This window comes from Macrococcus sp. CoH-51_TC_04 (assembly GCF_058188655.1).
This window is the reverse complement of record NZ_JBVGOY010000007.1, coordinates 1-57,671: the sequence shown is the minus strand read 5'-3', so window position 1 is coordinate 57,671 and position 57,671 is coordinate 1. Positions and strand designations below refer to the sequence as shown.

At 36.7% G+C, this 57,671-nt stretch carries 59 protein-coding genes, 3 pseudogenes, 2 riboswitches and 1 other annotated feature (1 of these 65 running past the window's edge); of the genes and pseudogenes, 44 read left to right on the top strand and 18 right to left on the bottom strand.

Features of this window, described 5'->3' with window-relative positions:
* The 10 genes and pseudogenes from ACZ2V4_RS07845 to ACZ2V4_RS07800 form a co-directional block, all read left to right on the top strand.
* Positions 1-213, top strand: the 3' portion of a protein-coding gene (locus ACZ2V4_RS07845) for an NAD(P)H-binding protein (protein WP_219493690.1). It extends 1,221 nt beyond the left edge of the window; only the last 213 of its 1,434 coding nucleotides appear in the window; its start codon lies beyond the left edge, outside the window; its stop codon occupies positions 211-213.
* Between the two features lie 94 nt (positions 214-307).
* The gene (locus ACZ2V4_RS07840; protein ID WP_144781388.1) at positions 308-1,486 is read left to right on the top strand and encodes an NAD(P)/FAD-dependent oxidoreductase; all 1,179 of its coding nucleotides are present in this window, start codon (positions 308-310) and stop codon (positions 1,484-1,486) included.
* 228 nt (positions 1,487-1,714) lie between these two features.
* On the top strand, positions 1,715-3,340 hold the full coding sequence (locus ACZ2V4_RS07835) for a MutS-related protein (protein ID WP_490514709.1): 1,626 nt from the start codon (positions 1,715-1,717) through the stop codon (positions 3,338-3,340).
* 90 nt (positions 3,341-3,430) lie between these two features.
* Positions 3,431-3,640, top strand: coding sequence for a helix-turn-helix transcriptional regulator (locus tag ACZ2V4_RS07830; RefSeq protein WP_490514708.1), 210 nt, complete (start codon positions 3,431-3,433; stop codon positions 3,638-3,640).
* Positions 3,633-4,130, top strand: a complete 498-nt coding sequence (locus ACZ2V4_RS07825; protein ID WP_490514707.1) for a hypothetical protein — start codon at positions 3,633-3,635, stop codon at positions 4,128-4,130. The genes ACZ2V4_RS07830 and ACZ2V4_RS07825 overlap by 8 nt, the downstream gene beginning before the upstream one ends.
* 82 nt (positions 4,131-4,212) lie before the next feature.
* Positions 4,213-4,315: riboswitch (SAM riboswitch) on the top strand.
* A gap of 85 nt (positions 4,316-4,400) precedes the next feature.
* Positions 4,401-5,219, top strand: coding sequence for a MetQ/NlpA family ABC transporter substrate-binding protein (locus ACZ2V4_RS07820; protein ID WP_219493694.1), 819 nt, complete (start codon positions 4,401-4,403; stop codon positions 5,217-5,219).
* Positions 5,220-6,131 carry a lactate/malate family dehydrogenase gene (locus tag ACZ2V4_RS07815; RefSeq protein ID WP_283722271.1) on the top strand — a complete coding sequence of 304 codons (912 nt, stop codon included), beginning with the start codon at positions 5,220-5,222 and terminating at the stop codon, positions 6,129-6,131.
* A gap of 307 nt (positions 6,132-6,438) precedes the next feature.
* A complete protein-coding gene (gene isaB, locus ACZ2V4_RS07810) occupies positions 6,439-6,990 on the top strand; it encodes an immunodominant staphylococcal antigen IsaB family protein (RefSeq protein ID WP_490514706.1) in 552 nt (183 codons plus the stop codon).
* A 115-nt stretch (positions 6,991-7,105) separates the two neighbouring features.
* Positions 7,106-8,239: pseudogene (locus tag ACZ2V4_RS07805) on the top strand (SulP family inorganic anion transporter); the annotation flags it as partial.
* 21 nt (positions 8,240-8,260) lie between these two features.
* Complete coding sequence (locus tag ACZ2V4_RS07800) at positions 8,261-8,656, top strand: universal stress protein (protein WP_283722273.1); 396 nt, start codon at positions 8,261-8,263, stop codon at positions 8,654-8,656.
* 35 nt (positions 8,657-8,691) lie between these two features.
* Here ACZ2V4_RS07800 and ACZ2V4_RS07795 read toward each other — a convergent pair whose 3' ends face one another.
* Positions 8,692-9,750, bottom strand: a complete 1,059-nt coding sequence (locus tag ACZ2V4_RS07795) for a YkvI family membrane protein (protein WP_219493699.1) — start codon at positions 9,748-9,750, stop codon at positions 8,692-8,694.
* Positions 9,751-9,877: 127 nt separating this feature from the next.
* Positions 9,878-11,128 carry an aspartate aminotransferase type Ic gene (locus ACZ2V4_RS07790; protein ID WP_490514705.1) on the bottom strand — a complete coding sequence of 417 codons (1,251 nt, stop codon included), beginning with the start codon at positions 11,126-11,128 and terminating at the stop codon, positions 9,878-9,880.
* 333 nt (positions 11,129-11,461) lie between these two features.
* Positions 11,462-11,738 (top strand) — a binding site (T-box leader).
* A 106-nt stretch (positions 11,739-11,844) separates the two neighbouring features.
* On the opposite strand from ACZ2V4_RS07790, the gene ACZ2V4_RS07785 reads away from it, so the two are divergent.
* The 3 genes from ACZ2V4_RS07785 (at position 11,845) to ACZ2V4_RS07775 (ending at position 13,817) form a co-directional block, all read left to right on the top strand.
* Positions 11,845-13,002, top strand: coding sequence for a 5-methyltetrahydropteroyltriglutamate--homocysteine S-methyltransferase (locus tag ACZ2V4_RS07785; RefSeq protein ID WP_490514704.1), 1,158 nt, complete (start codon positions 11,845-11,847; stop codon positions 13,000-13,002).
* A 74-nt stretch (positions 13,003-13,076) separates the two neighbouring features.
* A complete protein-coding gene (locus tag ACZ2V4_RS07780; RefSeq protein WP_086037984.1) occupies positions 13,077-13,259 on the top strand; it encodes a CsbD family protein in 183 nt (60 codons plus the stop codon).
* Between the two features lie 90 nt (positions 13,260-13,349).
* On the top strand, positions 13,350-13,817 hold the full coding sequence (locus ACZ2V4_RS07775) for a peptide-methionine (S)-S-oxide reductase (RefSeq protein WP_490514703.1): 468 nt from the start codon (positions 13,350-13,352) through the stop codon (positions 13,815-13,817).
* Positions 13,818-13,897: 80 nt separating this feature from the next.
* Here the strand turns inward: ACZ2V4_RS07775 and ACZ2V4_RS07770 are convergent, their stop codons facing one another.
* The 3 genes from ACZ2V4_RS07770 to ACZ2V4_RS07760 are packed head-to-tail and all read right to left on the bottom strand — an operon-like array spanning position 13,898 to position 15,574.
* Positions 13,898-14,704, bottom strand: a complete 807-nt coding sequence (locus tag ACZ2V4_RS07770) for a DUF4097 family beta strand repeat-containing protein (protein ID WP_219493706.1) — start codon at positions 14,702-14,704, stop codon at positions 13,898-13,900.
* A 2-nt stretch (positions 14,705-14,706) separates the two neighbouring features.
* Positions 14,707-15,258 (bottom strand): HAAS signaling domain-containing protein, encoded by a 552-nt coding sequence (locus ACZ2V4_RS07765; protein WP_101031150.1) that lies wholly within the window; start codon positions 15,256-15,258, stop codon positions 14,707-14,709.
* Positions 15,251-15,574, bottom strand: coding sequence for a PadR family transcriptional regulator (locus ACZ2V4_RS07760; protein ID WP_283722278.1), 324 nt, complete (start codon positions 15,572-15,574; stop codon positions 15,251-15,253). The genes ACZ2V4_RS07765 and ACZ2V4_RS07760 overlap by 8 nt, the downstream gene beginning before the upstream one ends.
* A 154-nt stretch (positions 15,575-15,728) precedes the next feature.
* Here ACZ2V4_RS07760 and ACZ2V4_RS07755 point away from each other — a divergent pair, with 154 nt between their 5' ends.
* The 8 genes from ACZ2V4_RS07755 (at position 15,729) to ACZ2V4_RS07720 (ending at position 22,014) form a co-directional block, all read left to right on the top strand.
* Complete coding sequence (locus ACZ2V4_RS07755) at positions 15,729-16,130, top strand: HIT family protein (RefSeq protein WP_490514702.1); 402 nt, start codon at positions 15,729-15,731, stop codon at positions 16,128-16,130.
* Entirely contained in the window at positions 16,127-16,627 is a 501-nt protein-coding gene (locus tag ACZ2V4_RS07750; protein WP_490514701.1) for a GNAT family N-acetyltransferase, read from the top strand. The genes ACZ2V4_RS07755 and ACZ2V4_RS07750 overlap by 4 nt, the downstream gene beginning before the upstream one ends.
* Positions 16,628-16,741: 114 nt before the next feature.
* Positions 16,742-17,038: a metal-sensing transcriptional repressor gene (locus ACZ2V4_RS07745; protein ID WP_101141072.1), complete on the top strand. Its 297-nt coding sequence runs from the start codon at positions 16,742-16,744 to the stop codon at positions 17,036-17,038.
* A 13-nt stretch (positions 17,039-17,051) separates the two neighbouring features.
* Entirely contained in the window at positions 17,052-19,427 is a 2,376-nt protein-coding gene (locus ACZ2V4_RS07740; RefSeq protein ID WP_490514700.1) for a heavy metal translocating P-type ATPase, read from the top strand.
* A gap of 24 nt (positions 19,428-19,451) precedes the next feature.
* On the top strand, positions 19,452-19,652 hold the full coding sequence (locus ACZ2V4_RS07735; RefSeq protein WP_050742418.1) for a cation transporter: 201 nt from the start codon (positions 19,452-19,454) through the stop codon (positions 19,650-19,652).
* Between the two features lie 102 nt (positions 19,653-19,754).
* Positions 19,755-20,804, top strand: a complete 1,050-nt coding sequence (locus tag ACZ2V4_RS07730; protein WP_419895301.1) for an LLM class flavin-dependent oxidoreductase — start codon at positions 19,755-19,757, stop codon at positions 20,802-20,804.
* A gap of 10 nt (positions 20,805-20,814) precedes the next feature.
* On the top strand, positions 20,815-21,396 hold the full coding sequence (locus ACZ2V4_RS07725; protein WP_490514699.1) for an HD domain-containing protein: 582 nt from the start codon (positions 20,815-20,817) through the stop codon (positions 21,394-21,396).
* A gap of 51 nt (positions 21,397-21,447) precedes the next feature.
* Positions 21,448-22,014 carry an LOG family protein gene (locus ACZ2V4_RS07720; protein ID WP_086037993.1) on the top strand — a complete coding sequence of 189 codons (567 nt, stop codon included), beginning with the start codon at positions 21,448-21,450 and terminating at the stop codon, positions 22,012-22,014.
* A 23-nt stretch (positions 22,015-22,037) separates the two neighbouring features.
* On the opposite strand, the gene ACZ2V4_RS07715 is transcribed toward ACZ2V4_RS07720, so the two are convergent.
* The 3 genes from ACZ2V4_RS07715 to ACZ2V4_RS07705 form a co-directional block, all read right to left on the bottom strand.
* Positions 22,038-23,432, bottom strand: a complete 1,395-nt coding sequence (locus ACZ2V4_RS07715; RefSeq protein WP_219493717.1) for an L-cystine transporter — start codon at positions 23,430-23,432, stop codon at positions 22,038-22,040.
* Positions 23,433-23,996: 564 nt separating this feature from the next.
* Positions 23,997-24,953 carry a nuclease-related domain-containing protein gene (locus ACZ2V4_RS07710; RefSeq protein WP_490514698.1) on the bottom strand — a complete coding sequence of 319 codons (957 nt, stop codon included), beginning with the start codon at positions 24,951-24,953 and terminating at the stop codon, positions 23,997-23,999.
* Positions 24,954-25,021: 68 nt separating this feature from the next.
* Positions 25,022-25,273 carry a TipAS antibiotic-recognition domain-containing protein gene (locus ACZ2V4_RS07705; RefSeq protein ID WP_490514697.1) on the bottom strand — a complete coding sequence of 84 codons (252 nt, stop codon included), beginning with the start codon at positions 25,271-25,273 and terminating at the stop codon, positions 25,022-25,024.
* A 93-nt stretch (positions 25,274-25,366) separates the two neighbouring features.
* On the opposite strand from ACZ2V4_RS07705, the gene ACZ2V4_RS07700 reads away from it, so the two are divergent.
* Both ACZ2V4_RS07700 and ACZ2V4_RS07695 read left to right on the top strand, forming a co-directional pair.
* The gene (locus tag ACZ2V4_RS07700; protein ID WP_101141085.1) at positions 25,367-26,020 is read left to right on the top strand and encodes a Type 1 glutamine amidotransferase-like domain-containing protein; all 654 of its coding nucleotides are present in this window, start codon (positions 25,367-25,369) and stop codon (positions 26,018-26,020) included.
* A 63-nt stretch (positions 26,021-26,083) separates the two neighbouring features.
* Entirely contained in the window at positions 26,084-26,290 is a 207-nt protein-coding gene (locus ACZ2V4_RS07695) for a hypothetical protein (RefSeq protein WP_219493721.1), read from the top strand.
* A gap of 202 nt (positions 26,291-26,492) precedes the next feature.
* Here the strand turns inward: ACZ2V4_RS07695 and ACZ2V4_RS07690 are convergent, their stop codons facing one another.
* A complete protein-coding gene (locus ACZ2V4_RS07690) occupies positions 26,493-26,885 on the bottom strand; it encodes a DUF3147 family protein (RefSeq protein ID WP_283722319.1) in 393 nt (130 codons plus the stop codon).
* 20 nt (positions 26,886-26,905) lie between these two features.
* Positions 26,906-27,265, bottom strand: coding sequence for a DUF3147 family protein (locus ACZ2V4_RS07685; protein WP_101040840.1), 360 nt, complete (start codon positions 27,263-27,265; stop codon positions 26,906-26,908).
* 180 nt (positions 27,266-27,445) lie between these two features.
* Here ACZ2V4_RS07685 and ACZ2V4_RS07680 point away from each other — a divergent pair, with 180 nt between their 5' ends.
* Positions 27,446-27,814 carry a YbaN family protein gene (locus ACZ2V4_RS07680; protein WP_413474923.1) on the top strand — a complete coding sequence of 123 codons (369 nt, stop codon included), beginning with the start codon at positions 27,446-27,448 and terminating at the stop codon, positions 27,812-27,814.
* A gap of 10 nt (positions 27,815-27,824) precedes the next feature.
* Here the strand turns inward: ACZ2V4_RS07680 and ACZ2V4_RS07675 are convergent, their stop codons facing one another.
* Complete coding sequence (locus tag ACZ2V4_RS07675; RefSeq protein ID WP_490514696.1) at positions 27,825-28,847, bottom strand: LacI family DNA-binding transcriptional regulator; 1,023 nt, start codon at positions 28,845-28,847, stop codon at positions 27,825-27,827.
* A gap of 165 nt (positions 28,848-29,012) precedes the next feature.
* Here ACZ2V4_RS07675 and ACZ2V4_RS07670 point away from each other — a divergent pair.
* The 7 genes and pseudogenes from ACZ2V4_RS07670 to ACZ2V4_RS07640 form a co-directional block, all read left to right on the top strand.
* Positions 29,013-30,638: pseudogene (locus tag ACZ2V4_RS07670) on the top strand (PTS transporter subunit IIBC); the annotation flags it as partial.
* Positions 30,639-30,674: 36 nt separating this feature from the next.
* Positions 30,675-31,181, top strand: coding sequence for a PTS sugar transporter subunit IIA (locus tag ACZ2V4_RS07665; RefSeq protein ID WP_419895581.1), 507 nt, complete (start codon positions 30,675-30,677; stop codon positions 31,179-31,181).
* A gap of 68 nt (positions 31,182-31,249) precedes the next feature.
* Complete coding sequence (locus ACZ2V4_RS07660) at positions 31,250-32,071, top strand: endonuclease/exonuclease/phosphatase family protein (RefSeq protein WP_490514695.1); 822 nt, start codon at positions 31,250-31,252, stop codon at positions 32,069-32,071.
* Positions 32,072-32,140: 69 nt separating this feature from the next.
* A complete protein-coding gene (locus ACZ2V4_RS07655) occupies positions 32,141-32,812 on the top strand; it encodes a response regulator transcription factor (RefSeq protein WP_219493730.1) in 672 nt (223 codons plus the stop codon).
* Positions 32,812-33,708: a sensor histidine kinase gene (locus ACZ2V4_RS07650; protein WP_490514694.1), complete on the top strand. Its 897-nt coding sequence runs from the start codon at positions 32,812-32,814 to the stop codon at positions 33,706-33,708. The genes ACZ2V4_RS07655 and ACZ2V4_RS07650 overlap by 1 nt, the downstream gene beginning before the upstream one ends.
* 94 nt (positions 33,709-33,802) lie before the next feature.
* Positions 33,803-34,552, top strand: coding sequence for an ABC transporter ATP-binding protein (locus tag ACZ2V4_RS07645; RefSeq protein WP_219493731.1), 750 nt, complete (start codon positions 33,803-33,805; stop codon positions 34,550-34,552).
* Position 34,553: 1 nt separating this feature from the next.
* The gene (locus ACZ2V4_RS07640; RefSeq protein WP_490514693.1) at positions 34,554-36,515 is read left to right on the top strand and encodes an FtsX-like permease family protein; all 1,962 of its coding nucleotides are present in this window, start codon (positions 34,554-34,556) and stop codon (positions 36,513-36,515) included.
* A 137-nt stretch (positions 36,516-36,652) separates the two neighbouring features.
* On the opposite strand, the gene ACZ2V4_RS07635 is transcribed toward ACZ2V4_RS07640, so the two are convergent.
* The 3 genes from ACZ2V4_RS07635 to ACZ2V4_RS07625 form a co-directional block, all read right to left on the bottom strand.
* Positions 36,653-36,874: a heavy-metal-associated domain-containing protein gene (locus ACZ2V4_RS07635; RefSeq protein WP_041635787.1), complete on the bottom strand. Its 222-nt coding sequence runs from the start codon at positions 36,872-36,874 to the stop codon at positions 36,653-36,655.
* Between the two features lie 18 nt (positions 36,875-36,892).
* Positions 36,893-38,755 carry a heavy metal translocating P-type ATPase gene (locus ACZ2V4_RS07630; RefSeq protein WP_490514692.1) on the bottom strand — a complete coding sequence of 621 codons (1,863 nt, stop codon included), beginning with the start codon at positions 38,753-38,755 and terminating at the stop codon, positions 36,893-36,895.
* A 76-nt stretch (positions 38,756-38,831) separates the two neighbouring features.
* Positions 38,832-39,500 (bottom strand): Crp/Fnr family transcriptional regulator, encoded by a 669-nt coding sequence (locus ACZ2V4_RS07625; protein WP_012656193.1) that lies wholly within the window; start codon positions 39,498-39,500, stop codon positions 38,832-38,834.
* Positions 39,501-39,662: 162 nt separating this feature from the next.
* Between ACZ2V4_RS07625 and ppdK the strand changes: the two genes are divergently transcribed.
* The 3 genes from ppdK to ACZ2V4_RS07610 all read left to right on the top strand — a co-directional run bounded on the left by ppdK (position 39,663) and on the right by ACZ2V4_RS07610 (position 44,531).
* Positions 39,663-42,278, top strand: coding sequence for a pyruvate, phosphate dikinase (gene ppdK, locus ACZ2V4_RS07620; RefSeq protein ID WP_490514691.1), 2,616 nt, complete (start codon positions 39,663-39,665; stop codon positions 42,276-42,278).
* A gap of 18 nt (positions 42,279-42,296) precedes the next feature.
* Positions 42,297-43,118, top strand: a complete 822-nt coding sequence (locus ACZ2V4_RS07615; RefSeq protein ID WP_413474917.1) for a pyruvate, water dikinase regulatory protein — start codon at positions 42,297-42,299, stop codon at positions 43,116-43,118.
* A gap of 96 nt (positions 43,119-43,214) precedes the next feature.
* Positions 43,215-44,531: an APC family permease gene (locus ACZ2V4_RS07610; RefSeq protein WP_490514690.1), complete on the top strand. Its 1,317-nt coding sequence runs from the start codon at positions 43,215-43,217 to the stop codon at positions 44,529-44,531.
* Positions 44,532-44,548: 17 nt separating this feature from the next.
* Here the strand turns inward: ACZ2V4_RS07610 and ACZ2V4_RS07605 are convergent, their stop codons facing one another.
* The gene (locus tag ACZ2V4_RS07605) at positions 44,549-45,592 is read right to left on the bottom strand and encodes an NAD(P)H-dependent flavin oxidoreductase (RefSeq protein WP_490514689.1); all 1,044 of its coding nucleotides are present in this window, start codon (positions 45,590-45,592) and stop codon (positions 44,549-44,551) included.
* A 116-nt stretch (positions 45,593-45,708) separates the two neighbouring features.
* Here ACZ2V4_RS07605 and ACZ2V4_RS07600 point away from each other — a divergent pair.
* Together ACZ2V4_RS07600 and ACZ2V4_RS07595 are read left to right on the top strand one after the other, a co-directional pair.
* Positions 45,709-45,834: pseudogene (locus tag ACZ2V4_RS07600) on the top strand (VOC family protein); the annotation flags it as partial.
* Between the two features lie 107 nt (positions 45,835-45,941).
* Positions 45,942-46,898, top strand: a complete 957-nt coding sequence (locus ACZ2V4_RS07595) for a CorA family divalent cation transporter (protein WP_490514688.1) — start codon at positions 45,942-45,944, stop codon at positions 46,896-46,898.
* A gap of 47 nt (positions 46,899-46,945) precedes the next feature.
* Here ACZ2V4_RS07595 and ACZ2V4_RS07590 read toward each other — a convergent pair whose 3' ends face one another.
* From ACZ2V4_RS07590 to ACZ2V4_RS07580, 3 genes are all read right to left on the bottom strand, one after another.
* Positions 46,946-47,146 (bottom strand): cold-shock protein, encoded by a 201-nt coding sequence (locus tag ACZ2V4_RS07590; RefSeq protein ID WP_101141384.1) that lies wholly within the window; start codon positions 47,144-47,146, stop codon positions 46,946-46,948.
* A 295-nt stretch (positions 47,147-47,441) separates the two neighbouring features.
* Complete coding sequence (locus tag ACZ2V4_RS07585) at positions 47,442-47,642, bottom strand: cold-shock protein (RefSeq protein WP_086041794.1); 201 nt, start codon at positions 47,640-47,642, stop codon at positions 47,442-47,444.
* Positions 47,643-47,940: 298 nt separating this feature from the next.
* Entirely contained in the window at positions 47,941-48,888 is a 948-nt protein-coding gene (locus ACZ2V4_RS07580; RefSeq protein ID WP_219493744.1) for a DMT family transporter, read from the bottom strand.
* A 265-nt stretch (positions 48,889-49,153) separates the two neighbouring features.
* Here ACZ2V4_RS07580 and ACZ2V4_RS07575 point away from each other — a divergent pair, with 265 nt between their 5' ends.
* The 8 genes from ACZ2V4_RS07575 (at position 49,154) to thiC (ending at position 57,535) form a co-directional block, all read left to right on the top strand.
* Positions 49,154-49,552 (top strand): CidA/LrgA family protein, encoded by a 399-nt coding sequence (locus tag ACZ2V4_RS07575; RefSeq protein ID WP_120786120.1) that lies wholly within the window; start codon positions 49,154-49,156, stop codon positions 49,550-49,552.
* Positions 49,549-50,220, top strand: a complete 672-nt coding sequence (locus ACZ2V4_RS07570) for an LrgB family protein (RefSeq protein ID WP_219493746.1) — start codon at positions 49,549-49,551, stop codon at positions 50,218-50,220. The genes ACZ2V4_RS07575 and ACZ2V4_RS07570 overlap by 4 nt, the downstream gene beginning before the upstream one ends.
* A gap of 176 nt (positions 50,221-50,396) precedes the next feature.
* Positions 50,397-51,755: a dihydrolipoyl dehydrogenase gene (gene lpdA, locus ACZ2V4_RS07565; protein WP_420494132.1), complete on the top strand. Its 1,359-nt coding sequence runs from the start codon at positions 50,397-50,399 to the stop codon at positions 51,753-51,755.
* Positions 51,756-51,771: 16 nt separating this feature from the next.
* Positions 51,772-52,722 carry a thiamine pyrophosphate-dependent dehydrogenase E1 component subunit alpha gene (locus tag ACZ2V4_RS07560; RefSeq protein WP_283722300.1) on the top strand — a complete coding sequence of 317 codons (951 nt, stop codon included), beginning with the start codon at positions 51,772-51,774 and terminating at the stop codon, positions 52,720-52,722.
* A gap of 6 nt (positions 52,723-52,728) precedes the next feature.
* Entirely contained in the window at positions 52,729-53,760 is a 1,032-nt protein-coding gene (locus ACZ2V4_RS07555; RefSeq protein WP_490514723.1) for an alpha-ketoacid dehydrogenase subunit beta, read from the top strand.
* A gap of 10 nt (positions 53,761-53,770) precedes the next feature.
* Positions 53,771-55,078, top strand: a complete 1,308-nt coding sequence (locus tag ACZ2V4_RS07550; protein ID WP_490514687.1) for a dihydrolipoamide acetyltransferase family protein — start codon at positions 53,771-53,773, stop codon at positions 55,076-55,078.
* A 107-nt stretch (positions 55,079-55,185) separates the two neighbouring features.
* Positions 55,186-55,602: a hypothetical protein gene (locus ACZ2V4_RS07545; RefSeq protein ID WP_219493754.1), complete on the top strand. Its 417-nt coding sequence runs from the start codon at positions 55,186-55,188 to the stop codon at positions 55,600-55,602.
* A gap of 52 nt (positions 55,603-55,654) precedes the next feature.
* A riboswitch (TPP riboswitch) is annotated at positions 55,655-55,755 on the top strand.
* Between the two features lie 64 nt (positions 55,756-55,819).
* A complete protein-coding gene (gene thiC / locus ACZ2V4_RS07540) occupies positions 55,820-57,535 on the top strand; it encodes a phosphomethylpyrimidine synthase ThiC (RefSeq protein ID WP_219493757.1) in 1,716 nt (571 codons plus the stop codon).
* Positions 57,536-57,671: the final 136 nt, after the last annotated feature.

Below are 57,671 nucleotides of genomic sequence, written 5' to 3'. Positions count from 1 at the left end.
CGACTTGAATTCAGACGTATCCTTGATACGAATGAGTGTATAATTGCAATCCACGAATATGAACCATCGCTACCTTGGTTTGTATACACAATTACTCAAGCACGTGTGCATTTGTTAGTGATGAAACTCTTTGGTCTTGAGACTAAGATTTTAGCGAAAACCTTGGATTCTAAGTATCTCGAAGATAAAACAATGACATTACAAGATAACTAAGATTTACACTCACCTTAAAGGTGAGTGTTTTTTTATTCATATCGTTAATTTAATAGGGTATATAATAACTAATAAACTTACTAGGAGGGAAACAATGAAGAAATATCAAGTAGTGATTCTCGGAGCAGGTGCAGGTGGGTTATCAAGTGCAAGCAGATTATTGAAGTCTGGTATAAAGGATATCGCTATCATCGATCATGCAGATCAACATGCTTATCAGCCAGCTTGGCCTCTCGTTGGTTCAGGTGAAGAGAAGAAGACACGTACAGTAAAAAGCATGTCACGTGTAATCCCTAAAACAATTGACCACATCCAGCAACGTGTTACTCGTATTCAGCCTGTAGAGCGTAAAGTGTATTTAGATAATGATGATTTTATTATGTACGAATATCTCGTCGTCGCACTTGGCATACAATTAGACTTTCAGGAGATAGAGGGACTTGAAGCGACGCTAGGCAGAAATGGTGTTACGACAAACTACCTCTATGATTATACAGATTATACCTATGAATTATTAAAGCAAACCAAGACAGGTAATGTAATAATAACGAAACCGAAATCAGTAATTAAAGGCGGAGTTGCTCCTGAAAATACATTGTTTACCTTTGATGAATTTATTCGTGATCAGAAAGATAATAAGGCACATCTTATTTTTAAATCAGGGAAAGACACATTATTTCCTGTGGAAAAATATAGACGATATATGGAGGAACATTTAAATAATAAGCATATTGAATATCAACTCAATCAAGAATTGATTAAGGTAGACGGTGACAAGAAAGAAGCGACATTTAAAGAATGGGCTACAGGAGAAACATATACATTACCTTTCTCTATGATTGTTGTAACACCACCTATGAGTGCGCCAGATGTTGTGAAAAATTCGACCTTAAGCGATGAACAAGGGTGGCTGGATGTTAATCCATTTACGCTACAACATGTTCGTCATCAAAATGTATTTGGTATCGGAGACTGTACGAATTTACCAACCATAAAGATGGGAGCGGCAGTAAGAAAACAGATGCCCGTACTTGTCAGTAATCTACTTTCACAGATAAAAGGCAAACAGTTAAAAGCGCATTATGATGGTTCCACAGCTTGTCCAATAGCAACAGAATATGGTCAGGCTTTTATAGCGGAATTTGGATATGATATGAAACCGAAGGAGTCTATGCCGATAGATCAAGGGAAGACGAATCCGTTATTATATCAAGTGAAGAAACGTGGGATACCATTGATGTACTGGAATGCCTTGTTGAAAGGCAAAGCATAATATTGAACCGAAAGATGACATAGAGAACCGACTCTGCGAGACAGAGTTGGTTTTTAATTTTGTATATAATTGTAAATTGATATTTATTGTTATCAGAAAATTAAGTATAATATGTATAAGAAGTGGCTACGAGACTATTAGAAATTATTAAAACGAATGAACCAGAGTTTTTTAATAATCTCGTGCATATGTTTTAGATGTGATTTAGAAAATTAACGGAGGTTCAGCATGCAGAGTTTCTGGGTTTATGTATTAATAACAATCGTGTTAATTGGTATAGGTATTGGTTATAGTGTCTATGACAGTATTCAACTGAAGCGTAAAGTAAAAACATTGTTTAACAAGCAGGCGACACTTTTCAAACAAAAAGGCAATCATATTATGTTTGATCATTATTATAAGCATATTAGTAAAGAAGAGGCACGATGTATTGATGATATTACATGGAATGATCTAAGTATGGATCAGTTATTTCATCGTATAAACTATCACTTTACATCTGTTGGTGAGGAATATACATATACGTTACTGCGTAATTTCCCGGGACATCATGTTGATGAAACAATGTTGAATAGGATTACTGAGGATGTAAGATATCGTGAGAAATTGTCATTTATATTAGCGAAGCTTGGTAGAAATGCGAATAATGATGCAAGCCGGTTTACAGTGCATTATCAGGAAAAAGAGCACTACAACAAGCTGATGATACTCGTAAGTTTCTTACCTATACTGAGTTTAGCTATGTTCTACTTCGGTGTTTCTATTGGTATATTCAGTGTAATCCTTGCAATGGGTGTCGTTATGGGGCTATCAGTAAAGTTTCAGTCGCAAAGTGATCTCGTTTATAACGATTTATTCTATGCAATTAAGATTATTGATACGGCAAACGAAATAATGAAGTTGAACGGCCGTAAATCAAATGATAGTAAGATGAAGTCCGTTAAGTGGATGAGCTATTTTATGTTAAATGATAATAAGAATGAAGGGAACATTGCGCTTACAATGATTAATGCGATTAAGCAGATGTTTTTAATTGATTATCATTTGTATCATCGCGCGCTTGCGATACTTCATAAGCATCAAGAAGATTTCGCTTCATATTTCAAAGTAGTAGGACAAGCAGATGCAAGTTATAGTACTGCTTTATGGCGAACAACATTACCATATTACGCTATTCCTGAAGCGGCTGAAGAAAAAGTGCTTGAAGCGGAGGAAGTGTATCACCCGTTACTTGATCGTGCTGTAGCGAATGATTTTAAGTATAAGCATTCTGTACTGTTAACAGGATCTAATGCCTCGGGGAAATCTACGTTTATGAAAACGATGGCGATAAATTTAGTAATGGCTCAAGGTCTGAATACATCGACAAGTGAAAGATTTGTGTATCAACCAGGAATCATAGCCACTTCAATGAATTTAGAAGATAGTTTAGCGAAAGGTGATAGTTACTTTATCGCAGAAATTAAATCAGTAAAGCGCCTCTTAGAAGTGCTTAAATTGACATTACCGACGTATATATTCATTGATGAAATATTGCGCGGAACGAATACGAAAGAACGCATTGCTTCAGCAACTGCAATACTAGACTATTTGAATTTACATCAAAACAGTTTATTATTTGCAGCGACACATGATATTGAATTAACTGAGATACTGACACACTTTGATTTTTATTACTTTAAAGAAACACTGACTGAAGATAATGATATAACATTTGACTATACAATCAGAAAAGGTGTTACAACGACTTCGAATGCAATAGAACTTATGCGTATTCACAATTATCCAGAAAGTATATATAACCAGGCAAAAACGCAGCTTAAACAATTAGAACAACTGAATGTAGGGACTTAAGCACCGGATAAGCGGTGCTTTTTATTATATATGTTAAAAATACTTTACATAATGTTAAGTATAATGTACATTAGTGGTGAGGTGAACAACATGCTAAAGTCTCATTTAAAGGAGTACCGCGCTAAATTTAATATAAATCAAAGTGAGTTAGCGAAAAGAGTTGGTGTAACAAGACAGACGATTGGTTTTATCGAAAAAGGTACGATTTCACCGTCTATCACGTTAGTGTTAAAGATTTGTCATGTATTTCAATGTAAAGTTGAAGATCTTTTTGAATTGGAGGATATTGAAGATGAATGAACAACAATTTAAAAGAATTTATCCGTTATTTAATCTAGTCTGTATTGTGTGTATTGGATTACTGATTATCCCACTGAGTATGGTTATGCGTTATACGATTAATGAAGGTGATGTATTGTTTTCTGTTCATATCAACCCATACAAGTATGGTGATATGTTTTTGTACTTTATCATTGCGACAGTGATAATTAATATGATATTGATGGCTGTAAGTACAATATTTCTCGTATGGGCAAAGAAAAAGTTTAGAAAAATTAATTTAGTTCCTGAGATTAATGATCACGATGAAGGAATGAGTTTTGTGACATATGAATCGATGAAACGTTCTTATACTTGGTTGAGCATACTGTTACCGTTATTTACAGCTGTTATATTTTTAGTTCCAGATAATTTTGTGACCAAACCCATTGTACTAGGTATATTGCTGTTTATGTCTGTAATTATGTGTTTAACGTATTATGTTAGAAATAGAAAGTTATTAAAGGATTAAAATAGAATTTTCAAAATATTCATTGACATCATTAAGATGTTTAATTATGATAGTAATCAATAAATAAAACAAAATATTTTAACTCTTATCCAGAGAGGTGGAGGGACAGGCCCTATGAAACCTCGGCAGCAGATTCTTAATGAACACTGTGCCAATTCCTGCAACGTAAGTTGTAAAGATGAGACGAGACTATACAGCGATTTATCCTGTGGACTTGTTCTTGTCCACGGGATTTTTTATTTGAGTTAAAAAATTAGGAGGAAACTATGCATGAGAAAAGTATTAGGTTTAATTAGTGCAGTCATATTATCTGCATCTTTAGCAGGCTGTAGCTCAACTGAAAAAGAAGAGGATAAGAAGATTGTTGTTGCAGCTTCCCCTGCACCGCATGGAGAAGTTGTTAAACATGCAGCGGTTGCGATGAAGAAAAAAGGATATGACGTAGAAGTTAAGATTGTCAATGACTATAAAGTACCGAATAAGTTACTGCAAGAAGGCGATGTTGATGCTAACTTATTCCAGCATGTGCCATACTTGAAAGCTGAGAAAAAGACGCATCATTATGATATTGAAGAAGTAGGGAAAGTGTTCACTACGCCTATGGGGGTTTATAGTAAGAAGTATAAGAACTTAGATGAAATTCCATCTGGCTCTGAAATCTTCGTATCAAGTAATCCGGCTGAAGAAGGGCGTTTCTTATCATTCTTTGTCAATAAAGGTGTGATTAAGCTGAAAAAAGGCGTAAAGATTGAAGATGCATACTTTACTGATATCGTTGAAAATAAAAAGAATCTAAAGTTTAATAACAAACAAAGCGCAGAATTCTTACCGAAGACGTATCGTAATGGTGAAGGGGCTGCAGTAATTATGAATTCTAACTACGCAATTGATAATGGGATTACACCGCATAAAGATGCCATCGCGTTAGAGGATGAATCTTCACCATTTGCAAATATTCTTGCTGTTAAAAAAGGCCATAAGAATGACAAGAAGTTTCAGGATTTGATTGAAGTACTTCAGTCTCAAGATATGAAAGATTATATTAATAAGGAATTCAACAAAGACGTCATTCCATATGGAGGGAAGTAGATGAAGCTAGGAATCATTGGTGTTGGACGTGTGGGCAGTCAAGTGCTGACTGACGTACAGTATTTGAACGTATTTAACGAGATTGTCTTGATTGATAGTGACGAAAATGTTGCGACTGGAGAGGCAATGGATCATTTGCACAGTCAAGGTATTGGTGTCACGAATCATATCAATATTTATGCGGGAACATATAAGGATTTAAAGGATGCGGATGTTATCGTTATAGCGGCCAGTACAAAGACAGATACATCAATTCCAGATCGCACTGCGCTAGCAAAGGCGAATACAGTGATTATTAAAGAAATCACTACACGTATCGGTGAAGTAACGACCGATGCCTTGCTTGTTATTATTTCCAATCCTGTCGATGCGATGACGTACATCGCTTCAAAGTATTATCCGGAGAGTAAAGTGATAGGTACTGGTACGTTATTAGAAACTTCACGTTTTAAAACTTTAATTGCAAATCATTACAACATTGACCCTAAAAGTGTTGAAGGGTTTGTGATAGGAGAGCATGGAGCACATGCTGTACCGCTCTGGAGTAAAACGCGTATTCATGGTATAGCGTTAGAGGAATATGAACAGCTTAGTGGTTACCATAAGATAGATAAAAAGGAGATAACTGAGGCGATTGATAGCGTGTCATTTGATGTATTCCATCAAAAAGGCTGGACCAATGCAGCGATATCAAAAATCACTGTATTGCTTATCAAATCGCTTGTGCTCAATGAGCGTTCAATTTTCCCATTATCAACGAGAAATGAGGATATAGCATATAGCTTACCAGTACTTGTGGGAAAGGAAGGCATCATCCAGAGATTGGATATTTCAATAGATAATCAAGAAGCACAGGATTTAACAACAGCTAAACAATTTATTAGAAATACAATAGAACAGCATTATAATTAAGACCTTGTAAAATTACAGGGTCTTTTTGTATGCATGTGGCTTCTAAGGATATTGGAAAAGGGATACGTAGTCATGATGCTAAACTGCTGATGAGAGCTGGCTTTATGTGAACGGCATAAAAGGTTAAAAGAATATTACATCTAATTAAAGAAAGAATTCCCAAGTCATTAGTCCATCAGAATGAAAGGATTTTTATTTTATTTAGTTTTAACTAATGATTAAAAATGTTTTGTGAGCACCATTCAGGGTAAATAATTAATGTAGAAAATGATGAGAATAATGAAATTATATTTTAGGAGTGGTGGAAATGAAATTTGTAAAAGTATTAGGCGCAACAACTTTAGCGGCTGCCATGTCGTTAGGTGCAGTGCAGGGCGAAGATGCCTTTGCTAAGCATTCAACAGCTGAAGTTCAGAAGCCTTACTATAAGTACTCTGGTTATACGAGCGGAAATGCCAAGTTTGTGCTGGATAAAGATTTCGTGCGTGCAGTTAAAGTAAATAACGTAACCGTAAATGGTTATAAAGTAGACCTTAAGCGTATGACTTCAGGAGTTTCAGGCACAGATTATACTAAGAAAGTTTATGATCAGAACTATACATTTTTTAAAGGGACTGATAAAAACCCATATACAGCGACTTTAGATGTGAATAACAATGAACTTAAATTCGATGATGTGAAGAAAGTGTACGGCAATGAATACCTTTTCAAAGGTAAGATGATATCTGGTAGTAATAAAGCGGTGCCTTCTAAAGTTGATGGTGTTTACATTTACAACTTGAATGGTAATAGTATACAGTTCCTCGTGGAAAAAGGTTATGTGAAAAAAGTAATATTGGGACATGTTGGCATGGCATAAAAAATTTGCGCTTCAGTTATGAAGCGCAAATTTTTTATGCCATGAATTGGTTCTACAGTTGTGTAAAAGTAATTATGTTATACTGTCAAAGTATCTTTTTTTGTAGGAGGAATTTATGATAGACACATTAAAACGTGAATGGCTTACACAGCCTTTACAAAATATATTAGCGGGTATCGTTGTTTCACTTGCACTGATACCTGAAGTGATTGCATTTAGCGTCATTGCAGGAGTAAATCCAATGGTGGGACTGTATGCTTCATTTGTTATAGCGGTAGTCATCGCCTTTACAGGTGGAAGAAGTGCCATGATTTCTGCAGCAGCAGGTGCAATTGCACTGCTCGTGTTCTCTTTAGTGAAAGAACATGGCGTAGATTATTTATTTGCAGCGACCATCCTGATGGGAATATTACAAGTCATCTTTGGAATATTTAAAGTAGGTAACTTACTCAAATATATACCGAATACAGTGATGATTGGATTCGTAGATTCCCTTGCAATACTCATCTTTACATCACAATTACAGCACATCTTTAATATTAGTGGTGTGACTTATATATTTACTGTGGCAACAATTATGATTGTATACGTCCTACCCAAATTTTTTACGAAAGTACCAGCACCACTCATTGCAGTCGTACTACTTACAGCAATTTCAATTATGATGCATGCTGATGTTAGGACAGTAGGTGATATTGGAGAAATTAAACGTGCGTTACCGCATTTGTTTATACCTGATGTGCCCTTCAATTTCGAAACGTTTAAGATTATCTTTCCGTACAGTTTATCGATGGCGGTCGTAGGTCTTGTAGAAAGTCTGCTGACGGCACGTATTGTAGATGATACATTGAAGAGTGACAGTGATAAGAATAAGGAATCACGTGGACAGGGCGTTGCTAACATCATTACAGGATTCTTCGGTGGTATCGGTGGATGTGCAATGATTGCACAAACTGTATTGAATTTGAAATCGGGTGGAACGACGAGATTATCATCGATTGCAGCGGGATCATCTCTTATGTTTTTAATAATTGTTCTTGGTGATTACGTCGTTCAGATCCCAATGAGTATTCTTGCAGGGATTATGGTTGTGGCTGCAATAAGTACATTTGATTTTGGGACATTCAAATTTTTGAAAAATGCAAGATGGATTGACATAATAGTAGTGTTAGTGACTATTACTTTAGTACTTATGACCCACAATTTAGCCATTGGTGTTATTGCCGGCAGTGTGCTGAACTTTGTATTTAACAGAAAAGAGGTGGCTTAAATGTATCAATCCGTTCTTATTGCGGTAGATGGATCACATAATAGTATGCGTGCAGCAGAAGAAGCGATAAAGCTCGATGCTAAGCATTATACGATTCTTTCCGTTATTACAGCAGAAGACTCAAAAGAAAGTGTATTGCATGGTACAGGAGATAGTGAATCAGATCGTAAAGAGGAACTGGAGGATATTATTGCAAAATTCTCTGGACATCACTTTAATGTGCTATTTGAACATGGTTATCCGAAAGAGAAGATTGTGGAGGTTGCGAATCATCATAATCATGATTTACTCGTTATCGGAACGCGAGGATTAAGTGGATTAAAAGAAGTCGTTATGGGTAGCGTAAGTCGTCATGTTGTTAAACATTCTGATATTAATGTACTTGTCGTAAAATAAAACAGGCGATTCCACTTGGAATCGCCTGTTTTATTTTAGTCTTTCAAGTTAAAGTGTTTAAACCCTTTATAAATTACAGGGAAAAATAAGAGTAAACCGACGATTCCCATAATAGGGAAGACTGTTGCGACAAGTTTTGAGAAACTGATAAACGTCATTAAAAATGTAATTATTGCAATAACAACAATTATGATATAGTAATTTCTGCTGTAGGGTTTCGTGATTCTCGAGATAAATGCATAGTTTAAACCAACGACCGTATTATAGATTACAGCAATCATTATTACCGAGAAGACAATTCCGATGGCTGGATGAATTTCCTGTGCAAGCAGTAAAGTGGGTAAGTCAACTTTTACGATATGTTGATACTCTGTAATAAGCCCTAAGTTAATTAACATTAATAATGCCATGATGATACTTCCACCCAATAAACCGCCATAGATTGCATGCGTTCCTTTTTTTAGCTGACCACCCATGACTGATAAGAAACTGAATGCTGCAGCAATCTGTAAACTAGAATAGTTAATTGCGTCAAACCACCATGGGTAGAGTCCTTTATTATCGGGGATGCTAATAATACCGTCAGAGATATTGAAGTCATGTTTCATCATATAAAAAATTGAAATAATCAATACAATCGCAATTAAGAATGGGGTTACCATACTGAGGACACGAATAATTTTATTGAACTGCATACATAACGTTAAGCTCACAAGTGCTATAAAGATTAAACCACTTAACCAAAATGGAATATTGAAACTTTCATTGATTGTACTTGCACCCCCGACACTCATTACGAGTGCCAGACCGAGCAAGAAGGCAGTAAGAATAAAATCAAAGATCAACGAAATTTGTTTTGGTAAAAAATATTTAATACTTGTAGCATGATTTTCACTTTTAACAACATGACCACCCTTCATGACAAACATACCACCTAAAGTAACGAGAAGGCCTGTCAATAGAATGCCCCATATACTATTGCTGCCATGTGACGTAAAAAATTGCAGTACTTCTTGTCCGGTAGCAAATCCTGCACCCACGACAACCCCTACAAATGCAAAAGCAACGACCAGTATTTCTTTAAAATCTTTCATAATAACCCCTTCCAGGATAAAAGCAAAATTTATCTATATAAAATTTTATGATAGCGTTCTTAAAAGGCGATATCCATGAGTTCATATTGTTTAAAGCGATTCCTTTAAACAGGAATCGCTTTAAATATTATTGATTTTCATATAATTTATTTAATGTGACATAGTTTATAACGACACATAGAATATCCATCGCTTCTTTCAGCTCTTCCACATTTAAAAATGATGGTGCAATACGGATAACGCTATCGTTAGGGTCTTTGCCATAAGGATGTGTCGCACCGGCTGGTGTAACTTTTAAACCGAGTACACTACACTTCTCTACAATTTCACTTGCACAATGATCCAATACCTCTATCGTGATAAAATAACCACCTTGAGGTTTGTTCCATTTACAAATTTCTGGTGAATACAGTTTCTTAGATAAGTATGTATCCACAACATCGAATTTCGGAGCCATAATTTCTTTATGTTTACGCATATGTTCAATCACACCATCTTTGTCTCCGAAAAACTTGACATGACGCAGCTGATTTAACTTATCATGTCCGATTGTTTGAACACCGAATAACGATAATAAGTACTTAATGTTTGTTTCACTTGTAGCAAGTGCTGAAATACCTGCACCAGGGAAAGTCATCTTAGAAGTAGACATAACCATTAAAGCACGCTCAGGATTACCGGCACTTTGACACGCATGAAGTAAGTTTTTCACTTTGATTACTTCTTCACCTAAGTGATGGTATCCGTAAGCATTGTCCCATATAATTCTAAAGTCATCAGCAGCTGTGTGCATGTTTGCCAGGCGCTCTACAGTTTCATCAGAATAGTTATACCCTTGGGGGTTCGAATAGAGCGGGACACACCACATACCTTTTATTGCAGGATCATCTTTTACTAGAGATTCAACCTGATCCATATCAGGGCCGTGATCTGTCATTGTTACAGGTATCATTTCGATGCCATATGACTCACAAATTGTAAAGTGACGATCATATCCTGGCACTGGACACAAAAATTTTACCTGTTGATCCTTCCAAGGTAGCGCATCTTCAGAAACTCCGTAGAACATGAACTTATTAACCATATCATGCATGAGATTCAAACTTGAATTGCCGCCAATATAAATCTCATTTTGAGACACATCGAATAAATCTGCAAATAATGCCTTTGCTTCTGGGATACCACCGGGAATACCATAGTTGAAGTATGATAAGTACGTATCAGCATCCTTGCTCTTTAATACATCGAGCATCTCGAATGATAAAGCCAGCTGTTCTCCTGATGGTTTTCCGCGCGTCATATCAATGTTGATATCCTCTTTCATCAATTGATCATATTGCGCACTATAACTTTGTAATGCTTCTTGAATGTTCGTCATGAATTAAACACTTCCAATCTGTATTATTACTGTCATTATAGAATATTTGACTGTTGATTTACAGTAAGATAAAAATAAAAATCCACCCCCAACAGATAGGGTGGATTTTTATCAAAAATTAACTCCAACAGAAAAAGTTAATTTTCTCTTTATATCAAAAGGAAATATGAAGAGCAATCTTCTTAGATTGCTTCTTTATATTAACATATTTTTAAATGTGTTTTATACATAAATACAAAGTGAGAAAATAAATTTTTATTAAATTAATGAAATATTCAGAAAAATAGTTGACAACATAAATAGTGATGTGTATAATTTCTAGTAATTCAATATTACAAAGCGATAAAAAGGAAAAGTAGATATCGGAATTTACACAGAGAGCTTCAGTTTGGTGAAATGAAGTTAAAGGAAAGTATTGAAAAATGGCCTTTTTTGCTACATGCTGAACGATAATTCTAGTAGGTTCTGTCGAGAGTAGGCACTCGTTATCATTGCCTGAGTATTACACATAATTAATGAAAATTTCTATAAATGTGCGTACTTGCTGAGGTATAGTTAGCGATAGCTATACGAATAAAGGTGGTACCGTGGGAGACCCCTCACCCTTTACTAAATTGTAAAGGAGTGAGGGTTTTTTTGGATTCTGATATGTATGACATGATACATAAGCCTTGGCAAATACAATATATAAACCACACATTTAGGAGGAATTTATTATGACAACTTTAAATACAGTACAACAACCATTATTTGATCACGTAGGGAGCTTTTTAAGACCGCAAACATTAAAGAAGGCACGTGAGCAATACTTAAATCAAGAAATTACATATGATGCATTGAAACAAGTAGAAGATCAAGAAATTAAAAAGCTGATCGATAAACTCGTATCATTAGGATATGAAACTGTAACAGATGGTGAATTTAGAAGAAGCTACTGGCATCTTGACTTTTTCTTTGGATTTAATGGAATAGAACAGCAATTACTCGGTCAAGGGTACGTCTTTAATAAATATGAAACAAGAAGTGATAGTGTGAAGTTTATCGGTAAGATTTCTGGAGAACACCATCCTTTTGTAGAACACTATAAATTTGTCAGGGACTATGCACCGAAACATGTGACGGTAAAACAGACAATCCCAGCTCCGGCACAGTTCTTAGTAGAACTGACACGCCCCGGTGTAAAAGAAACAGTAGATGAATATTATGTATCACGTGAAGCAGTCAAAGATGATATCGTTAAGGCATATACTACAGTAATACAAGAACTGTATGATGAAGGATTACGCGTGCTTCAACTAGATGACTGTTCTTGGGGCATTCATGTCTCTGAGGGCACATTAGAGAAGATACACGGTGACGGTAACAGCGAGAATCTGGATGTGGAAGCACTCAAAGAAGAGCTATTAGACATTAATAACCGTGTAATACACAATGCACCGAATGACCTTATCATCAATACACATGTATGCAGAGGGAATTACCGCTCAGACTTTGCGAGCACTGGTCCATACGATAAAGTTGCAGATCAACTCTTTGCGAAAGAAGACGTTGATGCGTATTATCTTGAATATGATACGGAACGCGCCGGAGGATTTGAACCACTTGCGAAAGTTTCTGGAGAAAAACACGTCGTACTCGGTCTGATTACTTCTAAGTTCCCAGAGTTAGAAGATAAAGCGGAAGTAATTGCACGTATTAAAGAGGCAAGTAAATATATTCCTTTAGAGCGACTAAGTCTAAGTACACAGTGTGGATTTGCTTCTACGGAAGAAGGCAACGAACTCACAGAAAGTGACCAGTGGGCGAAACTTGAACTTGTGAAAGAAATTGCGCTACAAGTTTGGGGCGATGGAGAAAATGAATTACCAGCATAACATATAAAAATAAAATGTTTAAATAGGAAATATGTGGGTAAAATATAGTATTACATGAAAGAAAGGTGATAATAATGACTAATGAAGGTAAATTTGAACAATTAAAAGGCAACGTACAAGAAACAGTTGGTAATGCGACTGGGAATAGAGAACTAGAGCAAGAAGGTAAAGAGAGTAAGATTTCTGGTAAAGTGAAAGAAGTATCAGAGAACGTACAGGATAAAGTCAACGAAGCAGTAGATAAATTCAAAAAGTAATCTCTAGCATTGAGGTAAATGTAGTCATACATTTACCTCAATTTTTTTGTGTATAATGATAATTAATACGAATCAGAGAGGTGAACGAAATTGTATACAATATATTTGGCTGGAGGATGCCTCTGGGGTGTGCAGGCGTTTTTGAAGACGGTACCTGGTGTAGCTAGAACTGAAGCGGGTAGAGCGAACGGCGAGACAGCAACATTAGACGGACACTATGATGGCTATGCTGAATGTGTGAAGACGATATGTGAAGATACACTAGCACTACATGAGCTGCTAGATGATTTCTTTCAGATTATGGATCCGTATAGCGTGAACAAGCAAGGGATTGATGAAGGTCCGAAATATAGAACGGGAATCTATAGTGAAGATGAAGTGTTATTACAAGCAGTAAGACGCTATATAAATTCACGAGAAGATAAAGAGAAGGTTGTTGTAGAAGTGCTGTCACTAAATAATTATATCCGTAGTGCAGACGAACATCAGGATTATCTGGACAGACATCCAGGTGACTATTGTCATGTACCGTTTAAGATGATGAGGAAATATAGATAATATAAGGAAGTTTAAAAGCTTGTTTAATGTCCAGATTAAACAAGCTTTACCTATTACAATATTAAGTTGTTTGTATCTAATTATTCATAATCAAATTCTACTGTACCAGTACCAATAGTCATTTTAACAAGAGATTTAGCATTGCTTTGTGGTAGATTGATTAAATCATTCAATTCAATGTCACCATTTTTTGTAGAGACATCAAAGTGAGTACTTTGCGGCTCGGTTGTATATTCAAAAGTACCATCACCCATGCCGATGTGTCCGTTAATATTGATATCTGAATTTAGTCCATACAATTCAATTGTTCCAGTTTTAATATTGATATCTGCTTGTTGTGAGTTAAAATTATTAAAACTAATATCGCCCATGCCGACTTTTATATTAGATTGATCACTTTTAAGTATATCTCCTTCTATCAAACCGATATCTGCATTCAATTCCAAATTTTTAGTTGAAAGATAATCTACATCAATCGTGCCCGCAAATGTTTTTGCCTTAAACGATTTTAACTTTTCTTTTGGTATTAATAATTTAATTTCTATTTCATCGAGATTTTTGTGATTACCAAATACAAAATTTTTCTTTCGATTTTTAGAATCGTTTTTTGTACTAAAATATAGAGTATTGTTATCTATTTTATATTGGTAATCCTCTTTTTTGCTGATGTTTTTGATTTTTAGTGATGCACGATGGTTTTTAGATTGTTCGACGGCAACAGTACCTTGACCTATATCTAAATCAATTGAATTAAAAGGTTGATTCAATGTTATTTGCTCACTATAGCCGTTTTGTTTTTTGGTAACGATTTCATCTTTCGTTAAAAACATCCCGGTTATTCCTATTATCAAGAGAAATATACCTAAAATTATCAGAAATTTTTTCATGATTAAGCTCCTTTTACCGTATTGATATTCCATTTTGCGTACTTCACAATTAATCTATTAGCATAGTGTGCAAAATAGTAAAGCCCAAGCGATAACAGAATACCGCAACCAACCATAGTTATTGTCATGGATATATCAAACAAAGTTACAGCATCAGCACCATTGATTAAATAATCTGCAACTAAAAATAACGGAGAAATGAGAAAGATAAATGCAAGAACAATCATACTAATCAAAAATGATAAATAAGTGAATAACGGCACTGACATAAAAAATATATTTAAAATTCCTAGTCCAATCGTAGCCATTACTGCGTTCATAACATTTGAAGTTGATGGATTTTGGGTTGCACGATCAACAATATATGTGGATTTTAATTCCTTTGCGATACGTTTTGGATCACCGAGCTCAGATGATATTGACTGCTCATCCTTTCCATCTAATAAACCATCTTCAAAATGTGCTTCATATTCAAACATTATTGATTGTTTTTCATTTTCGTCCAAACCATTTAAGTTACGATACAACGTATTTAAAAATTCCCTTCTATTCATTGTTGTCAGCTCCTTCTAATAATTGATTAACAGATGATTTTAACTCCATCCATTCTTCTGTTAAATGTTGTAAATGTAATCTTCCTGTCGAGGTGATAGTGTAATATTTACGCGCAGGTCCAGCAGATGTTTTTCCCATATAAGTGTCTAGCATTCCTTCGTTTACAAGCCTTCGAAGCATTGGGTAAAGCGTCCCGTCAGCAATAGATAGATGTTTAGAAATTGTTTGTGAAAGCTCATAGCCATATTGGTCACCCCTGCTAATTTCGTTCATAACAATGAGTTCTAACACACCTTTTTTTAGTTGAATATTCATATTCCAACTCCTAACTAATGAATATACCGATATAATTATTATAACTATATCGTATCATCTACTAGTGAATAATTCAATATAGTTCAGTGAAAAAAATCTAACATTATTATAAAATATATGAAGGGATAAAATATTAATCAGTGTGGTGATTTATATGTGTATATTTTGTGAAGGTATAAGTGAAAATCAAAAACTATTGGAAACTCAATATTTTTATGTGGTTTATGATATTGATCCAATTCAGTATGGACATTTATTGATCATATCAAATAATCATTTTGAAGATATTCGTGATTTGGAAGAAGACGTTTGCTTAGAATTGTTTAAAATTGAGAAATACTTAATTTCAATTTTAGAAGATGTATTTGAAGTGGAGGGTGTTACAATTGTAAGAAATAATGGTAATATTATGGATGAAGGATTACATTTTCATCAGCACATAATTCCCCGTTATGAGCGGGATGGATTTTGGGATAACGTTAAAACCAGTGGACGCAAGATTGACACAAGAAGTTTAAAAAATAAAATTCAAGAATATAAAAAGGTGATGAAATGATTGAATTTAGAAAGTTAACAATCAAAGATAAAATTGTTTTTGAAGAATATATGAGAGAGTGGAGCAATCTAGAAGAAATTATACCAACTGCTACAAACTATAAGCGTTATAATAGCTTTGAAGATATGATTGAAATATTTGAAATGAGAGAGTCTGGTCAAGAATGGGTGAAGAATACTACATTTTTTTACTTTATAGATGGTGTTATTATTGGTGCTGCTAATATTAGACATACTCTTACAAAGGACTTATTGAACACCGGTGGACATATCGGGTATGGTGTAGGCCGAAGTTATAGAGGGCAGGGCTATGCCACTAAAATTCTTCAGAAATCCCTTGCTTTTGCACGTTCTATTGGAATTGAGAAAGCTTTAATTACTTGTGATGAAGACAATATTGCTTCAAGCAGAGTAATCATAAAGAACGGAGGGTTAGAGGATAAACCATATTATCAGTCTAATGGTGTTAAAAGTAGACGATTTTGGATTGACATATAAGGTATCATGTTGACAATGCATGATACCTTTTTTAATGATTTGACATATACCATATAGGGGTATAAAATGAGGATGAAATGAAAGATACCCCCATACAGTATAGGAGATGATGATATGTCGGAGCACCAGCATATTGCGACACCGAGAGATCATGAAGAGAAAGAAAGGTTAATCAAGCGTTTAAAGCGTGTTGAAGGTCAAGTGCGCGGTATTCAGAAGATGATAGAAGAAGATCGTTATTGTATCGATATCCTCGTTCAGATAAGTGCGATTGAGTCAGCGATGAAACAGGTAGGTTATGCGATCACAGAGCGTCATATGAAGCATTGTGTGAGTGACGCGATTAAAGCAGGTGATGGGAACGATTCAATCGAAGAGTTGATGAAGGTATTGAAGCAGTTCAATAAATAAGGAGTGGATATGTATGGCGAAACAAGAAGTTACTTTACCGATAGAAGGGATGACGTGTGCAGCTTGTTCGAATCGTATTGAGAAAGTGCTGAATAAGATGGATGGTGTCGAAGCTCAGGTAAATTTAACGACAGAGCGAGCAACCGTTCATTATGATGAAGATAAATTGAGTTTGAGTGATATTTCTGAACGTATAGATAAGCTAGGATATCAAGTCCGTCCAGCACATGCAGAATTTGATATTACTGGTATGACGTGCGCGGCTTGTTCGAATCGTATTGAGAAGGTATTGAATAAACAGCCTGCTATACAGAATGCTACGGTGAACCTTTCTACTGAGGTTGCAACGGTCGATTATTATCCGGGAAATATGGATGAGTCTGATATTATTGAACGTATTAAGAAACTAGGATATGATGCAACGCTTAAGAGTGAGGAGCAGTCAGATCGTAAAGAAAATGAACTGCGACGTAAAAAGTATAAATTGATATTAGCAGCGGTACTGTCTCTGCCTCTACTACTTACGATGTTGACGCATCTGTTCGGAATTCATTTGCCGCATATCTTTATGAATCCGTGGTTTCAGTTTGCATTTGCGTTTCCAGTGCAATTTATTATTGGATGGCAGTTCTATACTGGTGCTTATAAAAGCTTGCGCAGTGGATCAGCAAATATGGATGTACTCGTGGCACTTGGAACAAGTGCAGCATTCTTCTATAGTTTATACGAGAGTATTAAATGGATGAGAGGTTTAACGAATGATCCGCACCTTTACTTCGAAACAAGTGCAGTATTGATTACATTAATATTGTTCGGTAAGTATCTGGAAGCACGTGCGAAATCACAGACAACAAATGCATTATCGAGTCTATTAAACTTACAGGCGAAAGATGCACGTGTTATGAGAGATGGCAAAGAGCAGATGGTAAGCATCGATGCATTGCAAGTAGGAGACCAAATCATTGTAAAGCCTGGCGAGAAAGTGCCGGTAGATGGTGTTATTATTAAAGGTAACTCTTCTGTTGATGAATCTATGTTAACTGGTGAATCGATTCCTGTTGAGAAGCATATGGGTGATAAGGTTATCGGTGCTACGATGAATAAGAATGGTAGTTTCACAATGGAAGCTAAGAAAGTCGGTAAAGATACTGCTTTGCAGTCAATCGTCAAGATAGTAGAATCAGCACAAGGTTCTAAAGCACCGATACAACGTATGGCAGATATTATATCTGGATATTTCGTCCCGATTGTTGTAGGTATCGCGATACTCACGTTTATCGTATGGATGTTATTTGTTAAGCAAGGGTTTGAAGCATCACTTGTTGCCGCGATATCAGTACTTGTTATTGCTTGCCCATGTGCATTAGGGCTCGCAACGCCGACATCTATTATGGTAGGAACAGGTCGAGCAGCAGAACGCGGCATTCTCTTTAAAGGTGGAGAACATCTGGAACGTACACACGAAATCGATACTATTGTCTTGGATAAGACTGGAACGATAACAAAAGGTGAACCTGAAGTAACAGATTTCACAGGAGACGATCGTGCACTTCAATATTTAGCAAGTAGTGAGCAGTCTTCAGAACATCCGCTAGCAAGTGCGATTGTAAAGTATGCTGAAGAACAAGCAGTATCGTTGAAAGAAGTATCACACTTTGAAGCGGTGCCAGGACACGGAATTCATACACAAATTGATGATGAAGATATATATGTTGGTAACCGCAAGCTGATGCAGCAGTATAATATTGAAATAGCAACATTTGAGCCCAATATGCAATTATTTGAAGCGCAAGGTAAAACTGCGATGATGATAGCTTATGAAGGTAAAGTGCAAGGTGTCGTTGCAGTCCAGGACACGGTGAAACCAAGTGCGAAGGATGCCATTGATGAACTGAAAGTGATGGGCATAGAAGTGATTATGTTAACCGGTGACAATACACGTACTGCTCAAGCAATTGCAAGTGAAGTTGGCATTGATGAAGTAATCGCTGAAGTCTTGCCGGAAGATAAAGCAGAGAAAGTTAAAGCATTGCAGGCACAAGGCAGAAAAGTAGCCATGGTGGGAGACGGAGTAAACGATGCGCCAGCGCTTGCATTAAGTGATATCGGAATTGCTATCGGTACGGGGACAGAAGTCGCGATAGAAGCGGCTGATGTGACGATACTAGGCGGGGAACTGACACTGATTCCAGAAGCCATTAAACTTAGCCATGCAACAATTCGAAATGTAAAACAAAACTTAGGATTTGCGTTTGGTTATAATGTTATCGGTATTCCATTTGCAGCATTAGGCTTATTAGCACCGTGGATTGCTGGTCTTGCTATGGCATTATCATCAGTAAGTGTTGTCAGTAACGCTCTAAGACTCAAATCTGTTAAAATTAAATAAAATAGAAGTAAAGGGGAGTCTATTATGGAAACAGTATTAAAAGTAAGTGGTATGACATGTGGACATTGTAAATCGGCTGTAGAAGGTGCGGCGAAAGAAGTCGCAGGCGTAAGTGGCGCAGCAGCAGATATTGAACAAGGACTTGCAACAATTACGCATGACGAATCAGTAAATATTGCTGATGTAAAACAATCCATTGAAGATCAAGGTTATGATGTGAAATAGGATGAACGGGTATCGATTGATACCCGTTTTTTTAATTTTGATTTTTTGTGAAAGTGATATATAATTTTAATTAGATATAAAAAATATACTAGGAGTGAGAGGATGAAAATAGAATTAGGGTTAACGTCATTCGGAGATAACGGTTCAATTCATACGATAGAGGGGAAACTGCCGGCCATTCCTGCAGATGAACGTATCAGAAATCTCGTTGAAGAAATACAGCTTGCTGATCAGCTGGGTCTTGATATCTATGGTCTTGGTGAGCATCATCGTGAAGACTATGCAGTATCAGACCCAGTGACGGTGCTTGCTGCAGCTGCAGGTTTAACGAAAGATATTAAATTAAGTTCTGCAGTAACTGTTCTGTCAAGTGATGATCCTGTACGTGTGTATCAGCGTTTTGCGACATTAGATGCGATTAGTAATGGACGTGCAGAGATTATGGCGGGGCGTGGGTCATTTATTGAATCATTTCCTTTGTTTGGTTACGATTTAAATGATTACAACGAATTATTCGATGAGAAGCTTGCATTATTATTAGAAGTAAATAAAAATGAAGTTGTTAATTGGCAAGGGCATCATCGACCTTCAATTGATAATAAGATTGTGGTGCCAAGAGCAGTACAAAAAGAATTGCCGATTCATATTGCCACGGGTGGTACACCAGAGTCATCCGCTCGAGCTGGTATGCTGGGGTTACCAATTACATATGCGATAATTGGAGGTAATCCTGAACGTTTCAAACATAATGTAGATGTTTATCGTCATGCATTGAATGCATCTGGTTTTGATGCAGATCGAGCATTTATTGCAACGCATTCGTGGGGGTATGTTGCAGCGACTGATGAAGAAGCCTTTGAAGCATATTATCCTTCTACGAAAGCGAGTCATGATCGTTTAGCAAGAGAACGAGGCTGGCCAATGTATTCTGAAGCGCAGTTTATGAATGAAATCGAGCACGGTGCCTTATATGTAGGTAGTCCAGAACGAGTCGCTCAAAAAATTATTAAAACTGTAGAAGCACTGAGTTTAAATCGCTTTATGCTACATTTACCTATAGGATCGATGAAACATGAACTGACGATGAATTCAATTCGTTTATACGGTGAAAAAGTTAAACCGATCGTAGATGAATATTTCAAAGATAAATAAGGAGGATATAATGACAATTCAGGCAGTGGCAGAATTTGCTCGAGAAATTGAAAAACTAAAAACAGTGAAGCGCAGAAGCGATACGCTGGACGGTCGATTTGAAAACAGTGCAGAGCATTCATGGCAAGCCGCCCTTATCGCTAATGAATTTGCTCCGTATTATCCAGAAAATATTGATATTTCAATGGTCACTCGAATGTTACTCGTACATGATTTAGGAGAAATATATGCAGGGGACACCTGGGTATTTGATGACGAAGGAAAGTCTGATGCATTTGAAAGAGAGAGGGATTCTTTAAGTAAGGTGATTGCGAGCCTGCCGCAAGCTTCTCAAGCTTCCATTCTTTCTTTATGGGAAACATTTGAACGTGGAGAAAGTCATGAAGCGAAGTACGCGCGAATTATAGATGCCCTTATCGCACTTATCAATTTACATGAAGTTAGTGAAGTGAATTATAATCCATACAATCTGACAAAAAGCCAGGTCGTGCGTAAAAAACAGTTTATCGGTAAAGATGCACCTGAAATCTGGGCATACGCACAAGACTTGATTCATCAATGTGTACAAAAAGGATTGTTAATCGATGAATAAACCGTAACAATTTGAGATAATAAAGTATACATTGATAAAGGTGGAAGTGAAATGAGAATTATTGTATATTGCGGTGCAAGTGAAGGGAATGAAGCCATCTATCTAGAAAATGCGAGAACATTAGGTAAGTGGATTGCTGATAATCACCATTCCCTTGTATATGGTGGAGGAAATGTAGGATTAATGGGAGAAGTTGCAAATACTGTGCTCGAACATGATGGACGTGTAGTTGGTGTCATTCCAAAGTTTCTAGCTGATAGAGAAATTGCACATAACGGTTTGACGGATTTAATCGTAGTAGATAACATGTCCGAACGAAAGAATAAAATTCTTGAAATAGGAGATGTTTGTATCGCATTACCAGGAGGACCCGGCACGCTAGAAGAAATTAGTGAAGTCGTTTCATGGTCACGTATTGGACAAAATGACAGACCTTGCATTTTATATAATGAGAGTGGGTATTATGACCTTTTAGAAGCATTTTATGACAATATGGTCGATAAAGGTTTTCTGACACAAGCAGATAGAGACAACGTATATTTTGTTAAAAGTATTGAAGTATTAAATGAAGTGATAGAAAACTATAGAGAACCTGAAATAAGAATATATAAAAAATAAGATCCAGAGCTGGATCTTATTTTTTATGCTTCAGTTTGTTCCACAACTGCGTGCTTGTCATTAAAGATATTACGGTTAAATGTTCCGAGCATACGAGAAGTTACCGTACCACTTAGCATACTGCCATTTACATTTAGTGCAGTACGTCCCATATCAATCAATGGTTCAACAGTAATTAATACACCCGCAAGTGCGATAGGTAATCCCATAGATGAAAGCACAATAATCGCTGCAAACGTTGCACCACCACCAACACCTGCAACACCGAATGAACTAATTGCGGTAATCACTGCGAGTTGAATGATAAATTCAGGTGACAGTGGGTTAATACCTACAGTTGGTGCAATCATCACTGCAAGCATCGCTGGATAAATTCCTGCACATCCATTTTGTCCCATCGTTGCACCGAATGATGCTGACATATTCGCAGTTGCATCATCCACTCCAAGTGCATTTTTCTGTGCAGAAATGTTAAGTGGAATTGCACCAGCACTAGAACGAGAAGTGAAGGCGAAGATTAAGGTCGGAATAACTTTTTTAAGATATGTAATTGGGTTTAATCCAAATACAGCTACAAGAACGAGATGAATAATGAACATCGTAATAAGTGCAGCATATGAAGCAAGTACAAATTTCCCAAGCTCCATAATGCCAGCAAAGTTTGTGCTGGCAATCATATTTGCCATAAGCGCAAGCACCCCGAATGGAGTTAAACGTAAGATGATTGTGACAAGGCGCATAACAACAGCAAATATAGCATCCACCATCTTTGTAAACATTTCCGCATGTTCAGGCTGTTTGCGACGTACGCCAAGCACAGCAACACCTACTAAGAATGAAAAGATAACAACAGAGATAACTGAAGTCGGACGTCCACCCGTCATATCCATAAAGATATTTGACGGAATGAAATTCACGATACGTTGAGGCATCGTTTTTTGTTCCATCGTATCAAATTTCTGCTGAATCTCTGTACCACGCATTTTTTGATCTTGTCCAATATGAATTTGATCTGCATTTAAATCAAAGAGTAGTGCGGATCCGATACCAATAAGTGCAGCGACTAATGTCGTCGTGATTAAAGTTCCGATAACCCATGCTGCCATCTTACCTAAACGGTCTGCGGCATCTAAGTTGATAATCGAGCGAATAATTGACACCATGACTAGCGGTACGACGATAACCATAAGTAGTTGAACATATCCGCTACCGATAATTGAATACCAGTCGAGCGTATTTTCAGTTATCTTGCTGCCAGATCCATAGGCAACTTGAAGAAAAATTCCGAGAAGAATCCCGAGTGCCATACCAGTAAACACACGCTTTGAAAATGAAATGTGTTTCTTATGCATTAGAATTAGTAATCCTATAAGAATACTAAGAATTAAGACGTTAAAAAAAGTTAACCAGTTTTCCATCTGATTAAATACCTCCGAAATATTATTTTGTAGACTTTACTACTTTACAATGGAAAGTAATATATTTCAAGAGTAGAATTGAAAATGAATATAATAAACAGAGGTGGCGAACAATGATGAAGTTCGCCACCTAGGTAGTGGGAACTAGTTATTTATCGTTGTATGTGGCGAACAAAGATGAAGTCCGCCACCTAGGTAGTGGGAACTAGATATTTATCGTTGTATGTGGCGAACAAAGGTAAAGTCCGCCACCTAGGTAGTGAGAACTAGATGTTTATCGCTGTATGTGGCGAACAAAGGTAAAGTCCGCCACCTAGGTAGTGGGAACAAGGTATTTATCGCTGTATGTGACGAACAAAGGTAAAGTCCGCCACCTAGGTAGTGAGAACAAGATGTTTATCGCTGTATGTGGCGAACAAAGGTAAAGTTCGCCACCTAGGTAGTGGGAACTAGATGTTTATCGCTGTATGTGACGAACAAAGGCAAAGTCCGCCACCTAGGTAGTGGGAACTAGATGTTTATCGCTGTATGTGGCGAACAAAGGCAAAGTCCGCCACCTACACCTCAGTCATTTACCCAGACAATTTTATAAGTATATTCATCATGCTTTTCTTTCAATATAAATGATGCATGTTCAGAAGCGATATAAGCTTTTCCACATGTTTTACCTATCGATGCATAGTTTTTGCTCATAATTTTCTTGATTGTCGTTTTTCCTATACCTGTGAAGTCAACAATTTCAGATGTTTTTACATGACTTTGTTTAAGAAGTGCTATGGTATCGAATGCGATGTGTACAGCTTCTTGCTTTGAAACACGTCTGCCACATTCACAAATAATACGTCGTTCTTTATTTTGAAACGATCTTAAAAAATTTTTACAAGAAGGACACTTTATTCCTTTCTTCATATCCTGGAAAGGATAGTAGTATATTCTTTCATGTTTGCTGTCTTTTTTATGGAATTTAGAAAGCGTCGTCAAAGCACTAATATCAACATCATTTGGTGGTTTAATGAGCGCATTTACAATACGGTCGATATCCTTATGAAAAATAATATGTGAATGACCATTAAATCCTGTAACAATAAAGTCCGGATTAATAAACACGGCATAGCTTAATATTTTATAGTCCAGATTATGTTTCATGCAAAACTGCTTCAATTTAATATGCGCTCCCTTAAATTGTGATATAGGATCCTTAATAACATAGTTCTGTTCACTGATAAAGTTGTTATCAATAAATGAATAATGCCCAGAAAAATTTTTAATATCAAAATGAAATAGATAACCATCATGAATCACAAGAAAATCATATTGAACTTCACCGTGATAATCTAACCTCAGATCCCATAACTTTGTACCACCGCAATTTTTAATACGTTCGTAAAACTGCTTTTCTCCTATATAGCCAGAATATAAACGTTTATATTGTGCTTCATCGAAATCGTCTAAGGTTATTCGACCTTGCACTTCAAATAAATATTTGACATAAGAGCTTGGCTCATAAGTTTTTACAAACATTTCGTCACCTCTACTTTAATATATACCGATAAAACAAGGGTGACAAATTACAATTTTGAAAATATTATTTATTTTGTGTAATGCAAAATCGTTTCGCTTAAACGTTCGCAACTTCCTTCAACACGGTCGTTATAGTACTGTGCAAATCGCTCATCCTGCACATAAAGTGATGCCATATTTCTATGATATTCAGTGCTATACATCCCGCTCATTATTTCAAGCCACGACTTATGATATTCAAAAATCTCTTGTCCGTACAGTACTTCATTCTCTTTCAGTTTTTCTTCTTTAAATGCTTCAAGCTTCTGTTGTTCCGTCATTTGAATCTCTCCTTTAATTAAATTACACCTTTACGCAACGTTAAGGTCAACAGTTGTGGTAAAATTAATAAAAATTTACACGAGGTGGCATCTATGACAAACATACTCATGAGCACATTCCAGGCCAAATCAGGCTGGAATAATATATTACAGAAGTACTTAGAAAATAAAAAAGTGCTCGTCATTCCTTTCGCATTTGGTGATATCGTCAAAAATGAACGAGATTGGCTGAAAATATATGGACTCCGCAGCAAATATTATTTACAAATGGTGAATCCGCTCGTGAGTTTTGGAGTGAATAAAAAAGATATTTCCTGGGCAAAGTATTATTCTGATACATCTCGGACTTTAAAAGAGAAGATTAATAAAGCGGATGTACTGTTCTTCTCGGGAGGATACCCAGATTTAATGATGAAGCGTCTGAAGGATATGGATGTAATAAAATCGATTCAGAAGTTTAAAGGAACAGTTATTGGTTTCAGCGCAGGTGCGATGGTTCAGATTGAAAACTTCCACATTACGCCTGACAAGGATTATAATCACTTCTCCTATCATTATAGTTTAGAATTGTTACATGGATTTGATGTTGAAGTTCATTATGAGAAGTCCGACGACCATGATGCATATATTGATAAAGTAATCATGGAAAGAAATATTCCGGTATATGCAATAGGAGATAACGGTATCGTTATTGTTGAAGACAACCAATTTAAAAGCTATGGAGATGTGACGTTTTATCATGTATAATACGTCCCACTAGATAATTCTTTAAGTTTTATTTATGATAACTATATTGAAAGGAATGATTTTATGCCGATGATGAATGTTTATGTAACGCTTGAAGAGAAGAAGATGATTCAGGCAGTTGCTGAAGCTTTGGATATGAAAGTGTCAGATGTTTTTAAAACATATTCAATGAAAGAAATAGAAAGTAAAGCACGTGATCTTGATATTGATCAAGTGTCAGTAAAGCAGGATAAACAGCATAAAGCGATGATGCGTGAGCTTGGGTTATAGTGTTTACAACTCATTTTATGCGCTTTATAATATTTCTAAAGGTGGCTTTGTGCCGGTTTTCATTTATATGATGATTACAGCGCCTTCCGATATGGAAGGCGCTTTTTATTTTGGAGGTTATAATGAAGGTTAATTTGTTTTTACTTGCGATGATGGCATTTTTAGCAGGGTTAAATGAGCTTGTGCTAGCAGGTATTCTACCTTATTTTGCGTGTGTAGAGGAATGTTTAAGGGATTTATGTGCTACAGCATGATGAACGAGGCTGACAACTTTAGAAATTGTAAGCGCGCTCCCAAACCATGCGATAAATCCTGTAACTATACTCAGAGCATAGTTTGAAGTTGTGCTTAACATACTCCATGTAACGAGTATGCTGATCAAACCGCCAGTCATGCCGAATACAGCACCGCGACATACGTTCGTTGCAAATTTATTACCGTACTCCATACCTGCAATTACAAGGGAAAGGAGGAATACAGCGGGGAATGTTGCGAATATACCGCCAAAATCTTCCCATGGGATTACTTTTGAAATGATATAGCTGAAAGCAACAGTGCTTCCGCCGATGAGGAATTTTAATAATAGTATTTTTATTTTCATCTGAAAGACTTCCTTTAGATATTTTTGAATGCGAATAATACGCAAGAAATAACAAACCAGCAAAGCGTTGATAACACAGCGCCTTTCTTAAATCCTGTCTTAGGTACAAAGTATGATGCGAAGGTAACAGTTAAGATGCAGCTCGTAATACCGATGACGGCACCGCTGCTTAAATTCATCGAAGCATTTACTAAATCTTCGCCGTGGTGATCGACTGATAGTGCAAGTATTGCTGCTAGAAATACAGCAGGAAGTGTAGCAAAGATACCACCGATTTTACCACCTACTTTACTTGCAATGATAGATGCGCCAGCTACTGCAGCACCACCGATGATAAAGCGTAATATTAACCCGGACAATGATATTCCGAACATTCAGGTCATCTCTTTTCTTTATTCGTGATTAATTTCACAATTAAGAATAAGCGTGTTTTAATATATTGTAAAGTCATTTAAACATAATGCCACGTAATTGTCACAAGTATTACTTTACTAACTTGTTGGTAAAACATACTAAATTCCTATACTATTAAGATACGAACAAATTGTAGGAGAATGCTTGTGAAATATTTTTTGATTGCTATAGGAATCATATCGACTGTACTTGGCTTCATCGGTGCAGCATTACCACTTTTGCCGACAACGCCATTTTTACTGCTGGCAGTATTCTGTTTCGCACGCAGTTCTGATCGTTTTCATGAATGGCTCGTGCGAACAAGGCTATATAAAAGTTATGTGCAGGAGTTTTATGAACAAAAAGGATATACGATGAAGAAGAAATTTCAACTATTACTGTCAGTATATATCGTTGTTGGATTTTCAATGTATATGGTCGATCATTTATATATTAGGATTGGACTTGGAATAATGTTGTTCCTACAGACGGTGGTACTGTTTACGTTTGTGAAGACGATTAAAGAATGAAAGGCACGCATCATTTTGATGCGTGCCTTTTTGTGATTACTGTTTCTCTTTCAATCAGTTTATGTGGAATAACAAAACGCGTGCCCTCTATTCTGTCACCTTTTATTAGGCTTGCAAGTTTATGCATCGCTATTTGACCGAGTTTTTCAGTTTCTATATCCAGCGTTGTTAAATAAGGATGCGTGAGCGTTGAAAATATTGAATTGTTAAAGCTAATCACTGAAATATCATCTGGCACTCTATAACCATATAATTCAACCAGCTGAATAATACGCAAAGCAAAAATATCATCCAGCGCGATAATTGCTGTCGTATTTGTAGCCTGTATTTTATCTTCAAATTTGATGTAGTCATCTGGCGCATTTAGTGTCAGGCTTTGATGTGCATTTAACTGTGCCATCATCATCGATTTCTGATAGCCGAAGTATCGTTCATAGAAAATGTTCTCTGTTGTCGTATTTGTGATAAAGAGTATGTTTTGATGGCCATTTTTGATTAAATAATCGGTCGCTTGCTGACCGAGGAGCTGGTTATCATTATCTACATAAATTGTATTTGAAAGTGCGTCATAAGGTTGTCCGATTAATACGAAAGGAATACTATGTTTACGCAAATATTCAATGATAGGATCATCAATGACAGAGTATGTAATGATAAAGCCGCCAACTTGCTTTTCAGTATGCATCGCTTTAACATTCTCGAACAATGTATCGATGTCTTTCGCAATTGCAAGAGCTGTGGTTAAGTTATGAGTTCGTGCTTCCCCGTTTATCGCTTCAATAATTTCAAGGAAGAATGGATTAGCAAGACGCTCTTTGGAATCGAGTGGTGGCAAAATGATGCCTATAGCACTCGTCGTACGCTTCCCAAGATTTCTTGCAGAAATATTCGGAACGTAGCCGAGTTCATCCATTACTTTCTGAACTTTCTTCTTTGTCGCCTGTGAGATGCTCGGATGATCATTGATCACGCGTGACACTGTGCTTGTTGCAACACCTGCAGCGTGTGCAACGTCTTTAACGGTTATTGCCATAGTTTTCCTCCACGTTACATGATTTATCTCTATGATGGAGCAAACGATTGCATTAGTCAATACACTTATAAAAGCTTATTAAAGTTACTATTTACAAAAATAAGTTACAGTGATATATTGAATTCAACGAAACCGGTTGCATAAAAATAAAAGGAGTTGAATGTAGTGAAAAAATTATTAAGTTTTGAATTCTGGCAAAAGTTCGGAAAAGCATTGATGGTCGTTGTTGCAGTAATGCCAGCTGCTGGGTTGATGATCAGTATCGGGAAATCGATTCCATTAATCAGTCCGGATATGCAGATGTTGATTACAATTGGTAGTGTCATAGAGAGTATAGGTTGGGCGATTATTGGAAATCTACATCTACTCTTTGCGTTAGCAATCGGAGGAAGCTGGGCGAAAGAGCGTGCAGGTGGGGCATTTGCAGCAGGAATCGCATTTATATTAATCAACCGTATTACAGGTGCGGTCTTTGGTGTAAACAGTGCAATGTTAGCAGATGACAAAGCGTTTACACACACGTTATTCGGCACTAAGATTATGGTGAAAGGGTTCTTTACGAGTGTGTTAGAGGCACCGGCTTTAAATATGGGTGTGTTCGTAGGGATTATCGCAGGATTTGTTGGTGCCAATGCATATAACAAATATTATAACTACCGTAAGTTGCCAGATGCATTATCATTCTTCAATGGTAAACGTTTTGTACCGTTTGTCGTTATTTTATGGTCGACAATTGTAGCAATTGTACTATCAATCGTATGGCCTTATATACAAGCTGGTATTAACAACTTTGGTCTATGGATTGCAACATCTAAGGATACAGCGCCTATCTTAGCACCGTTCTTATTTGGATTTTTAGAGCGTTTATTATTACCATTCGGATTACACCATATGCTTACAATTCCAATTAACTATACGCAACTTGGTGGAACATATGAAATTCTTTCTGGTGCACAAGCAGGGACGAAAGTGTATGGACAAGATCCATTGTGGCTAGCATGGGCAACAGATTTAGTAAACTTAAATCACGCTGGAGATACAGCGCAATATCATCACGTATTAAATACATTTACACCTGCACGTTTTAAAGTAGGACAAATGATTGGTTCAAGCGGTATTTTAATGGGGCTTGCTTATGCGATGTACCGTAATGTTGATAAAGACAAGAAACCAAAATATAAATCAATGTATTTATCAGCTGCAATCGCAGTATTCTTAACTGGTGTAACAGAACCTTTAGAATTTATGTTCATGTTTGTAGCAGCACCACTTTATGCGGTATATGCAGTTATTCAAGGTGCAGCATTCGCGATGGCAGACGTCATCAACCTACGCGTTCATTCATTTGGGACAATCGAATTATTAACACGTACACCTCTTGCTCTTAAAGCAGGACTTGGTGGCGACTTGATTAACTTTGTCTTAACGACGATTGGATTTGCAATCGCAACATATTTCATTGCAAATCTCTTAATCAAAAAGTTCAATTTTGCAACACCAGGACGTAACGGAAATTATGAGATTGATGGAGAATCTAACGCAACAGAAGTTGTAGCAGCAGATAAGCAAGTGATTCAAGTCATTCACTTATTAGGTGGGAAAGAGAATATTAAAGATGTCGACGCTTGTATGACAAGACTGCGAGTAAGTGTTAATGATAAAGCTAAAGTTGCGACAGAAACAGAATGGAAGAAAGCTGGAGCAATAGGATTAATCGTTAAAGATAACGGTGTACAGGCTGTTTATGGTCCTAAAGCAGACGTATTAAAATCAGATATCGAAGATTTATTACAGTCGGGCGCTGATATTCCAGAGCCAGAAGAAACAATGGTTCAGCCAACTATACTGGACAACTCTGATGGTGCTGGATTTACAGGTCATGTACACCAACTACGTTCAGTTGCAGACGGAGAAGTCATCGATATTACTTCTGTGAACGACCCTGTATTCTCACAGAAGATGATGGGTGAAGGCTATGCAGTAAAGCCCGAATCAGAAGAAGTTGTGTCACCGGTAGATGGAGAAATTATTAGTATCTTCCCGACGAAACATGCAATCGGTATTAGAACGAATGATGGGATAGAAGTGCTTGTGCATATGGGTATTGAAACAGTTCAAATGAAACAACCAGCTTCACGCGTTGTTGTCAATGACGGTCAGAAGGTAAAAGCCGGAGATACATTAGCTTATATGGATCTCGCAGCAGTGAGAGCAGAAGGTAAGGATACGACAATTATTATCGTAATGACCAATAGCGATAAAGTTGATACATTACAATTAAATAAAACAGGAATCGTTCAAAAAGGTGAAACAGTTGGTACGATGACAGTTTAATCAAAAAGACAGTCTTTGGACTGTCTTTTCGTTATAATGGGGATAATTAATGATAAGGAGCGAATGCAGTGAAAGTACTAACATTAAATACCCACAGCTGGTTAGAAGACAATCAAGAAGAGAAACTAAATGTTATCGTGGCGCGTATACTGAAAGCAGACTATGACATTATTGCACTTCAGGAAGTAAATCAATTATCGGAGAATGACGTTATTGATGCACCGAATAATCTTTGCCCTCTATTGGATCAAACGCCTATTAAAGAAGGCAACTTCGCATACGAAATTGTAGAAAAACTACGTGCCCTCGATGTAACCTATTACTGGAGTTACGCGATGAGTCATATCGGTTATGACATCTATGATGAAGGTAGTGCATTGCTATCTAAAGCACCGATTGATCCATATGCAGTATTTGTTTCGATAGAAGAAAGTCCTGATGACTATAAATCAAGAAAGATACTATTTGGAAAAACAAATGTAGGCGATAATGAGATGCTCGCAGTCAGCTGTCACTACTCGTGGTGGACGACATTTGCAGAAGGGTTCAGCTATGAATGGAATAATACAATTAATGCATTGTCACATTATGAGTTGCCGAAGCTTTTAATGGGAGACTTTAATAATCCAGAAGGTACAGAGGGATATGCATATGTATTAAAAAGTGACGCGAATATACAAGATACATATACAGTCGCAAAAAAGAGAACAGGCAGTCATACCATCGAGAAAAATATTGCAGGGTGGGAAGATAATGATGGTAAGCTAAGAATTGATTTTATCTTCAGTACCCCTGAATTTAAGGTATTACATCACGGTACAGTGTTTGATGGAAGAACAGAAGCAATTGTGAGCGATCACTTCGGAGTAGAAGCGGAAATAGAACTTTAAAAATACCAGCCATGTGCTGGTATTTTTTGTTTGTTGACTATTATGGCATAATAAAATTGAGGTGAGCATATGAAGATTATGATTGTTGAAGATGATCCGGTGATTCGTGAACATCTTGCTGAAGCACTTAAAAAATGGCAGTACGAAGTATACATTGCAAAAAACTTTAATGATATCATTGAAGAATTTAATGATTACAAGCCGCATATAGTACTACTAGATATTAATTTACCTGCTTATAATGGTTATCACTGGTGTCAGGAAATAAGAAAGATTTCTCAAATTCCGATTATATTTATCAGTAGTAGAAATGATAGTATGGATCAAGTGATGGCAATGCAGATGGGTGCTGACGACTATATCGAGAAACCATTTAATATGACGGTTACAGTATCCAAAGTTCAGGCGATGCTAAGAAGAAGTTATGACTTTTCCATTTTAGAAAAAGGGATGGAGATTAATGGTGTGGAACTGATTCCAGAACAGGCAAAATTGATGTTTCACGAGGAACATATAGATTTAACGTTGACAGAACTTCAGATTATGCAAAGTCTATTTAAAGCAAATGGAGGTTTTGTCAGTCGCAATGCACTCATCGAATCATGCTGGGAGTCAGAGCATTTTATTGATGATAATACGCTTGCTGTCAACATGACACGATTACGTAAAAAGCTTCAGAAGATTGGGCTTGATAATTTTATTGAAACAAAGAAAAATGTCGGATATCGAGTGGTGAAGTAATGGGTTTTATTAAATATAAATTGAATGAAATCATTATTATTATCGTGCTTTCATTATTATTTGGACTAATTATGATGCTTTATAATACTCCTTTAGAAGGCATTGTATTAACTGCAGGTATTATTATATTTTTAGGAATTATTTATTTCAGTTACAGTATGATGATATATAAAAAAGTGTGTACGGTACAAGAAGAAAATTTACAATTGAAAGAAGAAATTCAGGACATAAGAAATGAAAAGATCGAGTATCAAAGTGAAATAGAGTCATACTTCCTGTTGTGGGTTCATCAAATGAAGACACCAATCACTGCTTCAAAATTGTTGCTAGAAGCTGAAGATATTCAAACAATTTCACAGATGCGTCACGAGATTCTGCAGATTGATAATTATACGAATCTCGCACTCAGTTATCTAAAGCTAATGAATGAAAAGACAGACATGGTTTTTATGGAGGTGCGAATGGATGACTTAATCACCCCTCTCATTAAACGTTACTCAATTCAATTTATTCATAACAATACAAAGCTGCATTACGAAAAAATATACGACAGTGTATTAACTGATGCGAAATGGACTAGTGTGATGATAGAACAAATTTTAAATAATGCACTGAAGTATGCACGTGGTAAAAATATATGGATCAAATATAGCGAAGCAGAAAATATCTTGTCGGTAAAAGATGATGGCATAGGGATTAATACTTCTGATTTGCCCAAGATATTTGAAAAAGGCTTCTCCGGATATAATGGTAGATTGAATGATAAATCTAGCGGTATAGGTTTATATATTGTTAAAACGATTGCGCGAAGAATGAATGTCTCTGTTTCAGTAGAATCTGAATTAGGCAAAGGGACAACTTTTCATATGAAATTCCCGAACCTTACAAATTTGTAAGGTTCATTTTTATCTTTGTAAGAATAGATGAAGGTCAGGAAGTTCACGACCGAGTACAATTTACATATAGATTAAAATTAAAGGAGTGACTTTCATGTTATTAGATATTAGAAATGTTAAAAAAGTGTATGGAAAAGGTGCCAATCAAACTGTTGCACTAAAAGATATGAACTTTTCAATTGAAAAAGGAGAGTTTGTTGCAATCATGGGTGAATCTGGTTCTGGGAAGTCGACTTTACTCAATATTATTGCAACATTTGATAAACCGACAGAAGGGAGTGTTTTCATAGCTGGACAGGATATTGGTAAACTTAAAAATAAAGCAGTTGCAAAATTTCGAAGAGATTCACTTGGTTTTGTGTTCCAGGATTTCAATGTATTACATACAATGTCGAACAAAGATAATATATTAATGCCGCTTGTACTAAGTAACAAGAAACCTTCCGAAATGAATGAACGTTTAGTCCCTTTGACAAATCAGCTCGGCATCAGTGAATTGTTAGATAAATATCCGCATCAAATCTCCGGAGGACAACAGCAGCGTGTTGCGATTGCGCGTGCGCTTATTTCAATGCCAGACATCTTGCTTGCTGATGAACCTACGGGTGCACTTGATTCTAGAACGTCGAGTGAAATCATGCATCTATTTCAAAATATAAATGCCGCTGAACAAACGATATTAATGGTGACACATTCGAGTATCGATGCAGCATATGCAAAGCGTGTCGTATTTATTAAAGATGGTATTCTTTATCATGAAATTTATCGTGGTGATGAAACGCAAGCAGAATTTCAAAAACGTATATCTGATAGTTTGGCAGTGTTATCAGAAAGAGGTGTATAAAATGACGCTTAAATTAATTTGGAAGCTCGTCGTTAAGAATTTCAATATGCTAAGAAGTATAATTGCTCCTTTTATTCTGGCTGCTGGCGTAATGTTTGGTCTGGAATATATTATGGTGTCACTCATTAATAATGATTATATACAAAAAAGACATGAGACCTTGCCGATGCTTATTTCTTATGCGAATATCATTGCTGGAATACTGACAGTTATATTCGTGATCTATGCAAATCATTTCGTGATGAAACAACGTAAGCAGGAATTTGCACTTCATATGATTTTAGGACTAGAGAAAAAACATATTCGATTGATGATCTGCTTAGAAATGATCATCCAGATGGTCTTGATTGGATTTATCAGTATCGTGGGCGGTTACTTGTTCGGGAATCTTGTATTTTTAATTCTGAACAAACTGGTAAAAGGTTCAGGCATTACGTTGATGAACTATCCATTCGATGTGAAAGCTGCAGTTGTTATAAGTGTGATGATATTATGCGTATATATCCTTCTTTTTATACTGAATCATATAATGATTACAATACAAAGTCCAGTACAGTTGATGCGTTCTCAAAAAGCAGGAGAGGAGAAGACGCGAAAATGGTTTACCGTACTTTGTTTTATATTCGGAAGTATATTTTTGAGTTACGGATATTATCGAGCGATGACTGTTGAAGGTATATTGTCATCTTTTCAGACAATATTTTTTGCAGTACTCGCTGTCATGATAGGAACATATTTACTCTTTATGTCATTAACAATCATCATTTTACAATTATTAAAGAAAGAAGAGAGAATCTATTATCAACCGAAGCACTTCTTTTCTATTTCTGGGTTGATCTCTCGTATGAAAAAGAATGCGATTGGATTGGCAAGTATTACGATGCTTGTGACATTTTTGGTTGTAACGCTGGGAATGACACTGACCGCATATAGAGGGATGGAGAGTCAGGTGTCAGGAAGGTTGAATCAGGATTATCATATCGATATTTACAGTAATACAGATGTTCAGACAGTTAAAAATGAAATTAATCGTTATGCACAAGTTGATTATTACCGACAAGGGGACACTATATTTTTTCCGCTACAGAACATAGAAGGAAACTTGAAGAAGTTGCCTGATAATGCAAGAAGTGCAGATGCAAAAACGATGATCTACGCTGTAGTAACAACAGTGAAAGATCATAATCAATTGCATGATGATCATCTTCAAATCAAAGGTGATGAAGTCATATTAAGTGCAAACACAAGTCGATTTAAAGGGTATCAAGAAGTTAATCTTGCAGAAAAATCAACTAAAGTTGTGTATAGCGATAAAGATTATCTGGGTAACCAGCTAGCGATAGATGCACTTTACATTGTCGTTAAAGATAAATCTGTATTTGAACAAATAAGGCAACATTACAAATCTTATGATCCGAATAAAGAGAAAGCGATGCCTTCAGAAATCACTACAAGCATGGAGTTCAATATTATAAAGGGTGAGAAAGAGTTTAAGAAACATATTTCTGAAATACAGAAAAAGATTGGAACACAAATTGAAAGTAAGTCAGAGATTAAGAAGATGATTTTTGAGCTTAATGGAGGGCTTATATTTATTGGAATTGTAGTGTCAATTGTACTATTGACAGGTATTTTCTTAGTATTATATTATAAGCAGTTATCTGAAGGTTATGAAGATAAACGTAATTATAGTATTATGAAGAAAGTTGGATTGCCTGATGAATTGATTAGAACGACAATTCATAAACAAATATTCTGGGTGTTTGGACTTCCTATTATAGTGACATTAGTGCATACACTATTTGCATCAAAAATAATTTATAATCTGCTAGGGGTACTTGGTATTCGTGATAGATGGATGTTTATTACAAGTTATATCGGCGTGACCATGGTTATCATGCTAGTTTATGGCTTGATGTACTTAATTACGAGCAGAAAATATTATAATATTATTAACGAATAATGCCAGCCGCGTGCTGGTATTTTTGTTTGGAAAATTTCTGCACGCACGCGTCCTGGAACGTGCAGCACCTCATTATTATGAGCAAAAAAGAAACGTGCAGAAATTTGAAGTCATTTCGTCTGCACGTTCCTAAATTGTTATTTAACTGATACTTTTAATACTTCGTATCCAAGTTTTTCTATTGCTTGCTGAACCTCTTCGGGTTCAACGATTGCTGGATCAAATTGCATCTTCGCTTTACTTGCGTTAAATAATACTTTCGGTGCTTCAACACCTTTAATATTCTTCAGCAATCCTTCGATAGATGCTAAGCAAGATGGACAAGTTAATGTTTCGAGTTGTAATGTTAATTGTTTCATAATGATTTCCTCCTAAGATTATTTTTTTGATTTAAATTGAATTAATCTCATCGCGTTTAGTATAACAAGCAGCACACTTACTTCATGAGCGAACATACCTATCGCTAAGTTTACACCGCCCATGATTATACCGATGAGCAGTAAGATTACTGTAATAAGTGCGATTGCGATGTTTTGTTTTAATATGCGCATTGTTTTTCTTGCAAGATTAATTGCATGTGCATATTGTGTCAATGAGTCGTTCATCAGAACGAGATCTGCGGTCTCCATAGAGATATCTGTTCCGCCTTTCCCCATAGCCAGTCCTACATCTGCGATTGCAATTGCTGGCGCATCATTAATGCCATCACCGGCCATTGCAACTTTTTTACCTTGCTGCTGCAGTAATTGAATGTGTTTCAATTTATCATCCGGCATCATTTCAGCTTGATACGTATCCAGACTTAATTGCTGGCTTACAGTGTGAGCAGTTCTTGCGTTATCTCCTGTAAGCATGATGATTTCTTTAATTCCGTTATCACGCATTGTTTGAAGTGCTTCTACTGCATCTGAGCGGATCGCGTCAGCAATCGCGATAATGCCAGTAAATGTATTATCGATTGCGATAAATGTAACAGTATTACCTGACGTTTCTAATTGTTTCGCCTGTTGCTCGTATTGTTCTTGTATCGTAATATGATGGGTCTGCATTAGTTTACGATTGCCTATTAATACAGTGTGATGGTGGATTTCACCTTTAATTCCTTGTCCTTTAACTGTTTTTGTTGTAATCATTTTGGATTGGTCGAAAGCTACTCGTGCTTTTACGTATTCCACGACTGCCTTACCAAGATGATGTTCAGACGTCATTTCGATTTGGCCGACGAGTGATAATATTTCTTGTTCTGTAAAGTGTGTCGTGTCAAATTTAACAGAAGTTACTTCTGGACGACCTTTCGTTAACGTACCAGTTTTATCGAAGACAAGTGTGTCTACTTTTGATAATGCATCGATCACTTCTCCACCTTTAATGAGCACACCATTTTTAGCGCCATTTCCAATTCCAGCGACATTTGCAACAGGGGCGCCAATAACGAGTGCTCCTGGACATGCAATGACTAGAAACGTAATAGCCAGGTGAAGATCGCGTGTGATAAGCCAGACGATTAATGATAGTATTGCAATACTTGGTGTGTACCATTTTGCAAATCTATTCAGAAACTTCTCTGCTGGTGATCTTGCATCTTGTGCTTCTTCTACGAGTTCTATAATTTTTGCGAACGTCGTGTCTTCATCTACTTTTTCAGTGAATACTTCAATATATCCAGTATCAATAATGGTACTGCTGTAAACTTTGTCATTTTCTTTCTTTGATACTGGGTGTGACTCTCCTGTTATGGATGCTTCAATAATATGAGCCTTTCCTTTAATGATATAACCATCCACTGGCACAGTCCCGCCAGAATATACGACGACTGTGTCACCAATATTAATATCGTCAATATCGACTTTTTCAATTTCTCCGTCTCTTAATCGGTTTGCATCTTGTGGTGCCATGTCAACAAGTTTGCTAATTGAATTACGTGTAATCTTAAGCGTTCTTGCTTCAAGATAACTTCCGAATAAGAATAGGAATGTTACAACAGCTGATTCAGTATATTCATGAATATATAGTGCGCCGATAACTGCAAGCGTTACAAGTAGTTCAATGGAGAAGACTTTCAGCATAAGTGATTGCCATGCTTTTAATGCGATTGGCATCATGGCGATTAATGTTGCGATAATAAGGAAAGCGTTGCTAAAGCTTTGTACATCTGTCCATTTTAATAATAATCCAGATATAAGAAATATAAATGTAATCAGTGTCAATGTGTTTACGTTCTGATAAATCCACTTCTTCATTGTCTCTGCTCCTTTCGTAATATGTGTTGTCCTTTCACATATTATGATAAGGGAGATTCCACTTTAATAAATTGACTTAGATCAATTTATTGAGGTTTTCCTGAAGAATTCGATATGTTTTATGATTAATCTTCTTTATAATCTGTTCTTCTTCTAATTTATTGAAAGTACGATTTAATGTTTCAGGCTGCATACTTAAATAAGACGCAATATGCTTTTTCGTTAAAGATAAGTTCAGCATATTCCCCTCACGATAGTTTTCGATATACATCATTAGTTTAGAACGGCTATCCAGTAATGAAATATTCGTTGTCTGCGTTTCAGATTCTGACAGACGTTTTGCAAATGTTTCGATAAAGGTAATGCTGATGCTAGGATATGTGTGCATTAATTGATATATATCCTCTCTTTTTATAATACAGATTTCAGCATCTTCTAAGACTTCAGCGTAAGATGTGTTGTTCAAAGAAGGATTGAATAATGATATTTCTCCCGTATAGTCACCGTGAGAAAGTATTCTAATCAGCTGTTCTTCACCGTTTTCATTGAGTTTATAAATTCTGACACGCCCTTTATGCACAACATAGAGAGAATCGATTGTATCTCCAGCTAAATAGAGATGTTCTTTTTTAGCAAAAGATCGTTGCATAATCTTGTTGAAAATAAGCTGCATCGTCTCTTCGTCAAGATGATTGAATATAGGTACTCTCTGCACGCATAATTCATAATTATGATGACATTCCATAATGAAGCCTCCGGTATCTTTTAATCTCATCCTAACATATATAATTGATGAGTTATCAATTTATGATTGTCATTTTCTTTTTAATGTGACATACTAATTATTGTATTAGTATGACCTATTAAAGCGAATGGTATAACACATTAAAAATAAGAGGTGAATGAAGTGAGTAAAAAAATTTATGCTTTTGAAGAAGGTACACAAGATATGAAGGACTTATTAGGTGGTAAGGGTGCGAATCTTTCTGAGATGATGCGCCTCGGTTTACCTGTTCCTAATGGTTTCACGATTACGACTGAAGCCTGTATTGAATATCTTGCACAAGGTGAGCAGTTAACAGATGGTTTATCAAATGAATTAAAGACATATATTAAAGGTTTAGAAGATAAGACAGGTAAGGCTTTCTCTTCTAAAGAAAATTTATTACTCGTATCTGTGCGTAGTGGTGCGAAGATTTCGATGCCAGGGATGATGGATACAATTTTAAATTTAGGGTTAAACGACGAAAATGTTGAAAGTTTAGCTCAAGTGACGAACGATGCACGCTTTGCGTATGATTGCTACCGTCGTTTGTTACAGATGTTCGGTAGTGTTGTATACAATATCCCGATGGAGGCCTTTGAAGGTTTCTTTGAATCATTCAAAAAAGAAAAAGGCCATCAGATTGATGCAGATATTCCTGCTGAAGATTTAAAGGTGATTGTCGAGAAATATAAAGAAATTTACGTTGAAGAAGCGTATAAGCCTTTCCCACAAGAGCCGTTTAAACAGTTGACAGAAGCGATTGAAGCGGTATTCAAGTCATGGAATAATGATCGTGCGCGTATTTATCGTGACTTAAATGAAATTCCTCATGATATCGGTACAGCGGTAAACGTTCAGGAAATGGTCTTCGGAAACAGTGGAGACCGTTCAGGTACAGGTGTAGCCTTTACACGTAATCCAGCGACAGGTGAACATAAGTTATACGGTGAGTACTTACTCAATGCACAAGGTGAAGACGTTGTTGCGGGAATCCGTACACCGAAAGAGATTGAAACATTAAACGAGCAGATGCCACAAGTGTATCAGGCATTTGTTGATGTCACGAAGAAATTAGAAGCGCATTACAAAGATATGCAGGATATTGAGTTTACCATTGAAAACGAAAGATTATTCATTTTACAGACGAGAAATGGTAAACGTACAGCAAAAGCTGCGATTAACATCGCTGTAGATATGGTACATGAAGGTGTCATTTCTAAAGAAGATGCCGTTGCAATGGTAGATGTAAAATCAATAGATCAGCTGTTACATCCTAACTTTAATGAAGAGGCATTAAAATCTGCTGAATTAGTATCAGATAAAGGTTTGCCAGCTTCTCCTGGTGCTACAACAGGTATTATCGTCTTCTCAGCATTAGATGCAAAAGCGAAAGCTGAAGCTGGTGAGAAGGTTATATTAGTTCGTCCGGAAACTTCTCCAGAGGATATTGAAGGTATGATTGCTGCTGAAGCGATTGTAACGACACATGGGGGTATGACGAGTCATGCTGCTGTAGTTGCCCGTGGTATGGGGAAATGCTGTGTAACTGGATGTTCAGATCTTGAAATTAATACGAAAGAAAAATACGTAAAATATGCTGGTAAAACGCTATCTGAAGGTGATGTAATCTCAGTTAACGGGTCAACGGGTGCTGTATATATCGGTGAAATTGAAACGACGAAAGCTGAAGCAAGTGATGTCTTTGAAGAATTTATGGGCTGGGCAGAAGAAATCGCACGTTTATCTGTACGTATGAATGCTGAAACTGAAGGCGATATTAAAGCGGGCTATTCATTTAACGCTAAAGGTATCGGTTTAGTACGTACTGAACATATGTTCTTTGGTGAAGAGCGCTTAGTCGAAATGAGACGTTTCATCTTAGCATCTACATACGAAGAGCGTGTAGAAGCATTAAATAAAATTAAAGTGTATCAAACAGAAGACTTTGAAGGCATCTTTAATTTATCTGGGGACCGTCCGTCAATCGTCCGTCTATTAGATCCACCATTACATGAGTTCTTACCGAAAGGTGGAGAGGAAGTTAAAGCAGTTGCAGATCAGTTAGGTGTAACGACAGACTTCCTGGAAAAACGAATCAGTGAATTACATGAATTCAACCCAATGCTCGGTCACCGAGGTTGTAGATTAGCAATTACTTATCCTGAGTTATATGAAATGCAGACTGAAGCAATTATTACAGCTGTGCTTAATCTAAAACAAAAAGGGATTGAAACGAAACCGGAAATCATGATTCCGTTAGTTTCAACATCACAAGAATTTGTTATCCTAAAAGATGTCGTAAAGAATAAAGCTCAGGAAATCATGGATGCAAAAGGTGTACAAGTTGACTACCTAATTGGTACAATGATTGAAACACCACGTGCATGTTTAGTTGCAGGCGAACTTGCTGAGCACTCAGAATTCTTTAGTTTTGGTACAAACGATCTAGCACAATTAACATATGGTTTCTCTCGTGATGATGCAGGTAAGTTTATTAATGAATATATCAACCGTGAAATTCTTAGCGTCGATCCTTTCCAAACATTAGATGTAGAAGGTATGGGACAATTAATCAAGATTGCAGTTGAAAGTGCGAAATCAGCAAATCCATCGATTAAGATTGGTGTCTGTGGTGAGCTAGGTGGAGATCCTAAATCAATCCATTTCTTTAATGGCTTGGATATTGATTATGTATCATGTTCACCATTCCGTGTGCCAGGTGCAATTCTTGCAACAGCTCAAAGTCAGGTGGAATAATATCGGGAGGCAGTACATTTGAGTAAGTATGAAGAAGACGATCTATTGATTTATATTGTTTCTGATTCTATCGGTGAAACAGCGGATAGAATGCTCCATGCAACATTGTCCCAATTTCCTAAACTAACTTCTGTCACAGTTAAGAAGTTCTCGTTTGTAAAGGACGAAGAAGCGTTTAGAAATATATTGGAACTCGCGCATGATAAAAATGCAATTGTTGTTACAACACTTGTTAATCCGGACTTTAATGAAATAGGTAAAGCGTATGCTGAAGAAGTTGGATTATCATATATTGATTATATGACAGGTATGATTAAGGTGATTGAGCATCATACGGATATGGAAGCAAGACATGAAAGTGGTGCATTACGTAAGTTGGATAGCGATTACTTTAAGCGTATTGAAGCGATTGAGTATTCGGTGAAATATGATGATGGTAAGAACTTTAATAATTTAAGTGAAGCGGATGCATTGATTATAGGGGTATCAAGAACATCAAAGACACCACTCAGTATGTACTTAGCAAATAAAGGGTACAAAATTGCCAACATCCCGCTCGTGCCGGAATCACCAATCCCAGAATCAGTATTTCAAGAGAAAAACTTAAAAGTGATTGGTCTTACCGCAAGTCCCGAATATATTATGAACATCCGTACTGAACGCGTGAAAATTCTTGGGCTGACAGGTCAAGCAGAATACAATAATCTGCGTCGTATTAAAGAGGAGTTAAGTTACGCAGAAGAAGTGTTTAATCGTCTGAATGCAACGGTAATTAATACGGAATTTAAGTCGATTGAAGAATCTGCATTTTATATCGAGAAATATTTAAATAAAAAATAAACCGCTATTGTTAAGCGCAGCAAATTTATTGCTGCGCTTTTAACAATTTAAAGCAAGAATATGCTATCATGATAAATGCTCAAAAAGGAGGATGTTATGGAAAATAAAAATATAATTCAAAAAAATATTGGATTCTTTCCGGCACTTGCACTCGTTATGGGAACTGTTATCGGTTCAGGTGTTTTCTTTAAAGTATCCAATATAACAGAAGTGACAGGAACACCAGGAATGACTTTGCTTGTATGGCTGCTAGGAGGATTGATTACAATCTGCGCTGGCCTTACAGTCGCAGAGCTTGCAGCTGCAATTCCAAGGAACGGTGGATTGACAACATATATAGAATATACTTATGGCAAATTTTCAGGGTTTTTGGCAGGATGGGCACAAAGTTTTATCTACTTTCCAGCGATGATTGCAGCACAGGCAATTGTATTTTCAGAACAAGTACTCAACTTATTACATCTTAAAGACGGGTGGATTGTGCCAGTTGCATTTATTGCAGTTGCTTCGATTTACCTGATCAATATTATCGGATCTAAGGCAGGTGGTATTCTGCAGTCTGTAACGCTAGTGGTTAAACTTATTCCCTTGATCGTTATCATTATATTCGGTTTGATGAATACTGGAGACGTTGAAGTATCGCTTGCACCGAACACCGGAGATACGGGAATTAACTTCTTTACAGCGATTGGTGCAGGGTTACTTGCAACGATGTTTGCGTATGATGGCTGGATTCATGTCGGTAATATTGCCGGGGAAATGAAGGATCCAAAGCGTGACTTGCCGCTTGCAATTGTTCTAGGGTTAGGATTAGTTACTGTAATTTATTTATTAATTAACGCAACGTTCTTATATACATTGCCGATTGATGAACTTAAAGGGAATTTAAGTGCAGCTACAGATGCATCAGAAATTTTATTAGGAGATATGGGTGGAAAACTCGTTACGATTGGTATATTAATTTCAGTTTACGGTGCATTAAATGGCTATACAATGACAGGAATGCGTCTACCTTATGCTATGGCAGAGAAGAACATCCTGCCATTTAAAGAATCATTTATGAAAGTGACAACGGCAGGCATTCCTTGGTTCAGTGGACTGGTACAAGTTATTATTGGAGCGATCATGATTACTTCACGCTCGTTTGATGCAATTACTAATATGCTTGTATTCGTTATCTGGGCGTTCTACGTGATGGCGTTCTATGCAGTGTTTATACTAAGAAAGCGTGAAAGTGAGTTGGAGCGACCATACAAAGTTCCGTTATATCCATTGATACCAGCCATTGCAATTATTGCAGGTTTATTTGTAATGGTGAATACATTATTCACACAACCAGTATTAGCGATTGTTGGGATCATTATAACGTTGCTTGGAATACCGATTTATAAGATGAAGATTAGAGTAAAATAATAAAATGTATCAGTCTATCAATAGGCTGATACATTTTTTATTATTTCACTAAATATTTCTTTAGCAGTATTATTCTTTGCAAGTCTAGGAGCCTGTCCACACCATAAATGGAGATCCTCTACTTGATAATGCAAGGCTGCTTGTTTTCTTAATGAGCTTGTTAAATCATTTTGATACGGATATGGTAGAATGTCATCGTTAAATTTTTCTAATTGAGAGATCAGGAGATTCTTGATACCACGGGCTTCTTTGCCGCTTATTGCTTTCGTCAGTACAGTATCGGTTTCTGATGCATTGAATATTGCTTCTTTATGAATAACAGGCGCCTTGCTTTCTTTGCTTGTTAAAAAGGCGGTACCCATCTGAACACCGGATGCACCGAGTGCGAGAGCAGCATTTATTCCACGATGATCCATTATGCCACCAGCTGCTATGATGGGGATGTTAATTACGTCAGCAACTTGTGGGATTAAGGCAAACAGACCGATATTGTTTGTCGTTTTGAAATTTGCACGATGTCCACCTGCTTCGTAACCTTGAATGACGACTGCATCCATTTTTGCTTGTTCACAAAGGAATGCTTCTTCGACTGAAGCTGCGCTGCCAATAACTTTAATATCATTGGATTGTAACTTAGAAATCATCTTGTTGTCTGGAATACCGAACGTGAAGCTTACAATAGGGACGTGCTTTTCAATAATGATATGAATCATCTGCTCAAATGATTCATATGTGTGTGATTTTATGTCTGGCACATTGAGATTATATTTAGAGTAATACGGCTCTAAAATCGACTGCATTAATTTAATAGCACTTTCATCTACATCAGGATGTTCGGGAACGAATAAATTAACAGCAAAAGAATTTTGTGTTAGTTGATGTACTTCATTAATTTCAGTTAACAGTTGTTCATGGTTCATATAGCCCGCACCAATCGTACCAAGGCCGCCTTCGTTGCTGATCGCTGCTACAAGCTCAGGTGTTGTCGAGCCTGCCATACCTGCTTGAATGATTGGATAATCTATATTTAATAAGTTGCATATCGGATTTTGATTAGACATCTCAGGACTCCTTTCTATATGAGTAAAGATATCATAATTACAAATGTGCGAAAAAGAATTTGATTATATATTGTGTGACATTAAATGGAATTACACTATACACTTAGAAGTCTATCATGACACGATTAATTCCATACTTAGTATTTGAAAGTACAAAAGAAGCTTTAGCATATTATGAAGACGTATTTGGTGCAACAGAAGTAAATCGTTTACCAGTAGGAAAAGAACAAGCTGAGCAATTCTTGTGTGGTGTTATGGGTGCGCTGGATGTTTAACGGTAACTAAAATTATTTTAGAGCAGATAATCAGCTCTTCTTTTGTGCTATATTATCATTAAAGGGGGAGAGAGATGACGCTAACAATAATGTATCAGAACAAAGAACATTTACTTAAAAAAGTAGAACATGACGAAGATATCCCACAAGATGCATCTTTTATATGGTATGACTTTGAAGGTGCGAATGAAGAAGAACGCCTGATATTTGAAAAGCATTTTGAATTGAATGAGCTGACGATTGAAGAAGTAATCAATAAAAAATCACGACCAAAATATAAGAAGTTTCCAACATATGAATATCTCGTATTCCAGAAAATAGAAAAGTCAACGTTTGAAGCAGAGACAATCAATATCCTCATGAAAGATAATGTTCTTATTACATATCACGACGAAGATAATGAGCCGTTAGATGAATTGGATGCAGTTGCACAGGAGCTAGAAGAGAATGCACCAGACACTTTAACGCCACATACGGCAACGCTGATGTTGCTTGATAAGATTGTAGACTTTTATACAGAGATTGTTGAAGAGATAGAGACGAAAGTGCTTGAATTTGAAAAAGGACATGCGAATGATCGCATGAAGAACTATATTATGAATGATATATTTGAGCTACGCTCGGAAATGATAAAGACAAAGGGCATTATTGTTCCGATGAGCGAACTCATAGATGAGATAGAAAATGATGATACGTTGATTCAGACGAAACATGATCATTATTACATCCACCATATTAGAGATCATGTGATTAAGCAGCAGAATATGATAAAGAATGCACATGAACTGACCGATGAAATCAGAAGTAACTATGAGTCATTTAATAACTATCGGATGAATCGTGTGATGCAAATTCTTACCTTGGTTTCTACAGTATTTCTACCACTTACTCTGATCGCAGGGATATATGGTATGAACTTTGAATATATGCCGGAGTTAAAGTGGCATTATGGGTATTTCACTGTGTTATTCATCATGTTTTCCATCATGATTGGGTGCATGATTTATTTTAAGAAGAAAAAATGGTATTAAAAAAACAAGCACTCACAATTGTGAGTGCTTGTTTCCAACATTAAATATTATAATTTAACGATGTTAGCAGCTTGAGGTCCACGTTGACCTTCTTCGATATTGAATTCAACTGCTTGACCTTCTTCTAAAGATTTGTAACCTTCACCTTCGATAGCGCTGAAGTGAGCGAATACGTCGTCTCCGCCTTCAACTTCGATGAATCCAAAACCTTTTTCTGCGTTAAACCATTTAACTGTACCTTGTGTCATAATAATGACCTCCAAAAAATTATTAAATAATATCTAATGTTTTACAAAGAAAACTTCACACATTACAAAAAGTTTCGACTAAACACGATTACTCTTTGTAATATGTGAAGTTCTTTGTTTCTTGCATATGTTCGATATATTTGTACTAAGTATATAACGGATATTCTATGTTGTCAATGAAAGATTACTTTTAAATATTGAATAGAAGCGATAAAGGGCTTACGTATCATGTTTAGATACATAAAATAAAAAAAAAACGAGTACTCTTATGAGTACTCGTTTCCAACATTAAATATTATAATTTAACGATGTTAGCAGCTTGAGGTCCACGTTGACCTTCTTCGATATTGAATTCAACTGCTTGACCTTCTTCTAAAGTTTTGTAACCGTCTCCTTCGATAGCACTGAAGTGAGCGAATACGTCGTCTCCACCTTCAACTTCGATGAATCCAAAACCTTTTTCTGCGTTAAACCATTTAACTGTACCTTGTGTCATAATAATGACCTCCAAAAAATTATTAAATAATATCTAATGTTTTAAGAAAAAACACTTCACATATTACAAAAATAGTCGGCTTACATGATTACTTAGGTAATATGTGAAGATCCTTTGTTTCTTGCATATGTACGATATATTTGTACTAAGTATATAACGTATATCTAGATTTGTCTACAAAAAGTAGTCATAAAAATCCAAAATGAGTAAATTTATATTATAAAATTCATATAAAATGGATGCCCATTACAGTGGGTATAAGCTTTCGTGAAATTTTCATTCATCAAAAATAATTTTTCTAATTCATACGAATTAATACGATAGCTAAGAAGATAAAGGCTAATCCTAGATATTGGACTCCCGTTACTTTCTTCTGTTTAGCACCGATCCATCCAAATGAATCAAGCAGGATGCTACAAATGATTTGTCCAGATAAACAAATAATTACAACGAGGCCTGTGCCCATGATTGGGACTAGATATGACATACCGAATACGAAGAAAGAGCCGAGTATTCCACCTATCCAGATCCATTTCGGTTTATCTTTGCCGATAGCAAAGCGAATCTGAGTGATTTCCTTTCTTATAATAGTTACGATGATGAATAAAAATATGGTACCAACTAAAAATGAAACGAATGCTGCATGTACGGGTGATGCCAATATACTGCCGAGTTTTCCATTAATTGCAGATTGAGTGGCCATGAGCATGCCGCCTGCAATCCCGGTAATCTGAAACGGCAACTTTGATTTAGTATCTTCTTCGAAATCCATATAGGCCTGTTGTTTGCGTTTTCTTAACCATTCGGGTAGTGCGATAACCATTACAACACCAGCGACTAAGATTAAAAGTCCAGCACACCTTAGCAATGTCAAGTGGTGCATCGGTGCCTGGAATAGCCCGAAGTGATCAATCATGATACTCATTATAATTTGGCCCATAATCGGTAATACGACAGTCTGCACGCCCCCAAGCACAGGAAACAGTAGAATATTTGCAGTAAGGCCAATTAACCCTAATAATCCCCCAAGCCATATCCATCCGGGTTCCTCTATGAATATTGAAGGATGAATAAGTACAGTATGTTTAGTAAATAAAGTGATAAAGAATAAAAATATTGTACCCACACTAAAAGATACAAACGATGCAACAAACGGTGACAGCACATAGCTTCTTAATCGTGAATTAACAGCTGTCTGAATCGGTACGACGATACCTGCGGCAAGCGCAAATAGAAAATAAAACATATTAGTCTCTCCTTTTATATATATAGTACTTAAAAACAACGATAAACGCCATATCTGAAAAAACGAGAGCGTAGGTACAGTTCTTGAAAGAATCTTTTTTTACTTTTCTGAAAATATTTCAATACCTTGATTTCAAGTGTTGACGGGTTTATAATAAAATATAAATTCATTTATTATAAAAAAATATAAAATATTATTTTATTTACAATTTGTTCATCATTTAATGAATGCTGAACAAATTGTAAATAATGATGGAGGTTAGAAATTGGAAAAGCTATATCATTATTTATACTGGACATTGCGTGTTGTGCTGCAGGTAAGTTTGCTCACTTTGTTTTATCTGGCGGGAGAATTTGTTAACGCACATACATTAATCACAATTCCAGGCAGTCTGATCGGATTGGTTCTTTTATTTATTGCCTTGGAAATAAAGGTTGTTCGTCCCGAATGGCTCGGTTTAGGTGTCAATGCACTGCTTAAGATTATGCCGATATTGTTTGTACCAACATTAGTAGCGCTTATGAACTATGGTCCACTTTTTATGAAGAGTGGTTTATTTCTAATGTTTGATCTGGTACTTTCTTCGCTTATTATCTTCTTTATGACAGGATGGTTTACACAAATGGCGGTTAACTATAAGAAGAAAAGAGGAGAATCTCTATGATAGAAACATTAAGTTTATTATTTCTTACTATAATATTATTTACAGGAGCGGTTGCACTGAACAAACGTTATCCTAAAGTATGGACATTGCCTATCTTCACAGTAAGCGGGTTGATGATAATCATACTTATTGGTTTTCATATTCCTTATAAAGAGTATCAGCATGCGACTGCGATTTTCAATTTTCTATTAGGACCTGCAATTGTAGCTTTCGCATTGCCGCTCTATCAAATGAGAAAAGTAGTAGTAAAATATCTCCACTTCATTGTAGCAGGCTTCACTATGGGGCTTATGGTGTCCCTTTTAGCAACGTATTTGCTTGCTATGGTATTGCCACTAGATAAGACACTTGTGCATTCACTATGGGAGAAAAATGTGACATTGCCTGTTGCGATGAATATTGCATCTTCTACTAATGGTAGCGTAGCGTTAACATCCATTGCTGTGATTATTAGCGGCTGCATTGGATTTAGTTTCGGGCATAAGGTGATGAAGTGGATGAAAATTGATCACTTTGTAGCACGTGGTGTCGCCATGGCCGCGGTTGCACATGTATTTGGTACAAACACATCGATGGCACTTAGCAAAGAAGAAGGTGGTATCGCACTTGTAACGATGATTGGGACCGCAATACTTGCGAGTATTGTTATACCGATGTTGATTGTGTGAGTAATATCACGAAATATAAAGATATAAGATGGATTTCTCAAAGAACGCCGTTATAAGGCGTTCTTTTTTATTCACAAAAATTTAACTAAATATTCTGAACAATTAATTGAAAACGCTTACTTTTAGGTGTAGAATTGAACTGTATAAAATAATGTATCGGAAAGAGGGTGTTAAGGTTGAAGGAAAAATACGATGTTGCAGTAATCGGTGGTGGCCCTGGTGGATATGTCGCAGCGATTCGTTTAGCTCAGTACGGTAAGAAAGTTGTGCTCTTTGAAGCAAACAATCTCGGTGGTACATGCTTAAACGTTGGCTGTATACCATCAAAATCATTACTTAGATCTGCTGAAATCGTCGAAACTATAAAGCATTCGGAAGAATTTGGCGTGATGAGTAAGGGATTTAATATTGATTACAAAGTAATTAAGTCACGTAAAGATGAAATCGTTAATCAACTTGTTACCGGTGTAGGTTACTTACTCAAGAAAAATAATATTACAATAAAAAATGAGTATGTTGAATCTATTGAGCAGTCAGAAGTTTTAACGAAAGAAAATCGTTATGATGTATCGCAAATTATTTTAGCAACAGGTTCAAAACCATTTGTTCCTAAAATAGCAGGTATTGATGAAATAGAGTTTGATACGACAGATACAATATTCCAATGGACTGAACTACCGGACAAAATGGTTATCATTGGTGGTGGTGTCATTGGTGTTGAAATGGCACAAGCTTTTGCATCATTTGATGTTGAAGTTACAGTGGTTGAAGTGGCTGAAGAAATTTTGTTAACGGAAGATAAAGCGGCGCGTGATCTTGTGAGAAATCACTTAAAAGACCAAGGCGTCCATATCATTGAGCATGCTTCGATTAAAAAAATCGAAAAAGGAATGCTTAAACTTCAAGATAAGACGATACCTTTTGACAAAGTATTAATTGCAACAGGTAGAAAGAATAATTTAGAACTCGCAAAGAAATTAAACGTAGCTTTAAGTGAAAATCAAAAGTTTGTTGAAGTTAATGAAAACATGCAAACAAGTATAAAACATATATATGCAATTGGAGATATCGTACCAGGATTGCAGTTAGCACATGTAGCTAGCCATGAAGGTACCATTGCAGCAGCCCATATCTGTAAAGAACCATTTAAATCTGGTGATAGTAACGCAGTACCGCGATGTGTCTATACGACACCAGAAATAGCTTCATTTGGTATGGATTTAGAAACAGCACTTAACCAAGGCTTTGATGCACATGTTTATCAATATGATCTCTCAGGAAATGGTAAAGCAATGGCTTATGGCGATACGCAGGGCTTTGTAAAGATTATCAGTGAGCAAAAGTATGGAGAAATTCTAGGGGCTGTCATCTGTGGTCCGCATGCGACCGAATTAATCAGTACCATACTCGCAGTGAAAGAATCAGAAGGTACGGTATTTGAAATGAAAGATCAAATATTTGCACATCCAACAGTTTCAGAATCTATTGGAGAAGCGAGTCTAGATTATTTTGATTTAGCAATTCATAAACCTTAAGTAGGAGGAGTTAATTATGGAAAAAGAAAAAGCATTATGGGTTTATCGTAAAATGAATGAAATCCGTGAATTTGAGGATGAAGTGCATAGAATATTCTTAACAGGGGAAATCCCTGGATTTGTTCACTTGTATGCCGGTGAAGAAGCAGTAGCAGTAGGCGCTTGTGCAGAATTAACGGATGATGACTACATCACGAGTACACACAGAGGACATGGTCATGCGATTGCAAAAGACTGTGATATTCTCGGAATGATGGCGGAAATATTTGGACGCAAAGATGGCCTGAACAAAGGGAAAGGGGGGTCTATGCATATTGCTGAAGTTGAAAAAGGAATACTGGGTGCAAATGGTATTGTAGGTGCAGGATTCCCATTAGCAAATGGTGCAGCATTATCGATAAAAACGTTAAAGCAAGATGCTGTTGCAGTATGTTTCTTTGGAGATGGTGCATCTAACGAAGGTACTTTCCATGAAGGGCTTAACTTCGCATCGATTTTAAACTTACCTGTTATCTTTATCTGTGAAAATAATGGATTTGGCGAAGCAACCCCCCATAGTTATGCTTCTGCTTCAGAAACAATTGCAGAAAGAGCGTCAGCATATAATATGCCGGGTCATCTAGTGGATGGTAAAGATGTAACTGCTGTCAATGAAAAAATGATAGAAGCGGTGAAAAGAGCAAAAGCAGGTGAAGGCCCAACATTGATTGAATGTAAAACATATAGAAATTATGGACATTTTGAAGGAGATAACCAAAGTTATAAATCGGATAAAGATGAATTACGTGAAGTAGATCCGATTACGATTTTTAAAGATAAGGCACTTGAAGCGCAGTGGTTTACTGAAGAGGAAGCCAAAAAAATTGAAGACGAAGCAAAAGCGTTAATAAAAGAAGCGGTTGAATTTGCAGAAAATAGTCCATTACCAGATGAAGCATCTTTACTTGAAGATGTTTATGCAGATTAAGGAGGAATAATAATGAGTAGAGAAATTACTTATATGGCTGCAGTAACTGAAGCCATTGATCAAGCGATGGAGAAAGATGATACAGTGATTCTGTTAGGTGAAGACGTTGCCGGTGGGAATACGATTGAACATCTTGAAGGCGATGAAGCTTGGGGAGGTGTATTCGGTTTAACGAAAGGTATTGTTGGTAAGTATGGACGTGAGAGGGTTATTGATACACCAATTGCAGAACAGAACTATGTGGGTGCAGGAGTTGGTGCAGCAGCTACAGGGCTGAGACCGATTGTTGAACTGATGTTTAATGATTTCATCGGATATGCGTTCGATGCACTTCTGAACCAAGGGTCAAAGATGCGTTATATGTTTGGTGGCAAAGCTAAGATTCCGATGACTTTGAGAACCGTTCATGGTGCAGGCGCTTCTGCTGCTGCTCAGCACAGTCAATCATTATACGGAATGTTTGGTGCGATACCTGGAATAAAAGTTGTGGTGCCATCAAATCCTTATGATGCGAAAGGCTTACTTTTAGCTGCAGTAGAAGATGATAACCTCGTCGTATTTTCTGAAGATAAAACTTTATATGGCATGAAAGGTGATGTGCCTGAAGAATATTATACAGTGGAAATTGGTAAAGCGAAGATTATTAGAGAAGGAGAAGACTTGTCGATTGTTGCAATCGGTAAGATGGTCCAAATTGCTCTAGAAGTTGCAGATGAACTGGAAGCTGCAGATATTTCAGTCGAAGTTATTGATTTAGTTACTGTTTCTCCATGGGATCAAGAAACAGTACTTAACTCCGTGAAGAAAACGAACCGCCTTATCGTGATTGATGAAGCAAATCCTCAGAGTAGTACAGGGCACAGTATTTCAGCTGTCGTCGGCGATAAAGCTTTTGATTATTTAGACGGACCTGTCAAAGTAATTACTGCACCTGCGACACCAGTGCCATTTGCATCAAATTTAGAGAAACTATATATTCCAAGTAAAGAACGTGTTCTAGAAGAAGCAGATGAAATAATTCAAGACTTAAGAAAGTGAGGTGTGATTCATGAGTTCAAGAATAAATATGCCGAAATTAGGAATGACAATGACAGAAGGTACTATAGATGAGTGGTACAAATCAGTCGGAGATGAAGTGAAAAAGGGTGAAGCGGTCTGTATGATTGCTTCTGAAAAACTAACTTTAGATGTTGAAGCACCTGAAGATGGGATTTTAACAGAAATTACAGTGGAAGCTGGAGGCAGAGCTAAAGTTGGAGAACAGATGGGATTGGTTGGAGACTCATTAGAGGATAACCAGTCTCCTGAACGTTCAAATCAATCGACTGATGATGAAGCGATAAGTGAATCAGGTGAAGAAACGAATGAAAGAGCCGCAATAAAGGATGCGGCCGAGAAATCTCCTAGCTTTAATAGAAGTCATGAGGATGAATTGAATAAGAAAGCACGCGATGAGGACACTCCTACATCACAAAGTAACTCTGAAAGCAACCGAATCTTTATTACCCCACTTGCCCGTAGAATAGCTGAAAGCAATGACATCTCAATTGAAGAGGTTACAGGGACTGGCGGTAATGGCAGAATTACAAAGAAGGATATAGAAAAAGCAATTGATCACGTAAAAGTAAGTTCGACGACTGAGTCTACTGAAGCTACTCAAGTAACGGCAGAAGCCAAGCCATTATCGAATATGAGACGTGCGATTGCTGACAACATGATGCATAGTTTACAGTCAACCGCACAATTAACGTTGCACCAAAAAGTAGAAGCAGATGCGTTGCTGAAATTTAATAAGAAGTTAAAAAAAGAGGTTAGCAACAATGAATTAGATATTAAAGTAACAGTTACCGCACTGATTACAAAAGCCGTTGCATTAGTACTTAAAGATGATGCAAGAATGAATGCAACTTACAGTGATGAGAAGTTATACCATCATAAAGATGTGAATATTGGAATTGCAACAAGTCTGGAAGATGGACTGATGGTTCCAGTGATCCATAACGCTGAAAGTAAATCTATAGGTGAAATTTCAAGTGCCATCGAAACTTTATCTGCTGCGGCGAGAAATGGAGAGTTGTCTCAAGGTGCAATGAAGGATGGAACATTTACCATCACAAATATCGGTGCAGGCGGTATAGAATACTTTACACCGGTACTTAACGCACCGGAAGTTGGGATACTAGGGGTTGGTTCATTACAAAGTGAAGTAGCATTAAAAGACGGCAAACCGTATGAGAAAAAGATGTTACCTCTGAGTCTCACTATTGATCATCAAGTTATAGATGGTGCAGATGGAGCGGAATTCTTGAGTCGTATTAAAACATTTATCGAGCATCCATATTTGCTGATATTGTAGATAGAGAGGGCATAGCCCTCTCTATATTATTTTGAACATGCACAAAAGATGTATAATTCAGCGACTTAACGTATAATAAAGGTAATTGACTTAATGGAGGAATTACGATGAACAAATGGATTAAACGTGGAATCGTTGTCGGTGCAGTTGGTTTTGGTGCCGTTCAATCAGTGAAATATTTAAAGCAGAATGAACAAGTGAAACAACGTTTGAATGATCTTAAGAATATCAAAGAATATAATGATCTGCGTATTGCACTGATGGAGGTTATTGAGGCATTTAATAACCCTAAGCAATTAGAATCGAAATTTGCAGAAGATGTGCATACTGAAAGCAATGAACAGACAAGCAACGCGCAAGCTACACATACAGAAGAGCCTTTCATTGCAGATGCAGTGAAACGTGTATTGGATACAAAAGCCGTTGAAGATCTTCTTGGTGATAAAGCTGATATCGATATGATGAAATCATTGATCGATGAAACGAAAGAAGTAGAGAAGCTCGTGCGTAGCTGGTTTAATTAATATTTGCAACATGAACAAATCAGTGATATTGTTTATGTGTACAACTTAATAAGACGATTGCTAGGGGAGCTCTTATGAGCTGAGAAAGGAATATCCTTGACTCTTTGAACCTGTTTGGTTAATACCAGCGTAGGGAAGCGAGCGTGTATACTTATGATATTTTTTTGTCGTGAAACTTCACCTCCTAGTAATGAATCTAACTAGGAGGTTTTTTTGTATGGTAAATTTGAAGAAGTCATTTCCAGCAAGTAAGAGAATCTTTAGAGCGGGTAAGGGCGAGGATACGGATATTAAAGTACCTTTCCGTGAAATTACATTAACCGATACTGTGACAGATCAAGGCACTACTTCCAATGCACCAGTTGTTGTCTACGATACGGGTGGTGTTTATCATGATGATGCATATAATATTGATGTTGAGCGCGGTATTCCTAAATTACGTGAACGATGGATTGATAGCCGTGACGATGTAGAACAATATACAGGACGCAGAGTACTTGCGGTTGATAATGGTTTTAAAGATATCACGCATAATAAGTTTGTAGAGACGCCATTTAAGTATGATCCAAAACGTGCGCGTGATGGCAAAAACGTGACACAGATGCATTATGCAAAGCAAGGAATCATTACGAAAGAGATGAAATTTGTCGCGATTCGTGAGAACGTCGACCCTGAATTTGTACGTAGTGAGATTGCAAGAGGGCGAGCAATTATTCCGAACAATATTAATCATCCAGAATCTGAACCGATGATTATTGGTAAGAACTTTAAAGTGAAGGTTAATGCGAATATCGGAAACTCTGCAGTATCATCATCTATCGAAGATGAGATTGAAAAGATGGTGTGGGCGACACATTGGGGAGCCGATACGATTATGGATTTATCTACAGGTAAGAATATTCATGCGACACGTGAATATTTACTCAGAAATTCACCGGTACCTGTTGGAACAGTACCTATTTATCAAGCATTAGAAAAAGTGGATGGCATTGCTGAAGATTTAACGTGGGAAGTGTATCGAGATACGTTGATTGAACAAGCTGAACAAGGCGTAGACTACTTTACAATTCATGCGGGTGTATTGTTAAGGTATGTGCCGATGACAGTAAATCGTCTGACTGGTATCGTGTCACGTGGAGGTTCGATTATGGCACAGTGGTGTTTAGCTCATCATGAAGAAAGCTTCTTATACACACACTTTGAAGAAATTTGTGAAATCTTAAAGAATTATGACATTGCTGTATCACTTGGTGATGGTTTAAGACCAGGTTCAATTTATGATGCGAACGATGAAAGTCAGTTGGCGGAACTGAAGACGCTTGGTGAACTAACAAAGGTTGCCTGGGCACATGACGTTCAAGTGATGATAGAAGGACCAGGACATGTGCCGCTTCATAAGATCAAAGAGAATCAGGAACTTGCAGATTTCTATTGTAATGAAGCACCATTCTATACGTTAGGACCATTGACGACAGATATTGCACCTGCATATGACCATATTACATCAGCGATTGGCGCTGCAAACATCGGTTCATACGGAACAGCGATGCTATGCTATGTTACACCGAAAGAACATCTCGGACTACCGAATAAAGATGATGTAAGAACAGGTGTTGTAACATATAAGATTGCTGCACATGCAGCGGATCTTGCGAAAGGCTTACCAGGTGCTGATGAACGAGATAATGCTATTAGTAAGGCACGCTTTGAATTTCGCTGGATCGATCAGTTTAATTTGTCACTAGATCCAGAACGTGCGAAGGAATATCATGATGAAACACTACCTGCTGAAGCGGCGAAAGTCGCACACTTCTGTAGTATGTGCGGACCTAAATTCTGTTCGATGCGTATTTCTCATGATTTACGTAAAGATAAAGGAATGCAGGAAATGGCTGATAAATTCAAAGCACAAGGTAGTGAAATTTACTCTTAGAATTTGCTGTGAATCGGAGCGCAGTTTATTCATATATAAAAGCACCACCCTTATACCAGGGCACTGCACCCTTACTAAGGGAGCTCAATAAAAACACTATTTTCTAGGCTGCTAATTTCCTATATTCTATAGGGGA

Bases quoted from the DNA above. Each gene is read 5' to 3' on its own strand.
- ACZ2V4_RS07840 (WP_144781388.1), top strand. From the start codon at position 308: ATGAAGAAATATCAAGTAGTGATTCTCGGAGCAGGTGCAGGTGGGTTA.
- ACZ2V4_RS07835 (WP_490514709.1), top strand. From the start codon at position 1,715: ATGCAGAGTTTCTGGGTTTATGTATTAATAACAATCGTGTTAATTGGT.
- ACZ2V4_RS07830 (WP_490514708.1), top strand. From the start codon at position 3,431: ATGCTAAAGTCTCATTTAAAGGAGTACCGCGCTAAATTTAATATAAAT.
- ACZ2V4_RS07825 (WP_490514707.1), top strand. From the start codon at position 3,633: ATGAATGAACAACAATTTAAAAGAATTTATCCGTTATTTAATCTAGTC.
- ACZ2V4_RS07820 (WP_219493694.1), top strand. From the start codon at position 4,401: ATGAGAAAAGTATTAGGTTTAATTAGTGCAGTCATATTATCTGCATCT.
- ACZ2V4_RS07815 (WP_283722271.1), top strand. From the start codon at position 5,220: ATGAAGCTAGGAATCATTGGTGTTGGACGTGTGGGCAGTCAAGTGCTG.
- isaB (WP_490514706.1), top strand. From the start codon at position 6,439: ATGAAATTTGTAAAAGTATTAGGCGCAACAACTTTAGCGGCTGCCATG.
- ACZ2V4_RS07800 (WP_283722273.1), top strand. From the start codon at position 8,261: ATGTATCAATCCGTTCTTATTGCGGTAGATGGATCACATAATAGTATG.
- ACZ2V4_RS07795 (WP_219493699.1), bottom strand. From the start codon at position 9,750: ATGAAAGATTTTAAAGAAATACTGGTCGTTGCTTTTGCATTTGTAGGG.
- ACZ2V4_RS07790 (WP_490514705.1), bottom strand. From the start codon at position 11,128: ATGACGAACATTCAAGAAGCATTACAAAGTTATAGTGCGCAATATGAT.
- ACZ2V4_RS07785 (WP_490514704.1), top strand. From the start codon at position 11,845: ATGACAACTTTAAATACAGTACAACAACCATTATTTGATCACGTAGGG.
- ACZ2V4_RS07780 (WP_086037984.1), top strand. From the start codon at position 13,077: ATGACTAATGAAGGTAAATTTGAACAATTAAAAGGCAACGTACAAGAA.
- ACZ2V4_RS07770 (WP_219493706.1), bottom strand. From the start codon at position 14,704: ATGAAAAAATTTCTGATAATTTTAGGTATATTTCTCTTGATAATAGGA.
- ACZ2V4_RS07765 (WP_101031150.1), bottom strand. From the start codon at position 15,258: ATGAATAGAAGGGAATTTTTAAATACGTTGTATCGTAACTTAAATGGT.
- ACZ2V4_RS07760 (WP_283722278.1), bottom strand. From the start codon at position 15,574: ATGAATATTCAACTAAAAAAAGGTGTGTTAGAACTCATTGTTATGAAC.
- ACZ2V4_RS07755 (WP_490514702.1), top strand. From the start codon at position 15,729: ATGTGTATATTTTGTGAAGGTATAAGTGAAAATCAAAAACTATTGGAA.
- ACZ2V4_RS07750 (WP_490514701.1), top strand. From the start codon at position 16,127: ATGATTGAATTTAGAAAGTTAACAATCAAAGATAAAATTGTTTTTGAA.
- ACZ2V4_RS07745 (WP_101141072.1), top strand. From the start codon at position 16,742: ATGTCGGAGCACCAGCATATTGCGACACCGAGAGATCATGAAGAGAAA.
- ACZ2V4_RS07740 (WP_490514700.1), top strand. From the start codon at position 17,052: ATGGCGAAACAAGAAGTTACTTTACCGATAGAAGGGATGACGTGTGCA.
- ACZ2V4_RS07735 (WP_050742418.1), top strand. From the start codon at position 19,452: ATGGAAACAGTATTAAAAGTAAGTGGTATGACATGTGGACATTGTAAA.
- ACZ2V4_RS07730 (WP_419895301.1), top strand. From the start codon at position 19,755: ATGAAAATAGAATTAGGGTTAACGTCATTCGGAGATAACGGTTCAATT.
- ACZ2V4_RS07725 (WP_490514699.1), top strand. From the start codon at position 20,815: ATGACAATTCAGGCAGTGGCAGAATTTGCTCGAGAAATTGAAAAACTA.
- ACZ2V4_RS07720 (WP_086037993.1), top strand. From the start codon at position 21,448: ATGAGAATTATTGTATATTGCGGTGCAAGTGAAGGGAATGAAGCCATC.
- ACZ2V4_RS07715 (WP_219493717.1), bottom strand. From the start codon at position 23,432: ATGGAAAACTGGTTAACTTTTTTTAACGTCTTAATTCTTAGTATTCTT.
- ACZ2V4_RS07710 (WP_490514698.1), bottom strand. From the start codon at position 24,953: ATGTTTGTAAAAACTTATGAGCCAAGCTCTTATGTCAAATATTTATTT.
- ACZ2V4_RS07705 (WP_490514697.1), bottom strand. From the start codon at position 25,273: ATGACGGAACAACAGAAGCTTGAAGCATTTAAAGAAGAAAAACTGAAA.
- ACZ2V4_RS07700 (WP_101141085.1), top strand. From the start codon at position 25,367: ATGACAAACATACTCATGAGCACATTCCAGGCCAAATCAGGCTGGAAT.
- ACZ2V4_RS07695 (WP_219493721.1), top strand. From the start codon at position 26,084: ATGCCGATGATGAATGTTTATGTAACGCTTGAAGAGAAGAAGATGATT.
- ACZ2V4_RS07685 (WP_101040840.1), bottom strand. From the start codon at position 27,265: ATGTTCGGAATATCATTGTCCGGGTTAATATTACGCTTTATCATCGGT.
- ACZ2V4_RS07680 (WP_413474923.1), top strand. From the start codon at position 27,446: ATGCTTGTGAAATATTTTTTGATTGCTATAGGAATCATATCGACTGTA.
- ACZ2V4_RS07675 (WP_490514696.1), bottom strand. From the start codon at position 28,847: ATGGCAATAACCGTTAAAGACGTTGCACACGCTGCAGGTGTTGCAACA.
- ACZ2V4_RS07665 (WP_419895581.1), top strand. From the start codon at position 30,675: ATGGTTCAGCCAACTATACTGGACAACTCTGATGGTGCTGGATTTACA.
- ACZ2V4_RS07655 (WP_219493730.1), top strand. From the start codon at position 32,141: ATGAAGATTATGATTGTTGAAGATGATCCGGTGATTCGTGAACATCTT.
- ACZ2V4_RS07650 (WP_490514694.1), top strand. From the start codon at position 32,812: ATGGGTTTTATTAAATATAAATTGAATGAAATCATTATTATTATCGTG.
- ACZ2V4_RS07645 (WP_219493731.1), top strand. From the start codon at position 33,803: ATGTTATTAGATATTAGAAATGTTAAAAAAGTGTATGGAAAAGGTGCC.
- ACZ2V4_RS07640 (WP_490514693.1), top strand. From the start codon at position 34,554: ATGACGCTTAAATTAATTTGGAAGCTCGTCGTTAAGAATTTCAATATG.
- ACZ2V4_RS07635 (WP_041635787.1), bottom strand. From the start codon at position 36,874: ATGAAACAATTAACATTACAACTCGAAACATTAACTTGTCCATCTTGC.
- ACZ2V4_RS07630 (WP_490514692.1), bottom strand. From the start codon at position 38,755: ATGAAGAAGTGGATTTATCAGAACGTAAACACATTGACACTGATTACA.
- ACZ2V4_RS07625 (WP_012656193.1), bottom strand. From the start codon at position 39,500: ATGGAATGTCATCATAATTATGAATTATGCGTGCAGAGAGTACCTATA.
- ACZ2V4_RS07610 (WP_490514690.1), top strand. From the start codon at position 43,215: ATGGAAAATAAAAATATAATTCAAAAAAATATTGGATTCTTTCCGGCA.
- ACZ2V4_RS07605 (WP_490514689.1), bottom strand. From the start codon at position 45,592: ATGTCTAATCAAAATCCGATATGCAACTTATTAAATATAGATTATCCA.
- ACZ2V4_RS07595 (WP_490514688.1), top strand. From the start codon at position 45,942: ATGACGCTAACAATAATGTATCAGAACAAAGAACATTTACTTAAAAAA.
- ACZ2V4_RS07590 (WP_101141384.1), bottom strand. From the start codon at position 47,146: ATGACACAAGGTACAGTTAAATGGTTTAACGCAGAAAAAGGTTTTGGA.
- ACZ2V4_RS07585 (WP_086041794.1), bottom strand. From the start codon at position 47,642: ATGACACAAGGTACAGTTAAATGGTTTAACGCAGAAAAAGGTTTTGGA.
- ACZ2V4_RS07580 (WP_219493744.1), bottom strand. From the start codon at position 48,888: ATGTTTTATTTTCTATTTGCGCTTGCCGCAGGTATCGTCGTACCGATT.
- ACZ2V4_RS07570 (WP_219493746.1), top strand. From the start codon at position 49,549: ATGATAGAAACATTAAGTTTATTATTTCTTACTATAATATTATTTACA.
- ACZ2V4_RS07560 (WP_283722300.1), top strand. From the start codon at position 51,772: ATGGAAAAAGAAAAAGCATTATGGGTTTATCGTAAAATGAATGAAATC.
- ACZ2V4_RS07550 (WP_490514687.1), top strand. From the start codon at position 53,771: ATGAGTTCAAGAATAAATATGCCGAAATTAGGAATGACAATGACAGAA.
- ACZ2V4_RS07545 (WP_219493754.1), top strand. From the start codon at position 55,186: ATGAACAAATGGATTAAACGTGGAATCGTTGTCGGTGCAGTTGGTTTT.
- thiC (WP_219493757.1), top strand. From the start codon at position 55,820: ATGGTAAATTTGAAGAAGTCATTTCCAGCAAGTAAGAGAATCTTTAGA.